Raw genomic sequence first — 42609 nt, 5'->3', positions numbered from 1 at the left:
GATGCCTCAAAACCCACACCCACTACAACGAAACAACCGCCTGGACACACCACAACATAACCGGACAAACCAGGAAACAACCGACAGCCGCTTGACAACCAAAACCCAGGGATGTCTTCACGGACTTCCGGCCACCTTATGGACCGGTCAGGTGTGGGTGATTTGGCTCTTCGGTGTGGGCCAAAGAACCGGCATCGTGAAGGTATGGACAACGAACGAAGAGCCGTGACGATCGGCGTACTGGGGGTGCTGATCGTCGGCGCGTCCGTGCCGGTGACGGGAATGCTCGACGGGTACCCGGTGATCACCGGGCAGGCGCTGCGGTACGCGCTGGCGGGCGTCCTCCTGCTGGCGTGGGCGCGGCTGAGCGGACGCCCGTTGCCGTTGCCGGGCGCGCGCGACCTGCCGTCCCTGATCGCCCTCGCGGCGACCGGGATGATCGGTTTCCAGGCCTGCCTGCTGTTCGCGCAGCGCTACGCCGAACCCGGTCTGGTCGCCGCGTTCCTCGGCGGCACGCCGCTCGTGCTCGCGCTGGCGGGCCCGCTGGCCAAGGGGAAGCGGCCCTCGTGGGCGCCGGTGACCGGGGCGGTGCTCGCCGGACTCGGTATCGCCGTGCTCTCCGGCGGCGGCGCGGCGCGCTGGCAAGGGCTGGTACTCGCGGCGCTGGCCATGGTGTGCGAAGCACTCTTCACACTGCTCGCCGTCGGCGTGCTCGAAAGGCTCGGGCCCTTGGCGACCGCGACCTGGGGGTGTTTCGCCGCGGGCGTCGGCGGCGCGGTCGTCGGGACGATCGCCGACCCGTCCGGCGCCTGGGCGTGGCCGGACGGGCGTGAACTGATCGCGCTCGGCTACCTGACGGTCGTCGTCACCGCGATCGCGTTTCTTCTTTGGTACTCGGCGGTTTCGGCGCTGGGCGCGGACCGGGCCGGGGTGCTGGTCGGGCTGATGCCGGTCTCCGGTCTCGCCGTCGCGCTCCTGCTGGGCATGCAGGATTTCCGTTTCTCCCAAGTGATCGGGGTCGCGCTGGTGTCCTCAGGCGTCGTGATCGGCCTGCGCCGCCGCAAGTTCGCTGAGCCTGGCGCATTTGACGTCGAAGTGCTTGACGACGTCGCCACCGATGATCGCGACCATGACCGCGCGCATCGGGCCGGTGAGGGTGATCTCCTGGACGACCTCCGTCCCGCCGTCGACCTCGGTCAGGCTCAGCACGAGGTCCATGGCGCCCAAGGGAATCGGCTGCCGAAGGGCGATCTCGCGGTCCTCGGCCAGGGACGTGATCGTGAACGGCTCGGCGACCCGTGAGTGCACGCGGCCGCGGAATCCGTTCGGTACGAGGAAACCGGTCGAGCCCACCGCGGCGGGGCCGTGCAGTTCGACGCCGACGAGGTCGGGATCCCAGTCGGGCCACCGGGTGAAGTCGGCCAGCGGCGCCCAGAGCGCGGATGGCGGGCAAGGGAGGATTTCGCGGGAGGTTCTGGTCCAGGTCATACCCGGACGATATACGGAACTGCCAGTATCGTAAACTGTGGGCATGGCGAGAGGCAGGCCGAGGGAAGAAGGAATCGACGACGCGGTCCGCGAGGCCGTGCGGGCGTTGCTGACCGAATCCGGTTACCAGCGCTGCACGATCGACGCGGTCGCGGCGCGGGCGGGCGTCGGCAAGGCGGCGGTGTACCGGCGGTGGCGGTCCAAGGCGGAACTCGTGTTCGCGGCGGTGATCCATTCCGCCGAACTCGAACCGCCGTCGGACACCGGCTCGCTGCGAGGGGACGTGGCCGCGGTCCTCGAAGTGATTCAGTCCTCTTTGGACGGTGTGGAACTGCGGCAGGCGCTGCCTTCGCTGCTCGCCGACGTCCGGGCGGATCCCGCGCTGGAAACGCGGTTCGGCGAGGTGTTTCTCGGCCGCGAACGCGGCTATCTGGTCCAGATGCTGGATCGGGCCGTCGCGCGAGGGGAACTCTCGCGACGGCCCGATCCGGCTCTCGTGCACGCGATCCTGCTCGGCCCGGTGCTGACGTGGCTGCACCTGTTCACCGAGACACCGCCTTCGGGTGGGCTGGCGGCTTCGCTCGCCTCACCGCTTCATGCGGCTGTGGTCGCTCTCGGTGCTTAGCGGCCTCCGCGCGCCATGCGGAGTACGTCGAGAGCCTCGTCCAGCTGGGCCTCGGTGAGCTTGCCGTTCGCGACGTGGCCGCGTTCGATCACGACCTCGCGGATCGTCTTCAGCTCCTTGAGCGCTTGCTTCGCGATGGCGGCGGCCTCTTCGTAGCCGATGTAGGAGTTGAGCGGCGTCACGATCGACGGCGAACCCTCGGCGTACTCACGCGCGCGGTCGGCGTTCACCGTCACGCCCGCGAACACCTTGTCCGCCAGTAGTCGCGAGACCGCCGCGAGCAGCCGCGCCGATTCGAGCACGTTGCGCGCGATCACCGGCAGGTTCACGTTGAGCTGGAAGTTGCCCGCCGCGCCCGCGAAGGCCACCGCCGCGTCGTTGCCGATCACCTGGGCGACCACCTGCAGCGTCGCCTCCGGGATCACCGGGTTCACCTTGCCCGGCATGATCGACGAACCCGGCTGCAGATCCGGCAGCGCCAGTTCGGCGAGCCCGGTGCGCGGGCCGGAACCCAGCCAGCGCAGGTCGTTCGCGATCTTGTTCAGCGACACCGCGACCGTGCGCAGATGGCCGGACGTCTCGACGACGCTGTCCTGCGTCGCCTGCGCCTCGAAGTGGTCGCGCGCTTCAGTCAGCGGGAGGCCGGTCACCGAAGCCAGTTCCTGCGAGACGGCCGAGCCGAAGCCTTCGGGCGCGTTAAGCCCGGATCCGACCGCGGTCCCGCCGATCGGCAGTTCACCGAGTCGCGGCAGCCCCGACTTCAGCCGCTCGACCCCGAACCGGACCTGCGACGCCCACGCGCCCGCCTCCTGGCCGAAGGTGATCGGCACGGCGTCCATCAGATGCGTACGGCCGGACTTCACGATGTCCGCCCATTCGCCCGCCCGCGTCTCGATGGCGCCCGCCAGGTACTCCAGAGCAGGGATCACATCCGAGAGCACTGCTTCCGTCGCGGCGACGTGGATCGTCGTCGGGAAGGTGTCGTTCGAGGACTGCGAGGCGTTGACGTGGTCGTTCGGATGCACGTCGCGGCCCAGCGCCTTCGACGCGAGCGTGGCGATGACCTCGTTGGCGTTCATGTTCGACGAGGTCCCGGAACCGGTCTGGAATACGTCGATCGGGAAATGCGCGTCGTGCTTGCCTTCCGCGACCTCGTCCGCTGCCTTCGCGATGGCCTCGGCGACCTCGGCGTCCAGCACGCCGAGCCGCGCGTTGACCCGCGCCGCGGCGGCCTTCAGCAAGCCGAGCGCGCGGATCTGGGCGCGCTCCAGGCCCCGGCCGGAGATCGGGAAGTTCTCGACGGCGCGCTGCGTCTGCGCGCGGTAGAGGGCGTCGACGGGGACGCGCACCTCGCCCATGGTGTCGTGTTCGATCCGGTATTCCTGTTCAGCCATACCCCAAGTCTCGCGCAGGGTCTCCCGGCGCGCTCCGTGTCTTTCGGCACGCGAGGGCTAGGATCGAATGTGTTCTCGATCACGCCGCCCACCACCGGCCGGGAGAGTGCCGAATGAGCGAGTCCGCTGGGGAAACGTCGTACGACCTCGTCATCATCGGGGCGGGTCCGACGGGTCTGTTCGCCGCCTACTACGCGGGATTCCGCGGCCTTTCGATGGCCGTCGTGGATTCACTCCCGGAGGCGGGCGGACAGGTCACCGCGATGTACCCCGAAAAGATGATCTACGACGTCGGCGGCTTCGCCGAGATCCGTGGCCGCGATCTGGTGCGGGGCCTGCTCGATCAGGCGGCGCCGTTCGAACCCGCGTATCTGCTCGGACGCAAGGCCGAGAAACTCGAAAGCGTCGAGGGCGGCATCACCGTCACCCTCGACGGCGGCCAGGTCCTGCGCGCCGGCGCGGTGCTGATCACCGCCGGGATCGGCGAATTCACCCCGCGGCCGCTGCCCGCCGGCGACGGCTGGCTCGGGCGCGGCATGGTCCACTTCGTGCCCTCGTTGAAGGCGCACGAAGGGCAGCACGTGGTCGTCGTCGGCGGCGGGGACTCGGCGTTCGACTGGGTGCTCGCGCTGCACCCGGTCGCCGCGAGCGTCACCCTCGTGCACCGGCGCGCGAAGTTCCGCGCGGCCGAGTCGATCGTGCGGCAGGCGCGGGAACTCGGCGTGCGGATCGTCACCGACGCCGAGGTCACCCGGTTCCTCGACCGCGACGGCACGCTGACGGAGGTCGAGATCCAGGTCAAGGGCGCCGAACCCGAAATCCTGCGCGCCGGCTCGGTCGTCGCCGCGCTCGGCTTCACCGCGGATCTGGGGCCGATCGAAAGCTGGGGACTCCAGATCGACCACCGCGCGATCGCCGTCGACTCGACCATGGCGACCCCGCGGGAACGGGTCTACGCGGCGGGCGACGTCGCGGCGTATCCGGGGAAGGTGAAGCTGATCGCGACCGGATTCGGGGAAGCGGCGACGGCAGTGAACAACATCGCGGTCATGCTGGATCCGGACGCGCATCTGTTCCCTGGGCACTCCAGTAACGCGGAGTAGCGCGCGCAATGAAGGGGCCTTTCATAGCAAAATTTGCGATGAAAGGCCCCTTCATTGCACTTCAGGCGGGCGTACGAGGCGTGATCTTCTCCGCGATCCACTGCGCGTAGGCCACCACCGAAGTCGCGATCGACGGTGACGTCGCGCATACCGGATCCGCGTTGCCCGGACGGCTGATGACGCCCAGCAGCACCCACTTCTCGGCGACCTTGGCGATCTCCGGGCCGCCGGAATCGCCGTAGCACGAGCCCGTGTTCCCGCCGGGATTGTCGGTGCACAACTCGACGGCGCCGTCGAACTTCGCGGTGCAGCGCACGCCTTCGACGATCTTCGTGTCCAGCTGCCGTAGCTTCGCCGGACCCTTGCCACAGCCCGAAGTCGGGCACATCTGGCCCCAGCCGAGCAGCCGCGTCGGCGTTCCGGGCGCCACGACAGCGCCGATCGTGAGCGGCGCGGCCTTCGCCGGGGCGGCCAGCCGTACCAGGGCGAGATCACCGCCCGCGTGCTCGGGTTCGGGGTTGTAGGACGGGTTCACGATGATCTCGGCGAGCTTCGCGATTTCGCCGCCCTGGGTGTTGTCGACGCTGCCGATCCGCGCGCTCAGGTTCGCCGGGTTCTTGCCCTCGACACAGTGCCCGGCCGTCACCAGCCAATCCGCCGCGATCAGCGTCCCGGCACAGAAAGCCTTGCCGGAGGCCGAATGCAGGGACGCGATGAACGGATACGGCTCGTCGGCCTCTCTGCCGCCGACGAGGTCGCCCGCGCCCGTGGCCTGCCCGGCCGGCGTGAGGATCATCGCCGCGAGCAGGACCACGAGCACGCGCTTCAGCACGGTTTCTCCTTACGGGAGCGGGGGAACTACGTCGGCTTCCAGCGAATCGTCGAGGTGGCCGTCGAAGTTGACGGACGAGTACGAGCGAAGCTTGGTCAGCCGGTGGTAGCCGTCGATCATCCGGACCGTGCCGGACTTCGAGCGCATCACGATCGACTGGGTCGTCGCGCCGCCCGCGCGGTAGTGCACGCCGCGTAGCAGGTCGCCGTCGGTGACGCCGGTGGCGCAGAAGAACACGTTGTCGCCGCGGACGAGGTCGTCGTTGCCGAGCACGCGGTCGAGGTCGTGGCCCGCGGCCAGCGCCTTCTCGCGTTCCGCGTCGTCCTTCGGCCACAGGCGGCCCTGCAGTTCGCCGCCGAGACACTTCATCGCGCAGGCCGCGATGATGCCTTCGGGGGTGCCGCCGATGCCGAGCAGCATGTCGACGCCGGTGCTCGGGCGGGCCGCGGCGATCGCGCCCGCGACATCACCGTCGGAGATGAAGCGGATCCGGGCGCCCGCCTCGCGGACCTCCTTGATCAGCTTTTCGTGCCGCGGCCGGTCGAGGATGCACACGGTCACGTCGGAGACGCTGGAGTTCTTGGCCTTCGCGACCCGGCGGATGTTCTCCGCGACCGGGGCGGCCAGGTCGACCTTGCCGGCGGCGTCCGGGCCGACGGCGAGCTTCTCCATGTAGAACACCGCGGACGGGTCGAACATCGCGCCGCGTTCGGCGACCGCGAGCACGGCGAGCGCGTTCGGCATGCCCTTGGCCATCAGGGTCGTCCCGTCGACCGGGTCGACCGCGACGTCGCAGTCCGGCCCGTCGCCGTTGCCGACCTCTTCCCCGTTGAACAGCATCGGGGCTTCGTCCTTCTCGCCTTCGCCGATGACGACGACACCGCGCATCGACACGGTCGAGACCAGCTGGCGCATCGCGTCCACGGCGGCACCGTCCCCGCCGATCTTGTCCCCGCGCCCCACCCAGCGGCCCGCGGCCATCGCGGCGGCTTCGGTCACGCGGACCAATTCCATCGCGAGGTTGCGATCAGGGGCTTCAGGGCGTCGAGAAGAGCTGGCGGACGAGGTGGGGGTGGGCATGAGGCCTCCCGGGTCAGGAACTCGGCGGGGTCCCAGTCTCTCAGATACCCACGGTGGTTCGGTGGCTCAGGAGCATGGTGAACGTCACTGACCGTTGCCGGTCTCGTCTTCGACGGAGGAAAGCGCCGCCTCGATCCGCTCGCGAGCGCCCTCGAGGTGGTGCTCGCAGACCTTCGCCAGCTGCTCGCCCTTCTCCCACAGGGCGAGCGACTGCTCCAGGGACAGCCCGCCCGCTTCGAGTTCGCGGACGACCTCCACGAGCCTGTCGCGGGCTTGTTCGTAGCCGAGTTCGGCGGTCTCGCTCACGCTGTGCTTCCTTCTACCGGACGTCGGTGCTTGCCGATACCCGCGCACACTACCGCGCCGGCCATGGCGTTGTCGTAACCCACGAAGGCGAGAGCGAACTCCTGTCCGTCACCCTCCGCGATCGCCGCGACCAGGTTCTCCTGGGCCCGCGCCACCCGTTTGCGGTGCATGGTGCCGCCCGCGAACCACCATCGGGTGCCGACGTGCTCGGCCGTCGCTTCGGAGAGTTTGCGCAGCTGGGCGTCGAGACCGCGCTTCGTGGAGAGCGGTGCCGATGAGCCCTCGGCGGAAAAGAGTGCCTCGGCCTGGCACCCCGCCAGCAACACGGTCCAGCACTCGGCGGCCGCGTGGTCGGTCAGCAGCGCGTTGCGCAGCACCTCGGGCGCGTCGGCACGTCTCGCGGCGTCGATGGTCAAAGGAAGAAAACTCGCCGTCAACTAAGCTCCTCCGCCGCACCCTGTACCGATGCGTCCTCGGCGGAAAAGAGTGCCTCGGACGTAACGACGGCGCCGAGCGCGCCGTCGACCACGCGGACGCGCAGTTCCGCGCCGTCCGCGACTTCGGAGACGGACCGGAGTACCTGGAGGTTGCCTTCCGCGTCGGTGTACTGCACCACGGCGTAGCCGCGTTCGAGGGTCGCCGCCGGGCCGAGCGCGGTCAGCCGCGCGCGGGCACTGGCGATCTCGGCCTGGTCCTTCGCGAGCAGTGTGAGCATCGCGCGCCGCCCGCGTTCGCGGTGGATCTCGACGTCGTCGGAGCGCCGCTGGACCGGGCCGAGCGGGTCGGCGAGCACGGGTCGGCTGCGCATCTGGTTCAGCAGCCTGACTTGGGTGTCCACCCAGCCGTGCAGCGCGCGGCGGCCGCGATCGCGCATCTGGTGGACGCGCTGGGTCTCCTCGCGCACGTCGGGCACGATCCGCTTGCTGGCGTCGGTCGGCGTCGAGCAGCGGAGATCGGCGACGTGGTCGAGCAGCGGGGTGTCGGGCTCGTGCCCGATGGCGCTGACCACAGGCGTCCCGGCCGCGGACACGGCGCGGCACAGCGCTTCGTCGGAGAACGGCAGCAGGTCTTCCACGCTGCCGCCGCCGCGCGCGATCACGATGACGTCGACATCCGGGTCACGGTCCAGTTTGGACAGTGCCTGGAGGATCTGCGGGACGGCGAGCGAACCCTGCACGGCGGTGTTGATCACCTTGAACGCGACATGCGGCCAGCGCGACTGCGCGTTCACCAGCACGTCGCGTTCGGCGGCGGACGCGCGTCCGGTGATCAGCCCGATTCCCCTTGGCAGGAAAGGGATCTTGCGTTTGCGCTCCGGCGCGAACAGGCCCTCGGCCGCCAGCAGCCGCCGCAGCCGCTCGATCCTGGCGAGCAGTTCGCCGATGCCGACCGCGCGGATCTCGTTGGCGCGCAGGCTCAGCGAACCGCGGTTCATGAAGAACGTCGGCTTCGCGTGCACCACGACGCTCGCGCCCTCGCGCAGGGGAGGTTCGATCGTGCGCAACAAGCCCATCGGGCAGGTCACCGACATCGAGACGTCCGCCGACGGATCGCGCAGCGTCAGGAACGCGGTGTTGGTGCCCTGGCGGGCCGAGATCTGCGTGACCTGACCTTCGACCCAGACCGCGCCGAGCCGGTTGATCCACTCACCGACCTTGCGGGCGACCGTGCGGACCGGCCACGGGTTTTCGGCGGTGGTGGACGGGCCCGCCGCCGCGGAGGTGGGTTCGGCGCTCACTGGCCTTCCGCGCTGTCGCCGTCGCTGCCGGCCTTCTTCACGTTCCCGATGCGACGCGCGAGCATGCCGACGAACGACGGCCGGTCGGCGTTCGCGCGTTCGTAGGTCAGCAGCTCTTCCAGCTGCGCGAGGTCGAACCGGCGCAGGCGGGCACGCAGCTGCGGCAGGGTGAGCGTGTCGTAGTCGTCCAGCCCGGCGGGCTTCGCATCGACGAGCGCCGCGGAACTGTCGAACTCGCCGTCGGCGTGGTCCTCGGCGAGCGCGCGCTCCTCCTCGGCCCATGGGTCGTCGGTGAGGGCTTCGAGTTCATCGCGAACACCGAGGTGGCCGTTGGTCTCGGAGCGCGGCTCGGGGACGTCGGGCTCCTCCCGGAGCGGGATGACGCACGAGTCGCGTTCGTACCTGCGTTCACCGAGGTCCGGCGGGAGATCTTCGTCGAACGTGGCCCAGCTCGGCGTGTCCTCGACCGGGCGGAGACCCGACAGCGCGTCGTCGCCCTTGATCGCGAGTTCGGTGACGTGCTGCTGCACGCGCATGGAGAACTGGAGCACCTGGCTGACCACCGTGACGGGGAGCCCGGTGAGCTGCTTGGGAAGTTCGCGAACCCGCTCGGCGGTGGTGACGGCGAGGCCCGCGGCGACCCGGAGGGGGAGCGGGAGAGGCTTCATGCGTCTAGCCTGCCGTATTTGGTCCATCCTGCCCAACCGAACGGGTGGGTCGGCTCACCGGACGTGACTCCACGCACATCCTTTCGAGGGGTTCCCTGGTCACCTGAACGTGAGTGTGAGGACCCCCCGGGGCAGCCCGTACCCTGGGGTCATGAGTTCTGCGAGTCCCGGAATCACGCCCGCCGGCAGTCCGACGATCACCGAGTCCGGTGTGCCGGCAGGTGGCAAACGTGTCCTGCTCGCCAAGCCACGCGGCTACTGCGCGGGTGTCGACCGCGCGGTCATCGCCGTCGAAAAGGCGCTCGAGCTTTACGGCGCACCGGTGTACGTGCGCAAGGAGATCGTGCACAACCGGCACGTCGTGGAGACGCTGCGCGACCGCGGCGTGATCTTCGTCGACGAGACCTCCGAGGTGCCCGAGGGCGAACTGGTGGTGTTCTCCGCGCACGGCGTCTCGCCCGCGGTGCACGCCGAGGCGGCCGAGCGCAACCTGCGGACCATCGACGCGACCTGCCCGCTCGTGACGAAGGTGCACAAGGAAGTCAACCGGTTCGCGAAGGACGACTACGACATCCTGCTGATCGGTCACGAAGGCCACGAAGAGGTCGAAGGCACGGCCGGCGAGGCTCCCGACAAGGTGCAGCTCGTCGACACCGCCGAGGACGTCGACAAGGTCGAGGTCCGCGACCCGTCGAAGGTCATCTGGCTGTCGCAGACCACCCTTTCGGTGGACGAGACCATGGAGCGCGTCGATCAGCTGCGGGACAAGTTCCCCGGCCTGGCCGACCCGCCCAGCGACGACATCTGCTACGCCACCACGAACCGCCAGGTCGCGGTCAAGGCCATGGCCGCCGAATGCGACCTGGTCCTGGTGGTCGGCTCGACGAACTCGTCCAACTCGAAGCGGCTGGTCGAGGTCGCGCTGAAGGCGGGGGCGCGCGCGTCGCACCTGGTCGACTTCGCGCACGAAGTCGACGAAGCCTGGCTCGAAGGCGTCGAGACCGTCGGCGTCACCAGCGGTGCTTCGGTGCCGGAGGTGCTGGTCATGGACCTGCTGGCGTGGCTGGCCGAGCGTGGCTGGGGCAACGTCGACGAGGTCACCACGGCCAATGAGAAGATCGCGTTCGCGCTGCCGCACGAGCTGCGCAAGGCCGCCAAGGCCTGACACCCGCTACGAAAAAGGGCCGTCCGAGGAGTTCCTCGGGCGGCCCTTCTTTTGATCGGGCTCAAGCGCTGGTCAGCGGCTCAAGTGGTAGCAAAGGTCCCTTGCTTCACCGCTCGTCGTCCCACGGGCGGCGGCGCGGCGGCTGCCCACCACGGCGCGGATCGCCCGCGCCCGGCGGACGGCGGCGCGGGGCACCGGGGGCGCTTTCGTCACGAGGGTCGCGACGGCGCGATTCGCCGTCTTCCGGCGGACGTGGCCGCCGGGGCTGACGTCCCGGGGGAGGCGGTTTGCGGGCGCCTGGTTCGGCGTCGCGGCGGGGACGCCGCTCGTCGTCGACCGGGCGGCGGCGGGGCGGCGCACCGTCACGCGGCGCGCCCTCTCGCGGGGCACCGCGGCGGGAAGGCGGGGGCGGGGTCTGACCGGTCCGGGACGCGGGACGGCCACGGCCCGGCGCGGCGGCCGCGGCGGGCCGGGCGGCGGGCTTGCCCTCGTCGCGACGTTCCGGTTTGGTACCCGGCTTCACCTTCACCGGGGCGTCGGGATCGCGCTCGCGGTAGATCCGGAAGAAGCCGATCGCCAAGGTGAGGCCGGTGGTGATGGCCATCGTCGGGAAGCCGTTGATCAGCGGCGTGCCGACGTCGAAGGCTCTCGAGAGCAGGTCCGTGCCCTTGCTGCCGTCCGAGGTCAGGAGGATGACCCCCGGGACGGTCACGGCGAGGACCAGGGGCGGCTGCACCATCGGGCCGAACAGCCCGCGGCGCTGGACGGCCACCACGGCGGCCACCGCGCCGAGCGCATAGCAGGCCTTGAACAGCAGGCCCAGGTCCTTCTGCATCATCATGTCGACGAAGGCGCCAAGGATGGCGAGCCCGAAGCCCACCAGCACGGCCGCCCACCAGGGCAGCCCTCGCCTGGCGCCGACGAGCGGACGCTCGTCCCAGGCAACGGGGACGTCGTCGGCATCAGGATCGCTCTGGCGATCGCGAATCGCGGTCACAGGTCCCACCGTATATCCAAGCTGCGGGCATACCGCCAACAGGCGGTGTGTCTATCGCCTGGTAGTGGTCATTCCGGACCACCCGGACGGACTGTCCGGGTGTTTACCGGAAGTACTACGCGTGAGGACACGACAAGGTTGTCAGGCCAGGTGAAATGGAGCCTCCGATTCCGGTAATCGCAGGTGGGACGGCCGGCGTCTGCGATACCCGCCGCGCGTGCCCTCCCGGAAGTACGTGAAGGCCCCCTTCCTTGCGCCTAGGTACATGAAGGGGGCCTTCACGTCCTGGGGGAGGGGTTCTTCACGCGCCGTCAACGGAGCTGATGGTGTGCTGGGGCGGTCAGGCGGTCGGCCATCAGGTGTGCGCGCCACTGCTCGGCGTGGGGTCGTGAGTGTTCGGGTCCGCAGGGCCGACCGTGTCCGAGGTTCTGTTGCCGGTGCGCGGGTGGTTTCGCGTGACTGGATGGACGACACAGGTGACTGGATGGACGACACGTGTGACTGGACGGACAACACATGTGACTGGATGGACGACTCGCGGCGGAAACCCCGGCCGCGCCGTGCCGTCCGGTCTGTCGGCACGCGAAGCCGCAGCTGGGCGTGGGGGGCGTGAGTGGGTTTTGGGTCGTCACAGCACTTACGAGGCCGGGAGTTCGTCCGCCTTCCTGATCAGCGGGACCGGCGCGGGGCTGCCCGCGGCGTCGGTCAGCGGCGAGACCGTGCTCCGGAAGCTCTCGAGCGCCTCCAGCTCCCGCCGCCGGGCCGAGATGAAGCGCTGCAGGTGGGTGCTCGACAGGTTCAGCGCGTCGACCGCGTTGCCCGCGGCCCGGTGCGCGGCCGCGGCGCCCGCTCGGACCTGCTCGACGTCCTCGACCAGCGCCCGTTCGGTGGCGGCGAACAGCGCGGCGGACGCCAGTACGGCGAACCCCGTCGGCCCGCAGAGGAAGACCCGCCGGTCCAGCATCCAGCGCAGCAGTTCCGGGTCGGTGTCCAGCGCGGCGACCACGGCCGCGTCGGACGGGACGAACATGATCGTCCCGTAGATCGCGTCGGCCCAGCGCTGATAGCCCTTGCCCGCCAGCTCGGCCGCCCGCGACCGGAGCTGCCGGACGTGGACGCGCAACGCGTCCAGCCGTTCGTCGGGGTCGTCGGTCTCGACGGCCTCGGCCCAGCAGGCCATGCTCGCCTTCGCGTCCACCGGCACGGTCCGGCCGCCACCGACCCGCAGCACCATGTCCGGTTTCGCGGCGCCGCCGCCCGCCAGGTCCGTTTGCAGCGTGAAGTGCAACTCCTCGCGGAGCCCGAGCGCGCGTGCGGTCTCCAGGAGGACCTGCTCGCCCAGCTCGCCGCGGCCGCTGATCGAGGCGAACGCGACCTCGTACCGGCGCAACGCGAGCTGCTGCTGATCGGCCTTCGCCCGCTCGGCCACGACCTGTTTCGCCGCCGCGTCCGCCCGCCGCATGCCGTCGTTGTACAGCCGCCACAGCAACGCGACGGCCGCGAGCAGCAGCGTCGCGAGCACGACGGCCGCGGTGGTGATCACCGTCGCCACCGGTACCTCCCCTCCGGATCCTGGTGTCGTGCACCGGAATGCGGCACATAATCCGGCGGCCCAGCTTCCCGCTGGCGGTGTCGCCGGTCCGCCCGAGTACGACCCGGTACGAGGACGAACCGGCAACACCGCCAGCGGAAACCTGGATCCACCGCCTTACGCACCGCATTTCCGGTGCACGACACGTGTCGGGGACATCATGGCGGAACCCACCGACAAAACCGGAACAGCCCGGTCGTGCTCCGTATCTGACCTGCGCCGTCCCCGGCGTGTCGGAAAGCGCGGTGCCGTCAAGGGCGCGCCTCCCCTCTCCGGCCGGTGCGCGGCCCTACCTTGGGCTGCGTGAAGCTCCTGCACACGTCCGACTGGCATATCGGCCGTACCTTCCACGGCGCCGATCTGCTCGCCGAGCAGGAAACCGTGCTCGGCCATCTCGCCGACCTAGTGGCCGCCGAGTCGGTCGACGTCGTGCTCGTGTCCGGGGACATCTACGACCGCGCGGTGCCCTCGGCGGAGGCCGTCCGCGTGGCCACGACCGCGCTGGGCAGGATTCGCCAGGCCGGGGCGGAACTGGTGATGACTCCCGGCAACCACGATTCCGCGCCGCGGCTGGGCGCGTTCGCCGAGTTCGCCGCGGCGGGCGGGTTGCACCTGCGCGCCACGATCGACGGGCTCGCCGAGCCGGTGCTGATGTCCGACGAGCACGGCGAGGTCGCCCTCTACGGGATCCCGTACCTCGAACCGGAGCCCGCGCGGCACGCCCTCGGTGTACCCGAGGCCCGCGGCCACACCGGCGTCCTCACCGAGGCGATGCGGCGGGTCCGGGCGGATCTCGCCGGACGGCCGTCCGGCACGCGGTCGGTGGTGCTCGCGCACGCCTTCGTCACCGGCGGCGAACCCACCGAATCCGAGCGGACCATCGCGGTCGGCGGCGTCGAGCAGGTGCCGGGTTCGGTGTTCGACGGGGTCGACTACGTCGCGCTGGGCCATCTGCACGGCCCGCAGACCCTCGCCGAGCACCTGCGCTATTCGGGCAGTCCGCTGGCGTACTCGTTTTCCGAGACACGCCAACGGAAATCTGTCTGGCTGGTGGAGCTCGGCGCCGACGGGCTCGCCGAGGTCCGGCGTCATGAGCTGCCGGTGCCGCGCCACCTCGCGATGCTGCGCGGCGAGCTGGCCGATCTCCTTTCGGATCCGGAGCACGACGGCCTCACCGAACACTTCCTCTCCTTCACCGTCACCGACCGGGTCCGCCCGATCGACGCCATGCGCAAGCTGCGCGAGCGGTTTCCGTACGCGGTGCACATGGACTGGCAGCCGGAAGGCGGGCACGACGGTGTCGCGCTGAAGTACGCCGAAGCCGTCCGCGGGCGGTCCGACGTCGAGATCACCCGTAGTTTCCTGGAGGACTGCCGCGGATCCGCGCCGTCGGAGCGCGAGGAGCGGCTGGTGCTGGCGGCGCTGGGCGCGGCGGGCAGGGAGCGCGAAGTATGAGGTTGCACCGGTTGGAGGTCGCCGCTTTCGGTCCGTACGCGGGCCGCCAGGTGGTGGACTTCGACGTGCTCGGCGCCGACGGGCTGTTCCTGCTGCACGGTGACACCGGCGCTGGGAAGACAACGCTGCTCGACGCGATCGCGTTCGCGTTGTTCGGCACCGTCCCGGGCGCGCGGGGCGAGGTCAAACGGCTGCGTTGCGACCTCGCCGAGCCCGACCAGGTCACCGAGGTCGTCCTGGAACTGACCGTGCAGGGCCAGCGGATGCGGATCGCGCGCAACCCCGAGTACCAGCGCCCGAAGCGCCGTGGCGAGGGGATGACCCTCCAGCAGGCGAAGGCGGTGCTGAGCTGGGTCGGCACGGTCCCCGCCGGGCACGTGGCCGAGGGCATCACGCGGATCGACGAGGTCGCGCGCACGATCGAGCGGCTCATCGGCATGACGCACGAGCAGTTCTTCCAGGTGGTCCTGTTGCCGCAGGGCGAATTCGCGCGGTTCCTGCGTGCGAACACGGCCGAACGGGAGGAGTTGCTGGAGCGGCTGTTCGGCACCGAGCGCTTCTCCGACGTCGAGAACTGGTTCGCGAATCTGCGTGCCGAACGCGGCCGCGAGTTGCAGGCGCGGCAGCAGACGCTGCGGGAGTGGGTCGCGCGGTTCGCTCAGGTCGCGGGCCGGGAAGCGCCCGAGGAAGGGCAGGCCGAGTGGGTCGGGGAGGTGCTCGCCGAGTCGGCACGGCGCGTTACCGAGGCACAGGAACGCGACACGAAGGCGCGCACGGCGGCCAAGAAGGCCGAAGCGGTCTGGCAGGAGAACCGGTCCACCGCCGAACGAATCCGCCGGGTGCGTACGGCGTACACGCGGTTGTCGGTGATCGCCGAGCAGGCGGGCCAGCGCGCGGAGTGGGCGGAAGAAGTCGAGGCGGCTCATCGCGCGGCGGGCGTCATCGCGGAGGCGGATCTCCTTGATCGCAGGTTGGATCAGCTCGCGGAGGCCGAAGCAGCCGAGGCGCTCCGGGCTCAGGAAGTGCCGGACGCGGCGGAGAGTTCGGCCGCTGAGCTTCGCGCCCGCGCCGGCGGGTTGCGGGAAGAGGCGGGCGCGCTCGCCGAACTCGTGGCGGAAAGCGAGCAGCAGCAACGGGACCTCGTCCGCCGCGAGCAGCTGAACGCCACCGCTGAGAAGGCGAAGAAACAGGCCGAGGACTTCGCCGCCGAGCTGGGCGCGGCGCCGGAGAAGGTCGCGGCTTTGCGGGCCGAAGCGGCTGCTGCCGCCGAAGCCGAAGCGAAGCTCGACGGCGCCCGCTCTCGTGTCGACGAGCTGACCGCGCTGGCTCGCGACGCCGAAGAGGTGCCCAAGACACGGCAGGCCGTCGAGCGGGCGCGTGCCGCGGTCAGCGAGGCCGTGGACGGCCATCAGCAGGCCCGTCAGCACCGGCTGGATCTGCGCGAACGGCGTCTCGAAGGAATGGCGGCCGAACTCGCCGCCGGTCTCCACGCGGGCGAGGACTGCCCGGTCTGCGGGTCGGCGGAGCACCCGTCGCCGGCGACGCACACCGGTGGCTTGGTCGACCCCGAGGACGAACGCCGCGCCGAAGCCGCGGAACAGCAGGCGCACGCGCGGCGCGAGAAAACGAAAGCCGCGTTGCAGGAGACTGAAAACCGCCTGACCGTCCTGGTCGAGCGATTGGGCGAGCACACCGCCGAGACACTGCGGGCCGGGCTCGCCGAAGCACGCGACCTGGTCTCCACGCTGTCGGAGACGGCTCGCCGGAAGCCTGCTCTCGAGACGCGGCTCCTCGAATCGGAACGGAAGATCGAGCAGCTGACCGACCAGCGCGGGGAGGCCGAACGCCGCGCGGTCGAGGTCGCGACCGAGGTACGCGGGCTGACCGAGCGCCTGGCCGAGCGCGAGCGCCGGTTGGAGGCCGCGCGCGGCGAGTTCGCCGACGTCGCCGCCCGGCGGCGTCATCTGCTCGGCGTCGCGACCCGCCTCGACGCGCTGGCCGAAGCGCGGCTGGCCGTCGCGGGCGCCCGTGAGCGCCGTGACGAGCAAGCGAAACTGGTCAAGAAAGCGTTGCAGGCCAAGGGTTTCGCGGACCTCGACGAGATGCGCGCCGCGGCGCGGCCGGACGAGCAGATCACGAAACTGGAAGCCAGCCTCGCCGACGCGAACGTGATGGAGCGGGCCGCCCGCGAGGAACTCGCGCAGCCCGAGTTGTTCGGCATCTCGCCGGAGGACGAGATCGACGTCGGCGCGTCGGCGGACGCGGCGCAGGACACGCGAGCCGAGGCCGAGCAGGCCTTCGCGGCACTGCGGACGGCGAAGACACGGCACACGGACCTGACCGGGCTGGCCGAGCGGATGACGGCCTCGATGACGGAACTGGCGCCGGTCGAAGAGGGGTATCTCGAACTGAAGGCGCTGGCGGAGGTGGTCAACGGTCGCGGGCAGAACGCGCGGAAGATGTCGCTCCGCTCGTACGTTCTAGCCGCGAGGCTGGAGGAGGTCGCGGTCGCGGCGACGGCTCGCCTGCGGACGATGAGCCAGGGCCGCTACTCCTTCGTGCATTCCGACGCGGCCGGGGCGCGGGGCACCCGCGGCGGGCTCGGCCTCGACGTGCTGGACGACTACTCCGGCACCATCCGGCCCGCGAAGACGCTTTCGGGCGGTGAGTCCTTCCTAGCGTCACTCTCGCTGGCCCTGGGCCTCGCTGACGTCGTCGCCGCCGAAACCGGCGGAGCGCTGCTGGACACGCTGTTCATCGACGAGGGCTTCGGCACGCTGGACGCCGAGACGCTCGACATCGTCATGAACATCCTCGACGAGCTTCGCGCCGGCGGTCGTGTGGTCGGGCTGGTGTCGCACGTGGAGGAGCTGCGGCAGCGGATCCCGACGCGGCTGCGGATCCGGAAGTCGCGTACGGGCTCCTCGGTGGAGATCCACGCCGCCTGACCCTGCCCGCGCGCTAGGAAAGGCTCTTTCCTTGCAAAATTTGCAAGGAAAGGACCTTTCATGGCGTCCGGTGGGGGACGAGATCAGGCGGCTTCGTGCGTCAGCAGCCACTGCTTCGCCGGGACGCCCCACCGGAAGTTCCCCACGCCGCCGCCGGTCCGCACCACGCGGTGGCACGGCACGAACAACGCCGCGGCGTTCTTCGCGCAGGCCGACGCGGCCGCCCGCACCGCCGTCGGATTCCCCGCCAGCGCCGCGTACTCCGCGTAGCTGACCGGCTCGCCCGCGGGCACCTTCCGCAGGATTTCCCAAGCGTGCTCCCGGAAAGCACCGGACCGCTGCCGCACCTCGACATCGGCGACCACGTCCAGGTCGCCGTCGTGGTAGCGGCGGATCGCGGTGCTCACCGGACCCAGGTCCCGTCGCTGCTTCACTTCGCCGGGGGCCAGCGAAGGCGAGATCAACGGCGTCAATTCGCCGACGTCACCGGTCCAGCCCGAGGCGAGCACGGCCCCGTCGCCCGCCACCACGGCGGTGAACGGGCCGATTCTGGTGTCCATTGTGGACCAATACGCGATGCTCATCATTCTCCCTTTTCGGCGCGCCACAGGTACATGCCGGCGTACGAGGACCAGGGCTGCCAGGCCCGTCCGCGTTCGGCCAGCGTCGTTTCGTCGTCCGTGATGCCCAGCGCGGCCGCTCCCCGGCGCAGTGCCGGATCACCGGTCAGCAGGACGTCCGGCGTGCCCAGCACGCGCATCAGGACGTAGTCCGCGGTACCGGGGTCGATCCCCGGGACGTCCAGCAGTTCCGCCCGCAGCTCCCCGGGATCGCGGCCGACGTGGACCGCCACCCCGTCCGCCAGCGCGCGGGCCACCCCGGCCACGCGTTCCGGTCCGTGTTCGGCGACCTGGGCCGCCGTCGGGAACAGCGTGGTCAGTCCGTCCAGCGACTCGTCGCAGCTGGGCAGGCGTTCGCCGAGTGCGTCGGCGACCGCGGCCGTCTCGGCGGGCGACAGCAGCGCGCGCAGCACGAGCTCGTCACCGTCGACGGCGCCGGGCACCCGGATGCCGGGGATCGCCTCGACCAGCGGCGCGAGGGCCGGGTCTGCCCCGAGCACCCGCGCGACCGCCTCGGGGTCGGCGTCGAGGTCGAGCAGCCGCCGCACCCTGGCCACCGCGCTGCTGAGGTCGCGCAGGTCGGTGAGCCGCAGGTCGCAGCGGACGTGGTCGTCCTTCGCCGTCAGCCACACGACACCGGGGCCGTGCGCGAGCCGCAGCGTGCGCCCGTAGCCGGTCACTCCGGAATCGTCGCGCGTCACGTGCTCGACGCCGGGGACGGCTTGGCCGGCCAGGAAGTTCAGCACCCCGTTCGCGTCGAACGGCTTGCGGAACGGCAACCGCAGGCTCAACCGGGTCCCGGTCGGCAACTCCTCGGCCTTACGGCGACGCAGGCTCGCCGCGCGAAGCTGCGAAGGCGTCGTCGCGAAGACCTCCCGGATCGTTTCGTTGAACTGGCGGACGCTGGAGAAGCCCGCGGCGAACGCGACGTCGGTCAGCGGGAGCCCGGACATCTCGATCAGCAGCCGCGCCGAGTGCGCCCGATGGGCCCTCGCCAGCGCCAGCGGTCCGGCACCGAGCTCCGAGGTGAGGACGCGGCCGAGTTGCCGCTCGGAATAGCCGAGCCGCCGCGCGAGCCCCGGGACACCGTCGCGTTCGACGGTCCCGTCCGAGATCAGCCGCATCGCCCGTGCGGCGAGGTCGGCCCGGATGTCCCAGTCGGGCGAGCCGGGGACGGCGTCGGGCAGGCAACGGCGGCAGGCGCGGAAGCCGTTGGCCTGCGCGGCCGCCGACGTCGGGTAGAAGCGGACGTTCTGCTGCTTCGGCGTCGACGCCGGGCACGACGGGCGGCAGTAGATCCCGGTGGTGGCGACGGCCATGATGAACTGGCCGTCGAACCGGGAGTCACGGGCGGCGACGGCGCGGTAACACCGTTCGGTGTCGCGCCACACGGCCCGTTCGGCCAGGGTCTGCTCGGTCATGACATCGATCGTGCCACCAGGTCGGGGGGTCGGCTGGCGGAAATCCGACACGGCGATCAAGGCCTCGGCGGATGGGGCGGCGGGCGGCACGTAGACTTCTGGCCCGTGAGTCTCACCCTCGGCATCGTCGGCCTGCCCAACGTCGGCAAGTCCACCCTGTTCAACGCGCTGACCCGCAACGACGTGCTCGCGGCGAACTACCCGTTCGCCACGATCGAGCCCAACGTCGGTGTCGTGCCGCTGCCGGACCCGCGGCTGGACCGGCTCGCCGAGGTCTTCGCCTCCGAGCGGATCGTGCCCGCCGTCGTGTCCTTTGTGGACATCGCGGGCATCGTGAAGGGTGCCTCCGAGGGTGCCGGCCTCGGCAACAAGTTCCTCGCGAACATCCGCGAGGCCAACGCGATCTGCCAGGTCGTCCGCGTCTTCGACGACCCGGACGTGATCCACGTCGACGACCGGGTCGACCCGGGCAGCGACATCGAGACGATCAACACCGAGCTGATCCTCGCCGACCTGCAGACCCTGGAGAAGGCGCTGCCGCGGCTGGAGAAGGAAGCGCGGACGAAGAAGGAGAACAAGCCCGCGCTCGACAACGCCCAGAAGGCGAAGGAGATCCTCGACGCCGGGCGCACCCTCTTCCAGGCGCAGAAGGAGGTCGACTTCGAGGCCCTGCGCGAGCTGAGCCTGCTCACCACGAAGCCGTTCCTCTACGTCTTCAACGCCGACGAAGGCATCCTCACCGACGACTCGCGCCGCGAGGAGCTGGCCAAACTGGTCGCCCCGGCCGACGCGGTGTTCCTCGACGCCAAGGTCGAAGCCGAACTGCTCGAACTGGACGACGAGGAGTCCGTGCGCGAGCTGCTCGAATCCGTCGGCCAGCACGAGCCGGGCCTCTACTCGCTCGCGCGCGCCGGCTTCCACACCCTCGGCCTGCAGACGTACCTGACCGCGGGGCCCAAGGAGTCGCGCGCCTGGACGATCCCGCAGGGCGCGACCGCGCCGCAGGCCGCGGGCGTCATCCACACCGACTTCGAGCGCGGCTTCATCAAGGCCGAGGTCGTGTCCTTCGCCGATCTGATGGAGCACGGCTCCATGGCCGCCGCCCGGTCCGCGGGCAAGGTGCGCATGGAGGGCAAGGACTACGTCATGTCGGACGGCGACGTGGTGGAGTTCCGCTTCAACGTCTGATCGAACTTGATCATGATACCGAAGTGGTATCATGGGCCCATGGCGATGACGTTGAGGCTGAACGAGGAGCAGGAGCGCGCTCTGGCTTTGCTCGCCGAGGCCAACGGGGTGAGCAAGCACGAAGCGATCGTGCGGGCGATCACCGACGCCGCGGCCCGGTCCGTCCGTGACGATCGAGTGCATGCCCTGTCGCGCGACGGGCGGGCGCGCTACGCGTCGTTGCTCGATCGCCTGGCGCAGTGAAGATCGAGTACCTGACCCTGGACGACCTGCTCACTCTCGCGGCAGATCTGGGAGTTTCCCGGGTTCGGGACCTGGGTTTGCTCGACGCGGCCGCGCATCGGCCACGGTCGTCGCTGATGGGGCAGGACGCTTATCCGAGCCTGCCTGAAAAAGCGGCGGTCCTGCTGGAATCGATCGTCCGCAACCACCCGCTCATCGACGGCAACAAGCGGCTGGGCTGGATGGCGGTGTTCGTTTTCTACGGTCTCAACGGTGTCGACCTGGAAGCGCCGGAGGACGACGCGTACGAGCTGGTGATCGCGGCCGCGACCGGGGCCGTTGTCTATGGGGAAGCGGCCCAGCGCCTTGCGGAGTGGACTCGCCCAGAAGTCACTTCACCGCGCAGCGAGACGCCGTAGCTGCGAGGGCGCCCACACGCTGAGGGAAGGTTGTCAGGGCGCTCGTGCCGGGTGTCCCCGATGCTCATCGGGGACACCCGGCACGAACCCGCACTACCTCCGCAGCAGGCTGTACGCCGCCGAACCGATCAGCTCCAGCGAAACCTGAAGCCGCTCAAGGGAAACGTTGTCCTTGATGGTGTCTTCCGGCGTGTGGTAGGTCGGCTCCAGCAGCGCCGGGCCGGTTTCGCCGCGCCAGCTGAAGTTGCCCGAAGCGATCCCGCGTTCGAAGAACGGCACGTGGTCGCTCGAACCGCGCGCCACCGGGCCCTTGACCCGCGGGTCGTAACCGAGCCGTTTGGCGGCGGCGTTGACGGCCGCGGTCGTGGCGTTGTCGGCACCGTCGACCGAAAGCAGCCAGTAGGTGATCGCCGGGTCCCAGCTGGTGGCGACCATGTCGTTCTGGAAGCAGCCGGCGATCCGCTTCGCTTCCGGGTCGGACAGGTTCTTAACGTAGTGCCGCGAACCGATCAGCCCGTATTCCTCCGAGCCCCACAGCGCGAACCGCAGCGTCTTGTTCGTCGGCAGGTACCGCAGGACGCGTGCCAGTTCCAGGCAGAGCACGGTGCCGCTGCCGTCGTCGTTGGCGCCGGGGGAGCCGGGGACGCTGTCGTAGTGCGCGGTCACCATGACCACGCCGTCGTCCTTGCCGGGGAACGTGGCGGGCCGCTCGGCGATGACGTTGTACGACGTCAGGTTCTTGTGGTGGGTGGCCGTCGCCTTCACCGTGACCGAACCCTTGGCGAGCCGTTCGCGCAGGCGCTCCACCTGCACCTGGGCCAGGCCGAGCACCGGGATGGTGACCGGGGTGGCCAGCGTCGGGGAGAACGCCGACAGTTTGCGTGCCGGGTCGGCGCCGATCCGGCCGAGCAGCACGGCGTCCGCTCCGCGCTGCGCGGCCGTCAGGTACGCGTCGGCCTTGTTGGTCACGGCGGCGATCAGCACGATCTTGCCGGTCAGATCGTCGGGCAGCGTGCTGCCGTCACCGGCGTCGACGACGACGGCCTCGCGCGTGATGTCCTGCGCGCCCTGCGGCGACGAGCCGGTCTGCCAGCTGTCGCGCCCGATCGACAGGGTGCCCAGGAACTTGTCGGCGATCGGGAACGGCTGCAGCGTGACCTGGTAGCGCAGGTCCCGAAGCACCTTCGCGATGTAGTCCTTGGCTCGCAGTTCGCCTTCGGTGCCGGCGATCCGGGGGCCGATCTTGTCGCTGAGCACCCGCAGGTGCTCCAGCGCCCGTCGCGACCGCACCCGCGCGATCACGGGGTAGTCGCCGAAGTCCAGCGACGGCGGGAACTGCGCGCCCGGACGTTGCTGCGTGGCCGCGGCGGCGGTGCCGGGGTTCAGCCCGATCGTCGCCGCGCCCGCCAGTGCCACCGCGCCCGCGAGCACCTCACGTCTGCGCAGACCTGCCATGGAACACCCCTCACTTCTCGAAGAACTCGTTCGAGTAGCTAAGAGTCACGCGGCTCGGAGAGCAACCTCCGATCGTCCCCTTTTTCCTTTCCGTGACGTTCCCTCAGCCCTTGGCGCCGAAGGCCTTCAGGAAGGTGTCGACGGCGGCGTCGGCGATGGCGCGAAGTTCGGCGTCAGAAGTGTGGCGGGTGCCGAGTCTCGCCCGCTTGTCGGCCGGACCGGACAGCAGCGCGAAGAACTGGTCCGCGGCCAAGAGCGGGTCCGCGGTTCGAAGGTGCCCGGAGACGGTCAGGCGGGCGAGCCGGTCGGCCAGTGCTTCGGCCACGCGGTCCGCCGCACGCGTGTGGATGACGTCGAGCAGGTCGGGGAACTGGCCCGCCTCCGCCGCGAGCAGCCGTCGCAGGGCCCATGAGCGGTCGGCGCAGTAGCACTCGAGCAGTTTCGAGCCGATCGTTTCCAGGGTGCCCCGGAGATCGTCGCCCGCGCCGGTGAGCCGCTCGACCACGGCCAGGTTGTCGGCCAGCGCCTGATCCGCCGACGCGGAGACCGTCTCGCGAAACAGGTTCTCCTTGTCGCCGTAATGGCTGTACACGGTGGCTTTGGCGACGCCCGCTTCGGCCGCGATCACGTCCACGCCCGCCTGCGCGTATCCCTCTCGCGCGAAAACGGTGAAAGCCGCGTCGAGGATCGCTTGCCGCTTGTCGATCCGGCCTCGGGCCGTACCAGTTCCGCTCATGCCCACAGCGTACCGGGACGGCCGGATAACCAGACTCATCAGTCTGGTCGAACAGACCTGCTAGTCTTGAACTCATCGGTCTGAAAAAGCAGACTGATGAGTCTGATTCGAAAGGGAGAACATGACCATCACCCGGGACGATCGGCTGGGCTCCGCGCTGCGGCTGCTGATCGCCGTGATCCTGCTCGGCGGGGCGCTGGGCATCCTGAACAGCACGATGGTCGCCGTCGGGATCCGCGACCTCGCCGAGGACTTCGAAGCCTCGCTGGGCACCGTGGGCTGGGTTTCGACCGGGTTCCTGCTCGCGGTCACCGTCACCATCCCCGTGACCGGCTGGGCGGGTGAGGCCTTCGGCGGCAAGCGGATGTGGCTCGCCGGGCTCGGCGTCTTCCTCGCCGGTTCGCTCGGGTGCGGGCTGGCGTGGGACATCGAAAGCCTGATCGCCTTCCGCGTTCTGCAGGGGATCGGCGCCGGCATCCTCGATCCGCTCGTGCTCACTCTGCTCGCCCGCGCCGCCGGGCCGCGGCGCGCGGGCCGCGTGATGGGGCTGATGGCCGCCGTGCTCTCGCTCGGTCCCGTGCTCGGCCCGGTACTCGGCGGCGTGGTGCTGCAGGGTCTCGGCTGGCGGTGGATGTTCCTGCTCTGCGTGCCCCTCGGCGCGCTGGCGGTGCTGCTCGCGGTGCGCGTCATGCCCGCGGATCCTCCTGCCGAGCGGCGGGCCCGGCTCGACATCCTCGGTGTCGCACTGCTCGGGCCGGGTTTCGCGGGCCTGCTCCTGGTGCTGTCCCAGGCCGCGAACGGAGCGGATCTGCTTTCTTCGCCGGTGCTCGTCCCGCTGGTGGCCGGCGTTCTCTTGCTGGCCGGTTACGTGGCTCACGCACTGCGCGGTGAGGCGCCCCTGGTCGACGTCCGGCTGTTCGCCCGTCGCGGGTTCGCCGCGAGTGTGACCGTCATGGCGCTGACCGGGCTGGCGATGTTCGCGAGCCTGATCGTGCTCCCGCTGTACTTCCAGCAGGCCGGCGGACACGGGGCGCTCGCGGCCGGGCTGCTCGTCGCGCCGCTGGGCGTCGGGGCCGCGGTCGCCGCCCCGCTGGCGGGACGCGTCAGTGACCGGGTCGGTTCACGCAACCTGGCGCTGGCAGGCGGTCTCTTGGCCGCCTTGAGTGCCGTCCTCTTCACCACGTTCGACGCGGGGACCGGTGACGCGGCGGTCGTACTCGCCGGGCTGGCCCTCGGCACCGGGCTCGGTTTCGTCGGCCCGCCCGCGATGGGGGCGGTGTTCCGCACGCTGCCGGGACCGCTGGTGCCGCAGGGAAGCTCGGTGCTCTACATGCTCAACCAGCTCGGCGGTTCGATCGGTGTCGCCGTGGTCGCGTTGATCCTCGCCACCGCGACCGGCCCGGTCGAGGGTCTGCACGCCGTGTACTGGTTCGTCGCGGGCACCATGGTCGTCCTGCTCGCCGCCGCCGCGCGCCTGCCGGGCGGGGGTGACCGGTGAAGACGATCGTGATCTCCGGCGGCACCGACGGGATGGGCAAGGCCCTCGCGATGGAGTACCTCGGCCGAGGCGACAACGTCGTCGTGCTCGGCCGGGACGCGGCGAAAGGCGCGGTGTTCGGCGAAGCCGGCCGCGCGACTTTCCTCCAGGCGGACCTCGGCCTCATCGCGCGCAACCTTGAGGTCGTCGAGCGGATCACCACGACGTTCCCGGTCGTGGACGCGCTGGTGCTGTGCGCCCGCCACTTCCGTTCGACCAGGGCGGTGACGGCCGAAGGCATCGAAGCCACCTTCGCGTTGGAGTACCTCAGTCGTTATCTGCTCAGCCACGGACTCGCCGCCGCCTTGAGCCGGGCCGAACGGCCCGTCGTCGTCAACGTGTCCGGTCCGGGGGTGACCAAGCCCGAGATCCGCTGGCATGACCTTTCGCTGACGCGGGGCTACGACGGCGTCGTCGCGCAAATGCAGGCAGGGCGCGCCAACGACCTGCTCGGCGTCGCTTTCGCCGCCGAACACGCCGCGAGCGGGATCTCGTCCGTGCTGCTCAACCCCGGCGGTGTCTCGACGAGCTTCTCCGGGGACTACGACGCGGCGACCGCTGCCCATGTCGAAGCGTTGAAGAGATACGGGAAACCCGTCGAGGAAGGCATCGTGCCGATCATCGCGCGGATCGACGACCCACCAGCCGAGCCGCTCAGCGCGTTCGTGGAAGGACGGCGGATCGCGGTGAGCGGCCCCGGTTTCGAACCCGCGGCGGCGAATCGGCTGGCCGAGGTCACTCGCAGGTTGCTGGCCGACGAACGACGGCGGAGGGGGGCGCACGGGTAACTTCGGACGGGTGAAGCCGCTGAGTCCTGACATGTTCGCGCCCGGCTGCCCGTCGAACCTGACCCCGTTCCGGATCGGCGACAAATGGGCGGGCCTGGTCGTGCTGTGCCTGGAAGAAGGGCCGCGCCGGTTCTCCGAACTGCGGGTGCCCTTGAGGGGAGTCACGCCGAAGGTCCTCACGGAGACCCTGAGGGCTCTTGAGCGCGACGGCATGATCACGCGGACGGCGTACGACGAGACGCCGCCGCGGGTGGAGTACGAGCTCACCTCGCTCGGCCGGACGTTGTTCGAGCCGATGGAGGCATGCCGTGAGTGGGCGGCGAAGCACCTTCCGGAACTGGTCGCCGCCCGCGAAGCCTATTCGGGTTAGCCGAGCAGGCCGAGCACGACGATCGTCAGCAGCGTGATGGCGGTGGCGAACATGGTCACCCAGGCGCGCTGGGCGGCGGTGATGGAGGCGTTGTTCACGGCGGTTCCCCCGGGGGAGAGAAGCGACAGGTCCGCCGGGAACAGCGCGTTGATCAGGCTCCGCGTTACCTTCCGGACGCCGCTGTGATCAACATCACTGATCGTGCTGGTGATGCCGATCGCGCGCCGTGTACCAGAGCACTCCGGCAGCGGCGGCCACCATCGCGCCGAATGCGGAGAACCCCACCACGATCGCCTGCGTCATCACTCGTCCTCTTCTCGTTGGTCGTACTGGGTGGACGTCCGAGAAACGGAGTCGTGGCGCGAGCGTCGCGGACGTCACATGCCGCCGAGTACCTCGTCGATCTGCGACGCAAGCGCGAAGTCCTTCTTCGTCAGCCCACCGGCGGAGTGCGTGCTGAGCCGGAACGTCACCGTCCGCCAGCGGATGTCGATGTCGGGATGGTGGTCGGCCGCCTCCGCCAGTTCGGCCACCTTATCCACCGCCGCGATCGCGGCGGGGAAGCTCGGCAGCTTCGCCGTCCGCTCGATCGCCACGCCGTCACGGGTCCACCCGGAGAGCTTGGTCACGGCTTCGTCGGCCTGCTGGTCGTTCAAGATTTCCGCCATGACTCCATGGTGGTACGCCGTCGGCTACGCTGCACGTTTGCCACGGGTCCCCCCTTGAAGAACGCAGGAGGCTAGATGAAACGCGCCCTCCGCACGGTCGTTGCGGCTGGCACGGTGGCCGCCCTCGTCGCGGGCTGCTCGCTCTCCGGGAACACGGGGAACGACCCGCAGGCGCCGGCGACGGTCACGCTCGTGACACACGACTCGTGGCTCGCCCCCCAGGACGTCCTCGACGCGTTCGAGCGGCAGTCCGGGATCAAGATCTCCGTGCTCAAGCAGGGGGACGCGGGCGCGCTGACCAACAAACTGGTGCTGACCAAGGCGAACCCGATCGGGGACGTCGCGTACGGCATCGACTCGACGTTCGCCTCGCGCGCGCTCACCGAGGGCGTTTTCGAGCAGTACACCAGCCCGGAGGCCGATCGCGGTCCGCAGCGGTACTCCGTCGACCCCGAGCACCGGCTCTCCGCGGTCGACCTCGGCGACGTCTGCGTCAACATCGACACCCGGTACTTCGCGAACAAGGGGATCCCGGAGCCGAAGTCGTTCGCGGACCTGGCCGACGCCAAGTACAAGGACCTGATGGTCGCCGAGAGCCCCGCGACGTCGTCGCCCGGCCTGGCGTTCCTGCTCGGCACCGTCGCCCAGTTCGGCGAGCAGGGCTGGCAGGGGTATTGGACGCAGCTGAAGGCCAACGGGCTCAAGACGGTCAGCGGCTGGGAAGAGGCCTACTCCAAGGAATTCTCCGGTTCTTCGGGCAAGGGCCCGCGCCCGATCGTCGTCTCGTACGCCTCTTCGCCCGCCGCCGAGATCGGTGACGACGGCAAGCCGCGCACGAAGGCACTGCTGGACACCTGTTACCGCCAGGTCGAGTACGCGGGGGTGCTGAAGGGCGGCAAGCAGGTCGAGAAGGCCCGCAAGGTGGTGGACTTCCTGCTGTCCCAGCAGTTCCAGGTGACGGTGGCGAGCAACATGTACGTGTACCCGGCCCGTCAGGGCGTCGAGCTCCCGCAGGGCTGGGCACAGGCCGCGCCGCTGCCGCAGCAGCCGAAGACGCTCGAACCGGCCAAGATCCAGGCCGGGCGCGAGCAGTGGATCGCCCAGTGGCGCACGCTTGTGGAAGGTTAAGGCGTGCCTCGTGAACCGAAGCCGGCAGATCGGGCGGAGTCCTCGGATTCGCGGGGGCGGGCCGCTGAAACGGCCAGGTGGGTGACCAGCCGATGCCGCGCCCTGGACCGCGGCTGAGTACCACCGGGCCGACGTTCCGCGGAGCCGGGCTGGCCGCACTCGCCGTGCTGCCGCTCGGTTTCCTCGTGGTGTTCTTCGCCTGGCCGGTCGCGGCGATCGTGGCGCGCGGATTCGGCTCCGGCGGGGTCGGCACGGCCATCGGTGACCCGCTGACCTGGAAACTCGCCGGATTCACCGTCGCCAGTGCCGGGGTCTCGACGATCGTGGCGGTGCTGGCGGGCCTGCCGGTCGCGTTCCTCCTCGCGCGGGTGCGGCTGCCGGGGGTTTCGCTGGTCCGGACGCTCGTGCTGGTGCCGTTCGTGCTGCCGACCGTCGTGGTCGGCCTGGCCTTCCGCGCGCTGTGGCCCGACGGCGGCCTGCTGCCCTTGGTGCTGGCGAACGCCTTCTTCAACGTCGCCGTCGTCGCGCGCACGGTTTCCGGGCTGTGGAGCCATCTCGACCCGCGCACCGTGGACGCGGCGAGGGCACTCGGCGCGTCGCCGTGGCGTGCCTTCCGCTCGGTGACGCTGCCCGCGCTCGCCCCGGCTGTCGCGTCCTCGGCCGCGGTGGTGTTCCTGTTCTGCGCCACCAGTTTCGGTGTCGTGCTCATCCTCGGCGGGGCGAAGTACCGCACCCTGGAGACCGAGATCTACCTGCGCACGGTCGAACTGCTCGACCTCTCCGGCGCGGCCGCGTTGTCGCTGGTGCAGTTCGCCGCCGTCGTCGCCGCGCTGGTCGTCGGCGCGCTGGCGAGGCGTCGCCGGGAGAACGCGGTGCGGCTGCGTTCGCGGAGCGAGACCGCGCGGCGTCCGAGGGGCGGCGAGTGGTGGGCGGTGTCCGCCGGGCTCGCGGTGATCGCACTCCTGATGACGCCGATCGTGGCGTTGCTGGTCGAGTCCGTGTCCACTGGGTCTGATTCGGACGGTTTCAGCCTCGCCGGGTACGAAGCGCTCGCCGGGTACGGCTCCCGTGGTGCCCTTCAGGTCTCCGGCTGGGACGCGGCGTCGATGTCGCTGCGGACAGCGTTCGACGCGACGATGCTCGCGATGATCGTCGGAGTACTGGCCTCTGTCGTGTTGGTGGCGTTGCGCCGCACACCGGGCAGGCTGGCCAGGGGGATGGGCGAGACGATGGACGCCGCGCTCATGCTGCCGCTGGGCGTGTCCGCGGTGACCGTCGGTTTCGGCTATCTCGTCACGCTCGACGCGCTCCCCGGCGATTTGCGGACGTCGCCGCTGCTGGTGCCGCTCGCGCAGGCTTTGGTGATCATCCCGCTGATCGTGCGGATGGTGCTGCCGGTCCTGCGGTCGGTCGACGTCCGGCTGCGGCAGGCCGCGTCGACGCTCGGCGCGAGCCCCGGCAGGGTGTGGCGGGAGATCGATCTCCCGCTGACGGCGCGTTCGCTGGTCGCGGCGGCCGGGTTCGGGTACGTGGTCGCGCTCGGCGAGTTCGGCGCGACGAGCTTCCTGGCCAGGCCGGACGCGCCGACGTTGCCGGTCGCCGTGGCGACGCTGATCTCGCGGCCGGGGGAGCTGAACAACCAGATGGCCTACGCGGCCTGCGCGCTGCTCATGATCGTGACCGTGGTGGCGGTGGTGCTGATCGACCGGTTCGGCGCGGTCCGCGGGCAGAATTCGGTAGGGGAGTTCTAGTGTCACTGTCGGTACGGGACCTGACCGTCCACTATGGATCTCTTCCGGCGGTGAAGGACGCCGCGCTGGACATCGCCGACGGGGAGGTGCTGGCGCTGCTCGGACCGTCCGGTTCGGGGAAGTCGACGCTGCTGCGGGCGATCACCGGCCTGGAGCCGCTGACGTCGGGCACCGTGCGGTGGGACGGCGAGGACCTCTCCGGTGTCCCGGTGCACCGGCGGGGCTTCGGGCTGGTGTTCCAGGACGGGCAGCTGTTCCCGCACAAGGACGTCGCCGCCAACATCGCGTTCGGGCTGCGGATGCACGACGTCCCGCGCGCCGAGCACGCGGACCGCGTCCGCGCGCTGCTCGATCTGGTCGGGCTGGCCGGTTACGAGCGGCGGAGGGTGACCGAGCTGTCCGGCGGGCAGGCGCAGCGGGTGGCGCTGGCCCGCGCGCTGGCGCCGGAACCGCGGTTGCTGCTGCTCGACGAACCACTGTCCGGTTTGGACGCCGGGTTGCGGGAACAGTTGGCGATCGACCTCGCGGCCCTGTTGCGGCGCAGCAAGATCACCGCGTTGCTGGTCACGCACGATCAGGAGGAGGCGTTCACGCTCGCCGACCGGGTCGCCGTGCTCGACGACGGCGAGATCCGGCAGGAGGGCGCGGTGCGCCGCGTCTGGCGGCAGCCGGTGGACGAGGACGTGGCGCGCTTCCTCGGCGTGACCACCTTCGTCGACGGCGAGGCGTCGGGCGGGACGGTGCGGACCGCGCTCGGCGAGGTCACGCTGCCCGACGTCGAGGACGGCGCGGTGCGGTTGGGCCTGAGGCCGCACGGTCTGCGGGTCGCCCCGGAGGGTGTCGAGGGCGAGGTCGTCGCCGTGGTGCACCGGCGGGAACACGTGCGGCTCGTGGTCGCCCCCGGCGGGAATCTGTCCACTGTGGACGCCGTCGCGCCGGTGACCGCCGACCTGCGCCCCGGTGACATCGTGCGGCTCGCTCTGGACCCGGACGGCATCGCCCGACTCCGCGTTTAGTCCTCTGGGCGCGGGAGGTCAGACGGCGACGAACCGGATGAGCAGGACCAGGCCGAGGGTCAGGGCGGCGCAGGCGATCGCGAGCCACGCGTAACCCTCCATCGGCGAGTCATAGAGGGTGTGCGCGGTGCCGTACCGGTTCAGCCTGCGGCCGATCACCCGGATCAGGATCGCGCTGAGCACGAAACCCGCCACCCAGGCGATGTCGGTGATCACCTGCCGCCCGTCGAAGACTTCCTGGAACACGACGCCAACGACGAGCCCGAGCAGGAGCAGCGGCCCCACCAGGCAGCCCGCGCCGGTCCATCGGACGGCCCCCACCTCGAACATGGCCACGACCTTACCGCGCCTCGACGCCGTGAAGGCCTCCTTCAGGGACCCAGAGTCCCTCAAGGAGGCCTTCACGGACTTGCGAGGTCAGCCGTCCCGCGTGGTGAGGCGCGCGTAGGCGATCGAGAGCCCGATGGCGATGTAGCAAGCGGCGCGAAGCGCGCCTTCGCCGAGCATCGCGGTGTCCACCGGGTCCATCAGTACCGAGGCGGGCGCCTGCGACCAGTTCTCGTTGAGCAGGAACGGATGCAGCCACGAGACCGCGTCCAGGAAGCCGAGGATGGTGAACACGATCGTCCCGGCCAGCACCGAGGCGACGACCAGCATCGGATGTTCGGTGAACGCCGAGATCGCCAGCGCGACCGCGCCGACCGCCCACAGCTGCAGGACCACCCACGCGGCCACGAGCAGGATGCGGCCCAGGGCGTCCCAGACACTCAGCGTCGAGCCGGTGAGGGTGAACATCGAGTCGGCGCCGCTGATGATCAGGCCGGTGACGAAACCGGTGAACGTCATGGCCAGTACGGCGATCGTCGAAACCGTCGCGACGCCGAACGCCTTGATCGCGAGCAGCCTGCCGCGGCCGACCGGGGCGATCAGCCAGCCGCGCAGCGTCCCGTGGGCCGCCTCGCCGGCGATCGCGTCCGCGCCGGCCATCGCCGAAGCGAGCGGGAGCAGCAGCCCCAGCGTCATGGTCAGGGCCGCGACCGGCAGGATGAAGCCGTTGCTGACCGCGGAGGCGAGCAGCGCACCGTCCTGTCCGCCGCTCGTTTCCGCGGTGTCGACGAACGTCAGCGCGACCCCGATGACCACCGGGATCAACGCGAGCAGGCCCAGTACGGCGAGCGTGCGGGGCCGCCGGAAGATCCAGCGCAGTTCGGCGCGGTACAACCGGAGCAGCCCGACACTGTCCTGCCCGGTCCGTGCCGCGGGTGCCGCGGCCAGAGCGTGGGTCACGACTCCCCCTCACCGTCTACAGTGGACTCCGGCTGGGTCAGCCGGGCGAACAGGTCTTCGAGCCCGGTCCGCGCCCGCGCCGCCTCGTGCACGGCCACCCCGGCCGTCACCAGATGACGCAGCACGTCGGGGGCTTCGGCGGCGGTCAGGTCGACGCGGACCCCGTCCGGTGTGAGCCTGCTGCCGATCCTGTTCTCCCGCAACGTCTCCACCGCGAGTTCGGCGTCCGGCGTCCGCACCAGCAGCGCCGCGTTCCCCGACTCCAGCAGCTCCGAGAGCTCACCCTGGGCGATCACGTTCCCGGACTGGAGCACCGCGACGTGCGTGCAGGTCGCCTCGACCTCCGCCAGCAGATGCGACGACACCAGCACGGTGACGCCGTCGGCGTGCAGTTCGCCGATGATCCGGCGGATCTCCCTGGTGCCCGCCGGGTCGAGGCCGTTCGTCGGCTCGTCGAGCACGACCATCCGCCTCGGCACGAGCAGCGCGCTCGCCAAGCCCATCCGCTGCTTCATCCCCAGCGAATAGCCCTTGTAGCGCCGCGTCGCGGCGCCGGTCAGGCCGACGCGCTCAAGTGCCGCGTCGACCGCTCCGGGGATTCCCGCCGCGGCCAGCCGCGGTTCGGCCGCGGCCACGCGCAGCAGGTTCTCCCGGCCGGAGAGGAAAGGGTGGAAACCGGGCCCCTCGACCAGCGCGCCGACGTCGGGCAACGCGTGCGCCGCCTCGTCGGGCATCCGCTTGCCGAAGAGTTCGACCTCGCCCTCGGTCGGCCGCACGAGACCGAGCAGCATCCGGATGGTCGTCGTCTTGCCCGAACCGTTGGGGCCGAGCATCCCCAGCACGGCGCCTTCGGGAACGTCGAGATCGACTTGGTCCACGGCCACCGTGCGGCCGTAGACCTTGCGCAGGCCCCTGGTGCGGGCCGCCATGGGTACCGCCGGAGCGGACGCCTCCAGGGAGGTGTCCGCTCCGGCTTCGAACGTGGTGGTCACTTCGCGGCCAAGGCCTCGAAGAGGACCTGCTCCGGCACCGCGCCGGCGGCGTAGCGGCCGTCGTCGGTCAGTACGCCGCTGCCGACCTTGGTGGTCACCAGCCAGCCGCTGCCCCAGGCACCGCTGACCGGCTTGGCGAACCGCGAAAGCAGCGCCTTCGGGTCGACCTGGCGGCCCTGCTCGTCCTTGGCCTCGCCGGCCTTCGCCAGCGCGTCGGCCGGGATCTTGCCGGTGATCGCGGTGTCCCAGCCGTCGCCGACGACCTTGATCTCGGACTTCGCCCGCTCGGCCAGCTCACGGTCCTTCGGCTCGACCTCGGCGGCCTTCTCGGTCACCTTCGCGCCCTTGGGCGGGGTGAACTCGAAGTTCGAGGCGGGCTGGGCCGCGAAGTTGATCTCGCTGAACGAAGCCTCGAACGCCGGGGCGGACGTGCCGTTGGCCAGCACCGTGACACGCAGCGGCATCCGGGTCTGGTCGTCGATCGCGACGCGGATCTCGCGCAGGACGGTCCGCTCGGTCGGCTTCGGGGTCAGCACCAGTTCGTACGCGGCCCGGTTCGCCACCGAGGCCGTCCCGTCGACGGTGATCGCGCTGCTCTCGCGCACCTTGCCGAGCAGTTCGGAGGCGACCGTGGCCGGGTCGACGGCTTCGGCCTTCTCCTGGTGCTCCTTGGCCAGATCGGCCGGGACGGTCACCTTGGTGGCCGAGTTGTCCTTGGAGTCGTACTCCCAGACGGTCGGGCCGTTCCGGACGATCGTCTGCTGGCTGGATCCCTTGGTGAGCGAGATCTTGCTCTTGCCCGCGCCGTCGGTCGAGACCTGCGCCGAGTCGACGTCGAGCGCCGAGACACCGGGCAGGGCGCCGCCGACCTGCGGCAGGCCGAGGTCGTTGCTGACCTTGACCTTCCCGTCGAACGCCGACGGCTTCGCGTTGAGCGTCGACTGCACCAGCTCTTCGGCGCTGATCTGCGGCAAGACGGGCGCGTCGCCCGCGGTGGCCGGCATCGCGACGACAACGAGCCCGCCGACGCCGAGAGCCGTCCCCACCACCGCCGCGGTGATGGCCTTCCTCTTCGGATCCATGCTGTCTCTCCCTGTTTTCCCGAACCCCAGTGTGCTCGGGTCTTGGCGACAACGCTTCCCCGGAAACGCTGAGACACCACTCAGACTCCGCCGCCGGAGCTGAGATGGCGCTGAGAGGTCGCGCGTGAGCTGGTCGAAGCGTGAATGATGAGGGACGTGAAACCTCGAGTACTGGTGGTCGACGACGAGCCCGGCGTGCGCAAGGCGTTGCAGCGGGGGCTGCGCGCCGAGGACATGGACGTGGTCACGGCGGCCGACGGGCCCAGCGGCCTGCGGCTCGCGCAGACGGGCTCCTTCGACGTCGTCCTGCTCGACATCATGCTCCCCGGTCTTTCCGGCTACCGCGTGCTCGAACGCCTGCGCGCGCTCGGTGTCACCACGCCGGTGCTGATGATCTCGGCGAAGGACGGCGAGGTCGACCAGGCGGACGGTCTCGACCTCGGCGCCGACGGCTACCTCGTGAAACCGTTCTCGTTCGTCGTCCTGGTCGCGCAGGTGCGCGCGGTACTGCGGCGGGCCTCGCCGGACGCCATCCGCGGGCCGCTGCGCATCGGCGCGCTCGAAGTCGACCGGAGCCTGCGGCAGGTCCGCTACGACGGCGTCGAAGTGGCGTTCAGTCCCCGCGAGTTCGCGCTGCTGGAGGTGCTGGCCGGCCGGGCGGGAACGGTCGTCACCAAGGACGAGCTGCTGCGCGCCGTCTGGGGTGACGAGCAGGCCGCGACGCGGAACGTCGTCGAGGTCTACGTCGGTTACGTGCGCCGCAAACTCGACGCGGCCGGTGCCGGCGCGCTGGTCCGGACCGTGCGCGGGCACGGTTACCTGGCCTCGGACCCGCAGCTCGACGAAGTGATCGCCCCGGCGGGACAGGGGTGATCGGCTCGCCGTCCTGGTGGCGCCGCCGGTCGCTCCAGGTGCGGATCACCCTGCTCACGGCCACGGTCACGCTCGGTTTCCTGCTCGGGTTGGCGGCGGTCGCGGGGGACAACCTCCAGCCGCTGCTCATCGGCTCGGTCGACGACGAGCTGAGTGGCCGGCTGAACACCGCGAAGGCCGACGTCGCCGCGGGACGGACGCCGTCGGGATCGGCGGTCACCGTCCGCGTCCTCGACACCGGCGGTGGCCCGGTGGACGGCCTCCCGCCCGCGAACCTCGGCCCCTCGGACGTCCGGGCGCTGAAGGCGGGCGAATCGGTCACGACCGGCGGTGAGCACAGCTGGCGCTGGGCGGGCACCGTGGTCACCGCCCCCGATGGGCAGCAACGGCTCGTCGTCGCGGGCGCGGGTCTGGTCGGCTTCGCGACGGCTGTGCACTCCGGCGGGCTGTGGCTGTTCGTGGTCGCGTCCGTCGGCGCGGTGGGCGCCGGGATCGCGACGTGGCTGCTGGTGCGCTTCGCGCTGCGGCCGGTGGCGCGGATGCGCGGGTCGGTGCGGGCGCTCCCGCCGGGCGCACGGCTGCCGCTCCCGGATTCGCACGACGAACTGCGCGCGCTGGCGGAAGAGTTCAACGCGTTGCTGGCCAGGCAGGAGGAAGGCGCCGAACGGCTTCGCCGGTTCACCGGGGACGCCGCGCACGAGCTCCGGTCGCCGGTCGCGTCGATCCGCGTGCAGGCCGAGGTCGCGGTCACCAATCCCGATCCCGACCTCTCGCAGGAGACCCTTTCCGACATCCTCGAGGAGGCGGAACGGCTTTCCGCGCTGCTCGACGGGCTGCTCGCGCTGGCGAGGTCGGACGCGGGGGAGGTCCCGCCCGCGGAACCCGTCGAGCTGGTGAGCGAGGTGCGGGCCGCGGTCGCGCGGATGCCCGCCGGCGCGCCGGAGATCCGGGTGAGCGGCACGGTCGGGACCGCTTGGGCGCTCGCCACGCACGCCGAGGTCGAGCTGGTGCTGAGCAACCTGCTGCGCAACGCCTGCCGGTACGCGCGGGGCCAGATCGTGGTGTCGGTGCTCGCGGCGCGGTCCACCGTCCGGGTGGTGGTCGACGACGACGGGCCGGGTATCGCGCCGGAGCATCGGGAGCGGGTGTTCGACCGGTTCTACCGCGTGTCCGATTCGCGGGCCCGGTCTTCCGGCGGCACCGGGCTGGGGCTGGCGATGGTCGCGGAAGCCGTCCGGCGCCGAGGAGGCCGCGTCCGCGTCGGTGAGTCACCCGATGGCGGTGCGCGTTTCCAGGTGGTCTGGCAGGCGGCGCGGCCTCAGTAGGTGATTCGGTCCGCCTGGAGCGTGACTGGATGGACGACACACGTGATCAGAAGGCCGACTCGCGTGACTGGATGGACGACACACCCCTCCCTCGGCAGTGTCGTCCATCTGATCACGCGTGTCGTCTGCCTGATCACGCGTGTCGTCCGTCTGATCACGCGCGGTCGTAGGGTGAGCGCGTGGTGATCGTGGGTGCCGCCATCGTGCGGAACGGACAGCTGCTGGCGCAGCAGCGGGCTTGGCCCGCCGACCACGCCGGGCAATGGGAACTGCCGGGCGGGCGGGTCGAGGACGGCGAAAGCGACGAAGCCGCCTTGGCCCGTGAATGCCTGGAGGAACTGGACGTCGCCGTGACGGTCGCGGGCCGGGTCGGCGAAGACGTGCCGCTGCCGAAGGGGAAAGTGCTGCGGATCTACGCCGCGAAGCTGGTCAGCGCCGCGGACGAGCCGCGAGCGGTGGAGCACAAGGACATTCGGTGGATCTCCGTGCCCGACCTCGACGACCTCGACTGGCTGCCCGCCGACCGCGTCCTCCTGCCCGCGCTGCACGCCCTGCTCTCAAGTCCGTGAAGGCCTCCTTCCCTACCCTGAAAGCAGGGAAGGAGGCCATCACGGACCTTCAGCCGGCGCCGATGAGCCGCAACGCGGACTGCAACCGGTGCTCACCCCGTTCCGCCGCCCGGACGGCACCCGCCTTGCGCACCCGCTCCAGCTCGCCGGGGTCGGCCAGCAGCGCCAGCGCGCGGCCCCGGACCGGCCGCAGTTCCTCGATCAGCGCCTCGGCGACGGCCTCTTTCACCTGGCCGTAGGAGTCGAACCGGTCGGCGAGGACTTCGGGCTTCTCCTTGGTGCACGCCGCGAGGACGTCCAGCAGGTTCGCCATCCCAGGCCGGGTTTCCGGCGCGTAGGCCGGTTTCGACCCGCCGTCGGTCTTCGCGCGTTTGACCTTCCGCCGGACCTGGTCGGGCTCGTCGAGGACGAAGACCACCCCGGCCTCTTCCTTCGTCGACTTCGACATCTTCCGCGTCGGCTCGGCGAGGTCCATGACCCGCGCGCCGGCGGGCGGCAGCACCGCCTTCGGCATGGTGAACACGTCGCCGTAGGTGGAGTTGAACCGCTTCGCCAGCGTTCGCGCCAGCTCGACGTGCTGCCGCTGGTCCTCGCCGACCGGGACCTCGTCCGCGCCCTGCAGCAGGATGTCCGCCGCCATCAGCACCGGATAGGTCAGCAGGGACAGCCGAACCCCGGCCCGCCCCTTCGACTTCTCCTTGAACTGGATCATCCTGGCGGCCTCGCCGTAGTTGCAGGTGCATTCCAGGACCCAGTTGAGGGCGCCCAGCTCGCGGGCGATGTCGGATTGCACGAACACGCGGTCCGGTTCGATCCCGGCCGCGATCAGCACGGCCAGTTGTTCCGACGCCATCGAACGCAGCTTCGCCGGATTGTGCGAGTTCGTCATGGCGTGCAGGTCGGAGACGAAGTACAGGTCGTCCGGCCCGCCCTCGTCGGCCCAGCGCCGGATGGCCCCCAGGTGGTTCCCGACGTGGACGTGGCCGGACGGGGTGATCCCGGACAACCTGATCATCTGCCTTCTTCCTTCCGGATTCGGGCCGCCCCAGGGTCCGGGCACGAAAAAGGCCGCCCGGTGGGGCGGCCTGGTGGTGCGCTCGTCTGGTTCAGCGCAGGACTTCGGGGCCGCCGGAGGGCGGCCACCACTGAGCGTACTGCGCGCGCATGCGTCCATCCTACCGAGCCGTCCGCGTTCAGTCTTCGGGGACGCGGTGGTTCGACGTCGAACCACCGCATCCCCGAGGACTGAACGCGGGGTGAAACAAGGGCGAGTCACTCATTGCGGGCACGTAGCGTCAACACTTCATATCAGCCGCGGCAGTACACCCGTCATATTGGCGATGCGGGTCTACCTTCGACTCATGTTCGTCGTCCTGCTGACCTACACCGCGCCCATCGAAGAAATCGACTACGTTCTACCCGATCATGCCGACTGGCTGAGCAAACAGTACGAGCACGGTAATTTCCTCGCCTCCGGCAGGCGCAACCCGCGGATCGGCGGCGTGCTCATCACCAGGCCCATGGCCAGGGGAAAGCTGGACGCGATCCTCGCGACCGACCCCTTCTCGATCAAGCACATGGCCGCCTACGAGGTGATCGAGTTCTCGCCGACCAGGACCGCGCCGGAACTGCGGGCGATCAACGAGGCGGTGGTGCATTGACGGTCTTCTAAGCGGCTTTCGCGATCTTCGTCTTCGCCTTTTTCAGGGCGAGGACGGGGCATTTGCCGCACCTCGACTTCGACCGGCAGCATTTCTTCTTGACCTTGCCGGACTTCATCCATTTGCGCACGAGCTTGTGCGGGTCGTCAGGTAGTTTCTTGCCCACTCGCGCTCCTCGTGTCCGACTGCGTCGGCGACCTCTGGACGTTAGGCCAGCCTAACCCATCTGGGGGCGTGGGGCCGCTCACATCCGGGCTACCGGTATCCTGGTGTGGTCCGCGTATGGCCAAAGTCGGCCGGGCGTGTCTCGAACGCGCGAGCGCGGGCACCACACCCGAACTTGAAACCTTTGGAGCCTTCGCGTGCCCGCAGCCAGCGCCACCGCAGTCGATGCCGGCCGCTCGTCCGGCAAGACCCGGCCCGACCTGCGCAACGTCGCCATCGTCGCACACGTCGACCACGGCAAGACGACCCTCGTCGACGCGATGCTCCGGCAGTCCGGCGCGTTCGAGGAACGCGCCGAACTCGTCGATCGCGTGATGGACTCCGGGGAGCTCGAGCGGGAAAAGGGCATCACCATTCTCGCGAAGAACACCTCCATCCGCCGCAAGACCGACGGGGGCATGGTGACGATCAACGTCATCGACACCCCCGGTCACGCCGACTTCGGCGGCGAGGTCGAACGCGGCCTGTCCATGGTCGACGGGGTGGTGCTGCTGGTCGACGCCAGCGAGGGCCCGCTCCCGCAGACCCGGTTCGTGCTGCGCAAGACCCTCGAAGCCGGCCTGCCGGTGATCCTGGTCGTCAACAAGACCGACCGGCCCGACGCCCGGATCTCCGAGGTCGTCGAAGAGACCCACGACCTCCTGCTCGACCTGGCCGGTGACATCGAGGACGCCGACCTCGACGCGATCCTCGACCTGCCGGTCGTCTTCGCCTCCGCGCGTGCGGGCAAGGCCAGCCTCGAGCAGCCCGCCGACGGCGCGGTGCCCGAGAGCGAAAGCCTCGACCCGCTGTTCGAGACCCTGATGCGCCACGTGCCGCCGCCCTTCGCCGACCGCGAAGGCCCGCTGCGCGCGCTGGTCACCAACCTCGACGCGTCCAACTTCCTCGGCCGGATCGCGCTGATCCGCATCCACTCCGGCAGCCTGCGCAAGGGCCAGACGGTCGCGTGGATGCGCGAGGACGGCACCATCCAGAACGTCCGCATCTCCGAACTGCTGGTCACCGAGGCGCTCACCCGCGTCCCGGCGACCGAGGCGAGCGCGGGCGAGCTGGTCGCCATCGCCGGTATCCCGGAGATCACCATCGGCGACACCCTCGCCGACGTCGAGAACCCGGAGGCGCTGCCCCGGATCGCCGTCGACGAGCCCGCCATCTCGATGACCATCGGCGTCAACACCTCGCCGCTGGCCGGCCGCAGCGGCGGCGACAAGGTCACCGCCCGTCTGGTCAAGGCCCGTCTGGACCAGGAGCTCATCGGTAACGTCAGCATCAAGGTGCTGCCGACCGAGCGCCCCGACACCTGGGAGGTCCAGGGCCGTGGCGAGCTGGCGCTGGCCATCCTCGTCGAGCAGATGCGCCGCGAAGGCTTCGAGCTGACCGTCGGCAAGCCGCAGGTCGTCACCAGGATGATCGACGGCAAGCTGCACGAGCCGTTCGAGCGGCTGTCGATCGACTCCCCGGAGGAGCACCTCGGCGGCATCACGCAGCTGCTGGCCGCCCGCAAGGGCCGCATGGAGCACATGGGCGGGCACGGCACCGGCCGCATCAAGCTCGACTACGTCCTCCCGGCACGCGGCCTGATCGGCTTCCGCACCGACTTCCTCACCGAGACCCGCGGCACCGGTATCGCGAACCACGTGTTCGAGGGGTACTTCCCCTGGGCGGGCGAGATCCGCACCCGCCACTCCGGTTCGCTGGTCGCCGACCGGTCCGGCCCGATCACCGCGTACGCGATGATCCAGCTGGCCGACCGCGGCACCTTCTTCGTGGAACCGGGCGCCGAGGTGTACGAGGGCATGGTCGTCGGCGAGAACCCGCGCGCCGAAGACCTCGACATCAACATCACCAAGGAGAAGAAGCTGACCAACATGCGTCAGTCCTCCGCCGACGTGATGGAGACGCTGGCCCGCCCGCGCAAGATGGGCCTGGAGGAGGCGCTGGAGTTCTGCTCCGTCGACGAGTGCGTCGAGGTCGCCCCCGACGTCGTCCGGATCCGCAAGGTCACGCTGGACGTCAACCAGCGCGCCAAGGAGCGCAACCGCAACAAGAACCGCGGCTGACCCCCGATCGTCCCGCGCCGGAGGGCGCCTGCTCACTCACCGTGAGTAGGCGCCCTCCGGCGTTTCCGGCTTCCCTGCGGTCACGCACCGTATTCGGACGGGCGTTCTTCGTTAAAGAAAGGTCCTTTCCCGACAATTTCGAGCGGAAAGCCGATTTCCTTTTCGGACGGTGTTCACAACACCGGAACACCCCGGACGGAACGACGACGAAGCGGCCCCGCGCGCCGCGTCGAGAACGCGGATCCGGGCGGGCGCGAAACAAAAGACCCTGAATGCGTCCGGATAGGACTCGCGGTCGCGATCGTTTCGGTCATCAATCGTGCGGTGGCGAACATTCCGGCGGCCGTTCCGGAATGTTCCGGGTTGGCGGAACCGATTGCCGGGACGCGCGCTCCGGCGGCTCCGAAAAGCCTCGGCCCGGCAGGAACCCCGGGGGCCTGCCGGACGTCCACCGGAGGAGGACGGCATCCGGTCGGGCGACGGCCGGGCCGATATGGGAATCTCGCTGCCGAGGCCATGGCGCGCGTGATAGCTCTATGGCGACGAGGCGAGGGACGAACCAGGAGGATCCAGGCGTGCGGTCACCGACCACAGCGGCGTCCATGCTGGCGTGCGCGGCCGTGCTCCTCGCCGCCTGCAGCAACACCCCGCCCCCGCCCGTGGTCAGCTCCTCGGCCTCCCCGGTGAGCACGTCGACCACGAAGACGCCTTCGCAGGTGGTCGTGGGTGTCGACGACGTCCTCGGCGGCTACAACCCGCACAACCTCGCCGACGCTTCCCAGGTCACGTCGGCGCTTTCGCAGCTGCTGCTCCCATCGGTGTTCCGCCCGAAGGACGACGGCAGCTTCGAGCTGGACAAGAACCTGATGAAGTCCGCCGAGGTCGTCTCACAGCAGCCGTTCACGGTCGCGTACACGATCCGCCCGGACGCCTCCTGGTCCGACAGCGCGCCGATCGCCGCCGAGGACTTCGCCTATCTCCGCGAGGCGATGCGCGACCAGCCGGGCGTCATCGGCGCCGCCGGCTACCGGCTGATCTCGGACATCCAGTCGCGTGAAGGCGGCAAGCGGGTCGAGGTCACCTTCGCCAAGCCGTATCCGGGCTGGCAGACGCTCTTCGGCAACCTCCTGCCCGCGCATCTGCTCAAGGACGCCCCGAACGGGTGGCGGGGCGCGTTGGCGACGACGTTCCCGGCGGTCGGCGGCCCGTACTCGATCAAGGGCCTCGACACGGCGCGCGGAGAGATCACCCTGGAGCGCAACGAGCGCTATTGGGAGAAACCCTCCGCCCTCGACCGGATCGTGCTCCGTGCGGCCGATCAGGACGGCACACTGGCCGCCCTGCGCAGCGGCAACGACCAGTTCGCGATGACCAGGACCGACGGCACCGGCCTCAAACGGCTCGGCGAGCTCGGCTCGGCCGTGCAGCTGCACACCGTCGCGCGTCCCACGGTCGCGCAGATCCTCCTGCGGCCGGTGAGCTCGACGCTGTCGGATCCCAAGGTGCGCGAAGGCGTCACCGCGCTGATCGACCGCGGCAAGCTGATCACCGAGGCGACCGACGGCGGGCCGTCCGACAAGCTCCGCGCCGACGCGCAGGTCCGCGTCCCGTCGGCGGCCGGTTTCCAGCCGACGATCCCGGCACCGGGACCGCCGTCGGCGGCGGATCCCGTCAAGGGCGAGGACCTGCTCAAATCCGCCGGATACACCAAGGAAGCGGGCACCTGGCGGAAGAACGGGAAGAACCTTTCGCTGGTCGTGGCCTCGCCGGCCAAACAGGAGCCGTACGCGACGATCGCCAAGGAGCTGACGGCGCAACTGGTGGCC

At 70.2% G+C, this 42609-nt stretch carries 42 protein-coding genes and 1 pseudogene (1 of these 43 cut by a window edge); 22 read left to right on the top strand and 21 right to left on the bottom strand.

All coding sequences use genetic code 11. The annotated features are described in order from the left end of the window. The coding region (locus ACLJQ7_RS41300) for a hypothetical protein (RefSeq protein WP_410653639.1) at positions 1 to 229 on the top strand (229 nt) is incomplete at its 5' end. After that, positions 139 to 1035, top strand: a pseudogene (locus tag ACLJQ7_RS41295) (DMT family transporter); the annotation flags it as partial. The gene ACLJQ7_RS41300 and the pseudogene ACLJQ7_RS41295, both read left to right, overlap by 91 nt. Here the strand turns inward: ACLJQ7_RS41295 and ACLJQ7_RS41290 are convergent. Continuing rightward, positions 1033 to 1488, bottom strand: coding sequence for an SRPBCC family protein (locus tag ACLJQ7_RS41290; RefSeq protein ID WP_410653632.1), 456 nt, complete (start codon positions 1486 to 1488; stop codon positions 1033 to 1035). The pseudogene ACLJQ7_RS41295 and the gene ACLJQ7_RS41290 sit on opposite strands and share 3 nt — an antisense overlap. Positions 1489 to 1531: 43 nt before the next feature. On the opposite strand from ACLJQ7_RS41290, the gene ACLJQ7_RS41285 reads away from it, so the two are divergent. Further along, complete coding sequence (locus ACLJQ7_RS41285; protein WP_410653631.1) at positions 1532 to 2113, top strand: TetR/AcrR family transcriptional regulator; 582 nt, start codon at positions 1532 to 1534, stop codon at positions 2111 to 2113. Here the strand turns inward: ACLJQ7_RS41285 and ACLJQ7_RS41280 are convergent. Next, entirely contained in the window at positions 2110 to 3507 is a 1398-nt protein-coding gene (locus ACLJQ7_RS41280) for a class II fumarate hydratase (protein WP_410653630.1), read from the bottom strand. The two genes, ACLJQ7_RS41285 and ACLJQ7_RS41280, sit on opposite strands and share 4 nt — an antisense overlap. Before the next feature lie 113 nt (positions 3508 to 3620). Between ACLJQ7_RS41280 and ACLJQ7_RS41275 the strand changes: the two genes are divergently transcribed. Beyond that, the gene (locus ACLJQ7_RS41275) at positions 3621 to 4610 is read left to right on the top strand and encodes an NAD(P)/FAD-dependent oxidoreductase (RefSeq protein WP_410653629.1); all 990 of its coding nucleotides are present in this window, start codon (positions 3621 to 3623) and stop codon (positions 4608 to 4610) included. A 61-nt stretch (positions 4611 to 4671) separates the two neighbouring features. On the opposite strand, the gene ACLJQ7_RS41270 is transcribed toward ACLJQ7_RS41275, so the two are convergent. The 6 genes from ACLJQ7_RS41270 to ACLJQ7_RS41245 all read right to left on the bottom strand — a co-directional run bounded on the left by ACLJQ7_RS41270 (position 4672) and on the right by ACLJQ7_RS41245 (position 9234). Then, a complete protein-coding gene (locus ACLJQ7_RS41270; protein ID WP_410653628.1) occupies positions 4672 to 5442 on the bottom strand; it encodes a S1 family peptidase in 771 nt (256 codons plus the stop codon). Positions 5443 to 5451: 9 nt separating this feature from the next. Continuing rightward, the gene (gene glpX, locus ACLJQ7_RS41265; RefSeq protein ID WP_410653627.1) at positions 5452 to 6522 is read right to left on the bottom strand and encodes a class II fructose-bisphosphatase; all 1071 of its coding nucleotides are present in this window, start codon (positions 6520 to 6522) and stop codon (positions 5452 to 5454) included. Positions 6523 to 6606: 84 nt separating this feature from the next. Then, complete coding sequence (locus ACLJQ7_RS41260) at positions 6607 to 6828, bottom strand: exodeoxyribonuclease VII small subunit (RefSeq protein WP_125674025.1); 222 nt, start codon at positions 6826 to 6828, stop codon at positions 6607 to 6609. Then, entirely contained in the window at positions 6825 to 7265 is a 441-nt protein-coding gene (locus ACLJQ7_RS41255) for a hypothetical protein (RefSeq protein WP_410653626.1), read from the bottom strand. Before ACLJQ7_RS41255 ends, ACLJQ7_RS41260 begins: the two co-directional genes overlap by 4 nt. Next, on the bottom strand, positions 7262 to 8566 hold the full coding sequence (gene xseA, locus ACLJQ7_RS41250) for an exodeoxyribonuclease VII large subunit (protein WP_410653625.1): 1305 nt from the start codon (positions 8564 to 8566) through the stop codon (positions 7262 to 7264). Before xseA ends, ACLJQ7_RS41255 begins: the two co-directional genes overlap by 4 nt. Continuing rightward, the gene (locus tag ACLJQ7_RS41245; protein WP_410653624.1) at positions 8563 to 9234 is read right to left on the bottom strand and encodes a lipid droplet-associated protein; all 672 of its coding nucleotides are present in this window, start codon (positions 9232 to 9234) and stop codon (positions 8563 to 8565) included. The genes xseA and ACLJQ7_RS41245 overlap by 4 nt, the downstream gene beginning before the upstream one ends. Positions 9235 to 9385: 151 nt before the next feature. Here ACLJQ7_RS41245 and ACLJQ7_RS41240 point away from each other — a divergent pair, with 151 nt between their 5' ends. After that, complete coding sequence (locus ACLJQ7_RS41240; protein ID WP_410653623.1) at positions 9386 to 10399, top strand: 4-hydroxy-3-methylbut-2-enyl diphosphate reductase; 1014 nt, start codon at positions 9386 to 9388, stop codon at positions 10397 to 10399. Positions 10400 to 10505: 106 nt separating this feature from the next. Here ACLJQ7_RS41240 and ACLJQ7_RS41235 read toward each other — a convergent pair whose 3' ends face one another. Together ACLJQ7_RS41235 and rmuC are read right to left on the bottom strand one after the other, a co-directional pair. Beyond that, a complete protein-coding gene (locus ACLJQ7_RS41235) occupies positions 10506 to 11396 on the bottom strand; it encodes a DUF6542 domain-containing protein (RefSeq protein ID WP_410653622.1) in 891 nt (296 codons plus the stop codon). Between the two features lie 637 nt (positions 11397 to 12033). Beyond that, on the bottom strand, positions 12034 to 12948 hold the full coding sequence (rmuC, locus tag ACLJQ7_RS41230) for a DNA recombination protein RmuC (protein ID WP_410653621.1): 915 nt from the start codon (positions 12946 to 12948) through the stop codon (positions 12034 to 12036). 342 nt (positions 12949 to 13290) lie between these two features. Between rmuC and ACLJQ7_RS41225 the strand changes: the two genes are divergently transcribed. Together ACLJQ7_RS41225 and ACLJQ7_RS41220 are read left to right on the top strand one after the other, a co-directional pair. Continuing rightward, positions 13291 to 14442 (top strand): exonuclease SbcCD subunit D, encoded by a 1152-nt coding sequence (locus ACLJQ7_RS41225; RefSeq protein ID WP_410653620.1) that lies wholly within the window; start codon positions 13291 to 13293, stop codon positions 14440 to 14442. Continuing rightward, positions 14439 to 17390 carry an AAA family ATPase gene (locus ACLJQ7_RS41220; RefSeq protein WP_410653619.1) on the top strand — a complete coding sequence of 984 codons (2952 nt, stop codon included), beginning with the start codon at positions 14439 to 14441 and terminating at the stop codon, positions 17388 to 17390. The genes ACLJQ7_RS41225 and ACLJQ7_RS41220 overlap by 4 nt, the downstream gene beginning before the upstream one ends. 83 nt (positions 17391 to 17473) lie before the next feature. On the opposite strand, the gene ACLJQ7_RS41215 is transcribed toward ACLJQ7_RS41220, so the two are convergent. Beyond that, positions 17474 to 17974 (bottom strand): methylated-DNA--[protein]-cysteine S-methyltransferase, encoded by a 501-nt coding sequence (locus ACLJQ7_RS41215; protein WP_410653618.1) that lies wholly within the window; start codon positions 17972 to 17974, stop codon positions 17474 to 17476. Beyond that, positions 17974 to 19431 (bottom strand): DNA-3-methyladenine glycosylase 2 family protein, encoded by a 1458-nt coding sequence (locus tag ACLJQ7_RS41210; RefSeq protein WP_410653617.1) that lies wholly within the window; start codon positions 19429 to 19431, stop codon positions 17974 to 17976. Before ACLJQ7_RS41210 ends, ACLJQ7_RS41215 begins: the two co-directional genes overlap by 1 nt. Before the next feature lie 105 nt (positions 19432 to 19536). Between ACLJQ7_RS41210 and ychF the strand changes: the two genes are divergently transcribed. The 3 genes from ychF to ACLJQ7_RS41195 are packed head-to-tail and all read left to right on the top strand — an operon-like array spanning position 19537 to position 21260. Next, a complete protein-coding gene (gene ychF, locus ACLJQ7_RS41205; RefSeq protein WP_410653616.1) occupies positions 19537 to 20619 on the top strand; it encodes a redox-regulated ATPase YchF in 1083 nt (360 codons plus the stop codon). A 39-nt stretch (positions 20620 to 20658) separates the two neighbouring features. Further along, entirely contained in the window at positions 20659 to 20862 is a 204-nt protein-coding gene (locus ACLJQ7_RS41200) for a CopG family transcriptional regulator (RefSeq protein WP_410653615.1), read from the top strand. Continuing rightward, positions 20859 to 21260: a type II toxin-antitoxin system death-on-curing family toxin gene (locus ACLJQ7_RS41195; protein ID WP_410653614.1), complete on the top strand. Its 402-nt coding sequence runs from the start codon at positions 20859 to 20861 to the stop codon at positions 21258 to 21260. Before ACLJQ7_RS41200 ends, ACLJQ7_RS41195 begins: the two co-directional genes overlap by 4 nt. Positions 21261 to 21353: 93 nt before the next feature. Here the strand turns inward: ACLJQ7_RS41195 and ACLJQ7_RS41190 are convergent, their stop codons facing one another. Together ACLJQ7_RS41190 and ACLJQ7_RS41185 are read right to left on the bottom strand one after the other, a co-directional pair. After that, complete coding sequence (locus tag ACLJQ7_RS41190) at positions 21354 to 22715, bottom strand: M20/M25/M40 family metallo-hydrolase (protein WP_410653613.1); 1362 nt, start codon at positions 22713 to 22715, stop codon at positions 21354 to 21356. Between the two features lie 103 nt (positions 22716 to 22818). Continuing rightward, complete coding sequence (locus tag ACLJQ7_RS41185; RefSeq protein ID WP_410653612.1) at positions 22819 to 23451, bottom strand: TetR/AcrR family transcriptional regulator; 633 nt, start codon at positions 23449 to 23451, stop codon at positions 22819 to 22821. A 121-nt stretch (positions 23452 to 23572) separates the two neighbouring features. Between ACLJQ7_RS41185 and ACLJQ7_RS41180 the strand changes: the two genes are divergently transcribed. The 3 genes from ACLJQ7_RS41180 to ACLJQ7_RS41170 are packed head-to-tail and all read left to right on the top strand — an operon-like array spanning position 23573 to position 26146. Next, positions 23573 to 24949 (top strand): DHA2 family efflux MFS transporter permease subunit, encoded by a 1377-nt coding sequence (locus tag ACLJQ7_RS41180; RefSeq protein ID WP_410653611.1) that lies wholly within the window; start codon positions 23573 to 23575, stop codon positions 24947 to 24949. Further along, entirely contained in the window at positions 24946 to 25776 is an 831-nt protein-coding gene (locus tag ACLJQ7_RS41175; RefSeq protein WP_410653610.1) for an SDR family NAD(P)-dependent oxidoreductase, read from the top strand. Before ACLJQ7_RS41180 ends, ACLJQ7_RS41175 begins: the two co-directional genes overlap by 4 nt. A 31-nt stretch (positions 25777 to 25807) precedes the next feature. After that, positions 25808 to 26146 (top strand): winged helix-turn-helix transcriptional regulator, encoded by a 339-nt coding sequence (locus tag ACLJQ7_RS41170; RefSeq protein WP_063277672.1) that lies wholly within the window; start codon positions 25808 to 25810, stop codon positions 26144 to 26146. Between the two features lie 377 nt (positions 26147 to 26523). On the opposite strand, the gene ACLJQ7_RS41165 is transcribed toward ACLJQ7_RS41170, so the two are convergent. Continuing rightward, positions 26524 to 26814: a 4a-hydroxytetrahydrobiopterin dehydratase gene (locus tag ACLJQ7_RS41165; RefSeq protein WP_410653609.1), complete on the bottom strand. Its 291-nt coding sequence runs from the start codon at positions 26812 to 26814 to the stop codon at positions 26524 to 26526. 75 nt (positions 26815 to 26889) lie between these two features. On the opposite strand from ACLJQ7_RS41165, the gene ACLJQ7_RS41160 reads away from it, so the two are divergent. The 3 genes from ACLJQ7_RS41160 (at position 26890) to ACLJQ7_RS41150 (ending at position 30709) form a co-directional block, all read left to right on the top strand. Next, a complete protein-coding gene (locus tag ACLJQ7_RS41160) occupies positions 26890 to 27942 on the top strand; it encodes a thiamine ABC transporter substrate binding subunit (RefSeq protein WP_410653608.1) in 1053 nt (350 codons plus the stop codon). Between the two features lie 92 nt (positions 27943 to 28034). Further along, positions 28035 to 29693, top strand: coding sequence for an ABC transporter permease (locus ACLJQ7_RS41155; protein WP_410653607.1), 1659 nt, complete (start codon positions 28035 to 28037; stop codon positions 29691 to 29693). Next, complete coding sequence (locus tag ACLJQ7_RS41150; protein ID WP_410653606.1) at positions 29693 to 30709, top strand: ABC transporter ATP-binding protein; 1017 nt, start codon at positions 29693 to 29695, stop codon at positions 30707 to 30709. The genes ACLJQ7_RS41155 and ACLJQ7_RS41150 overlap by 1 nt, the downstream gene beginning before the upstream one ends. 18 nt (positions 30710 to 30727) lie before the next feature. Here ACLJQ7_RS41150 and ACLJQ7_RS41145 read toward each other — a convergent pair whose 3' ends face one another. The 4 genes from ACLJQ7_RS41145 to ACLJQ7_RS41130 all read right to left on the bottom strand — a co-directional run bounded on the left by ACLJQ7_RS41145 (position 30728) and on the right by ACLJQ7_RS41130 (position 34070). Beyond that, positions 30728 to 31039 carry a hypothetical protein gene (locus tag ACLJQ7_RS41145; protein WP_410653605.1) on the bottom strand — a complete coding sequence of 104 codons (312 nt, stop codon included), beginning with the start codon at positions 31037 to 31039 and terminating at the stop codon, positions 30728 to 30730. 87 nt (positions 31040 to 31126) lie between these two features. After that, positions 31127 to 31996: an ABC transporter permease gene (locus tag ACLJQ7_RS41140; RefSeq protein WP_410653604.1), complete on the bottom strand. Its 870-nt coding sequence runs from the start codon at positions 31994 to 31996 to the stop codon at positions 31127 to 31129. Beyond that, positions 31993 to 32988, bottom strand: coding sequence for an ABC transporter ATP-binding protein (locus tag ACLJQ7_RS41135; RefSeq protein ID WP_410653603.1), 996 nt, complete (start codon positions 32986 to 32988; stop codon positions 31993 to 31995). Before ACLJQ7_RS41135 ends, ACLJQ7_RS41140 begins: the two co-directional genes overlap by 4 nt. Further along, positions 32985 to 34070 carry a LolA family protein gene (locus ACLJQ7_RS41130; RefSeq protein ID WP_410653602.1) on the bottom strand — a complete coding sequence of 362 codons (1086 nt, stop codon included), beginning with the start codon at positions 34068 to 34070 and terminating at the stop codon, positions 32985 to 32987. The genes ACLJQ7_RS41135 and ACLJQ7_RS41130 overlap by 4 nt, the downstream gene beginning before the upstream one ends. Positions 34071 to 34214: 144 nt before the next feature. Between ACLJQ7_RS41130 and ACLJQ7_RS41125 the strand changes: the two genes are divergently transcribed. From ACLJQ7_RS41125 to ACLJQ7_RS41115, 3 genes are all read left to right on the top strand, one after another. Then, the gene (locus ACLJQ7_RS41125) at positions 34215 to 34943 is read left to right on the top strand and encodes a response regulator transcription factor (protein ID WP_410653601.1); all 729 of its coding nucleotides are present in this window, start codon (positions 34215 to 34217) and stop codon (positions 34941 to 34943) included. After that, positions 34940 to 36268 carry an ATP-binding protein gene (locus tag ACLJQ7_RS41120; RefSeq protein WP_410653600.1) on the top strand — a complete coding sequence of 443 codons (1329 nt, stop codon included), beginning with the start codon at positions 34940 to 34942 and terminating at the stop codon, positions 36266 to 36268. The genes ACLJQ7_RS41125 and ACLJQ7_RS41120 overlap by 4 nt, the downstream gene beginning before the upstream one ends. Before the next feature lie 179 nt (positions 36269 to 36447). Next, positions 36448 to 36837, top strand: coding sequence for a (deoxy)nucleoside triphosphate pyrophosphohydrolase (locus tag ACLJQ7_RS41115; protein ID WP_410653599.1), 390 nt, complete (start codon positions 36448 to 36450; stop codon positions 36835 to 36837). A gap of 49 nt (positions 36838 to 36886) precedes the next feature. On the opposite strand, the gene trpS is transcribed toward ACLJQ7_RS41115, so the two are convergent. Continuing rightward, positions 36887 to 37852, bottom strand: a complete 966-nt coding sequence (gene trpS / locus ACLJQ7_RS41110; protein ID WP_410653598.1) for a tryptophan--tRNA ligase — start codon at positions 37850 to 37852, stop codon at positions 36887 to 36889. Between the two features lie 346 nt (positions 37853 to 38198). On the opposite strand from trpS, the gene ACLJQ7_RS41105 reads away from it, so the two are divergent. Further along, complete coding sequence (locus ACLJQ7_RS41105; protein WP_410653597.1) at positions 38199 to 38498, top strand: YciI family protein; 300 nt, start codon at positions 38199 to 38201, stop codon at positions 38496 to 38498. 7 nt (positions 38499 to 38505) lie between these two features. On the opposite strand, the gene ACLJQ7_RS41100 is transcribed toward ACLJQ7_RS41105, so the two are convergent. Next, positions 38506 to 38664, bottom strand: coding sequence for a hypothetical protein (locus ACLJQ7_RS41100; RefSeq protein ID WP_007028942.1), 159 nt, complete (start codon positions 38662 to 38664; stop codon positions 38506 to 38508). 196 nt (positions 38665 to 38860) lie between these two features. Here ACLJQ7_RS41100 and typA point away from each other — a divergent pair, with 196 nt between their 5' ends. Next, positions 38861 to 40783 carry a translational GTPase TypA gene (typA, locus tag ACLJQ7_RS41095; protein ID WP_410653596.1) on the top strand — a complete coding sequence of 641 codons (1923 nt, stop codon included), beginning with the start codon at positions 38861 to 38863 and terminating at the stop codon, positions 40781 to 40783. Between the two features lie 602 nt (positions 40784 to 41385). Further along, a protein-coding gene (locus ACLJQ7_RS41090; protein WP_410653638.1) for an ABC transporter family substrate-binding protein crosses the window boundary here: on the top strand, positions 41386 to 42609 show its 5' portion. 486 nt of this gene lie beyond the right edge of the window; 1224 of the gene's 1710 nt are visible here — the first part of the coding sequence; its start codon is at positions 41386 to 41388; its stop codon lies off the right edge, out of view.

The organism is Amycolatopsis sp. cmx-4-54 (assembly GCF_046548895.1).
Lineage (GTDB): Bacteria > Actinomycetota > Actinomycetes > Mycobacteriales > Pseudonocardiaceae > Amycolatopsis.
The sequence above is the reverse complement of the archived record's forward strand: the minus strand, read 5'-3'. Positions and strand labels throughout refer to the sequence as shown.

What these genes read in the sequence shown, in the direction of transcription:
- ACLJQ7_RS41290 (WP_410653632.1), bottom strand. Translation starts at nt 1,488, where the DNA reads ATGACCTGGACCAGAACCTCCCGCGAAATCCTCCCTTGCCCGCCATCC.
- ACLJQ7_RS41285 (WP_410653631.1), top strand. Translation starts at nt 1,532, where the DNA reads ATGGCGAGAGGCAGGCCGAGGGAAGAAGGAATCGACGACGCGGTCCGC.
- ACLJQ7_RS41280 (WP_410653630.1), bottom strand. Translation starts at nt 3,507, where the DNA reads ATGGCTGAACAGGAATACCGGATCGAACACGACACCATGGGCGAGGTG.
- ACLJQ7_RS41275 (WP_410653629.1), top strand. Translation starts at nt 3,621, where the DNA reads ATGAGCGAGTCCGCTGGGGAAACGTCGTACGACCTCGTCATCATCGGG.
- glpX (WP_410653627.1), bottom strand. Translation starts at nt 6,522, where the DNA reads ATGCCCACCCCCACCTCGTCCGCCAGCTCTTCTCGACGCCCTGAAGCC.
- ACLJQ7_RS41245 (WP_410653624.1), bottom strand. Translation starts at nt 9,234, where the DNA reads ATGAAGCCTCTCCCGCTCCCCCTCCGGGTCGCCGCGGGCCTCGCCGTC.
- ACLJQ7_RS41240 (WP_410653623.1), top strand. Translation starts at nt 9,386, where the DNA reads ATGAGTTCTGCGAGTCCCGGAATCACGCCCGCCGGCAGTCCGACGATC.
- ACLJQ7_RS41220 (WP_410653619.1), top strand. Translation starts at nt 14,439, where the DNA reads ATGAGGTTGCACCGGTTGGAGGTCGCCGCTTTCGGTCCGTACGCGGGC.
- ACLJQ7_RS41215 (WP_410653618.1), bottom strand. Translation starts at nt 17,974, where the DNA reads ATGAGCATCGCGTATTGGTCCACAATGGACACCAGAATCGGCCCGTTC.
- ACLJQ7_RS41210 (WP_410653617.1), bottom strand. Translation starts at nt 19,431, where the DNA reads ATGACCGAGCAGACCCTGGCCGAACGGGCCGTGTGGCGCGACACCGAA.
- ACLJQ7_RS41200 (WP_410653615.1), top strand. Translation starts at nt 20,659, where the DNA reads ATGGCGATGACGTTGAGGCTGAACGAGGAGCAGGAGCGCGCTCTGGCT.
- ACLJQ7_RS41190 (WP_410653613.1), bottom strand. Translation starts at nt 22,715, where the DNA reads ATGGCAGGTCTGCGCAGACGTGAGGTGCTCGCGGGCGCGGTGGCACTG.
- ACLJQ7_RS41185 (WP_410653612.1), bottom strand. Translation starts at nt 23,451, where the DNA reads ATGAGCGGAACTGGTACGGCCCGAGGCCGGATCGACAAGCGGCAAGCG.
- ACLJQ7_RS41180 (WP_410653611.1), top strand. Translation starts at nt 23,573, where the DNA reads ATGACCATCACCCGGGACGATCGGCTGGGCTCCGCGCTGCGGCTGCTG.
- ACLJQ7_RS41170 (WP_063277672.1), top strand. Translation starts at nt 25,808, where the DNA reads ATGTTCGCGCCCGGCTGCCCGTCGAACCTGACCCCGTTCCGGATCGGC.
- ACLJQ7_RS41165 (WP_410653609.1), bottom strand. Translation starts at nt 26,814, where the DNA reads ATGGCGGAAATCTTGAACGACCAGCAGGCCGACGAAGCCGTGACCAAG.
- ACLJQ7_RS41160 (WP_410653608.1), top strand. Translation starts at nt 26,890, where the DNA reads ATGAAACGCGCCCTCCGCACGGTCGTTGCGGCTGGCACGGTGGCCGCC.
- ACLJQ7_RS41155 (WP_410653607.1), top strand. Translation starts at nt 28,035, where the DNA reads ATGCCGCGCCCTGGACCGCGGCTGAGTACCACCGGGCCGACGTTCCGC.
- ACLJQ7_RS41145 (WP_410653605.1), bottom strand. Translation starts at nt 31,039, where the DNA reads ATGTTCGAGGTGGGGGCCGTCCGATGGACCGGCGCGGGCTGCCTGGTG.
- ACLJQ7_RS41130 (WP_410653602.1), bottom strand. Translation starts at nt 34,070, where the DNA reads ATGGATCCGAAGAGGAAGGCCATCACCGCGGCGGTGGTGGGGACGGCT.
- ACLJQ7_RS41125 (WP_410653601.1), top strand. Translation starts at nt 34,215, where the DNA reads ATGATGAGGGACGTGAAACCTCGAGTACTGGTGGTCGACGACGAGCCC.
- trpS (WP_410653598.1), bottom strand. Translation starts at nt 37,852, where the DNA reads ATGATCAGGTTGTCCGGGATCACCCCGTCCGGCCACGTCCACGTCGGG.
- ACLJQ7_RS41105 (WP_410653597.1), top strand. Translation starts at nt 38,199, where the DNA reads ATGTTCGTCGTCCTGCTGACCTACACCGCGCCCATCGAAGAAATCGAC.